The 57,671-nt window shown below is 52.8% G+C and carries 46 protein-coding genes, 1 tRNA gene and 1 pseudogene; 14 read left to right on the top strand and 34 right to left on the bottom strand.

What is annotated here, in order from left to right:
• The first annotated feature begins 119 nt into the window (after nt 1–119).
• Nucleotides 120–1,007 carry an EamA family transporter RarD gene (gene rarD, locus ACLD3P_RS09995; protein WP_014343890.1) on the top strand — a complete coding sequence of 296 codons (888 nt, stop codon included), beginning with the start codon at nt 120–122 and terminating at the stop codon, nt 1,005–1,007.
• A 51-nt stretch (nt 1,008–1,058) separates the two neighbouring features.
• Here rarD and tcdA read toward each other — a convergent pair whose 3' ends face one another.
• Together tcdA and mltA are read right to left on the bottom strand one after the other, a co-directional pair.
• Nucleotides 1,059–1,865: a tRNA cyclic N6-threonylcarbamoyladenosine(37) synthase TcdA gene (gene tcdA / locus ACLD3P_RS09990; protein WP_000117748.1), complete on the bottom strand. Its 807-nt coding sequence runs from the start codon at nt 1,863–1,865 to the stop codon at nt 1,059–1,061.
• A gap of 109 nt (nt 1,866–1,974) precedes the next feature.
• Complete coding sequence (gene mltA / locus ACLD3P_RS09985; RefSeq protein WP_000678626.1) at nt 1,975–3,072, bottom strand: murein transglycosylase A; 1,098 nt, start codon at nt 3,070–3,072, stop codon at nt 1,975–1,977.
• A 207-nt stretch (nt 3,073–3,279) separates the two neighbouring features.
• Between mltA and ACLD3P_RS09980 the strand changes: the two genes are divergently transcribed.
• Nucleotides 3,280–3,356, top strand: a tRNA-Met gene (locus ACLD3P_RS09980).
• A gap of 109 nt (nt 3,357–3,465) precedes the next feature.
• On the opposite strand, the gene amiC is transcribed toward ACLD3P_RS09980, so the two are convergent.
• The gene (amiC, locus tag ACLD3P_RS09975) at nt 3,466–4,719 is read right to left on the bottom strand and encodes an N-acetylmuramoyl-L-alanine amidase AmiC (protein WP_000011919.1); all 1,254 of its coding nucleotides are present in this window, start codon (nt 4,717–4,719) and stop codon (nt 3,466–3,468) included.
• 232 nt (nt 4,720–4,951) lie between these two features.
• Here amiC and argA point away from each other — a divergent pair, with 232 nt between their 5' ends.
• On the top strand, nt 4,952–6,283 hold the full coding sequence (gene argA / locus ACLD3P_RS09970) for an amino-acid N-acetyltransferase (RefSeq protein WP_000588963.1): 1,332 nt from the start codon (nt 4,952–4,954) through the stop codon (nt 6,281–6,283).
• Nucleotides 6,284–6,385: 102 nt separating this feature from the next.
• Here argA and recD read toward each other — a convergent pair whose 3' ends face one another.
• From recD to rppH, 12 genes are all read right to left on the bottom strand, one after another.
• Nucleotides 6,386–8,221 (bottom strand): exodeoxyribonuclease V subunit alpha, encoded by a 1,836-nt coding sequence (gene recD, locus ACLD3P_RS09965; RefSeq protein ID WP_000155151.1) that lies wholly within the window; start codon nt 8,219–8,221, stop codon nt 6,386–6,388.
• The gene (gene recB, locus ACLD3P_RS09960; RefSeq protein ID WP_001000547.1) at nt 8,218–11,763 is read right to left on the bottom strand and encodes an exodeoxyribonuclease V subunit beta; all 3,546 of its coding nucleotides are present in this window, start codon (nt 11,761–11,763) and stop codon (nt 8,218–8,220) included. The genes recD and recB overlap by 4 nt, the downstream gene beginning before the upstream one ends.
• The gene (ptrA, locus tag ACLD3P_RS09955; protein ID WP_001635456.1) at nt 11,756–14,644 is read right to left on the bottom strand and encodes a pitrilysin; all 2,889 of its coding nucleotides are present in this window, start codon (nt 14,642–14,644) and stop codon (nt 11,756–11,758) included. The genes recB and ptrA overlap by 8 nt, the downstream gene beginning before the upstream one ends.
• Before the next feature lie 177 nt (nt 14,645–14,821).
• Nucleotides 14,822–18,193, bottom strand: a complete 3,372-nt coding sequence (recC, locus tag ACLD3P_RS09950) for an exodeoxyribonuclease V subunit gamma (protein ID WP_131046518.1) — start codon at nt 18,191–18,193, stop codon at nt 14,822–14,824.
• A gap of 15 nt (nt 18,194–18,208) precedes the next feature.
• Entirely contained in the window at nt 18,209–18,529 is a 321-nt protein-coding gene (locus tag ACLD3P_RS09945; RefSeq protein ID WP_000019293.1) for a prepilin-type N-terminal cleavage/methylation domain-containing protein, read from the bottom strand.
• Nucleotides 18,514–18,921: a DUF2509 family protein gene (locus tag ACLD3P_RS09940; RefSeq protein WP_131046519.1), complete on the bottom strand. Its 408-nt coding sequence runs from the start codon at nt 18,919–18,921 to the stop codon at nt 18,514–18,516. The genes ACLD3P_RS09945 and ACLD3P_RS09940 overlap by 16 nt, the downstream gene beginning before the upstream one ends.
• A complete protein-coding gene (locus ACLD3P_RS09935; RefSeq protein ID WP_000029153.1) occupies nt 18,918–19,481 on the bottom strand; it encodes a prepilin peptidase-dependent protein in 564 nt (187 codons plus the stop codon). The genes ACLD3P_RS09940 and ACLD3P_RS09935 overlap by 4 nt, the downstream gene beginning before the upstream one ends.
• Nucleotides 19,472–19,942, bottom strand: coding sequence for a prepilin peptidase-dependent protein (locus ACLD3P_RS09930; RefSeq protein WP_000744668.1), 471 nt, complete (start codon nt 19,940–19,942; stop codon nt 19,472–19,474). The genes ACLD3P_RS09935 and ACLD3P_RS09930 overlap by 10 nt, the downstream gene beginning before the upstream one ends.
• 184 nt (nt 19,943–20,126) lie before the next feature.
• Complete coding sequence (thyA, locus tag ACLD3P_RS09925) at nt 20,127–20,921, bottom strand: thymidylate synthase (protein ID WP_000816247.1); 795 nt, start codon at nt 20,919–20,921, stop codon at nt 20,127–20,129.
• A gap of 6 nt (nt 20,922–20,927) precedes the next feature.
• Nucleotides 20,928–21,803: a prolipoprotein diacylglyceryl transferase gene (lgt, locus tag ACLD3P_RS09920; RefSeq protein ID WP_000204647.1), complete on the bottom strand. Its 876-nt coding sequence runs from the start codon at nt 21,801–21,803 to the stop codon at nt 20,928–20,930.
• Nucleotides 21,804–22,018: 215 nt separating this feature from the next.
• Nucleotides 22,019–24,265 carry a phosphoenolpyruvate--protein phosphotransferase gene (gene ptsP / locus ACLD3P_RS09915; protein WP_000957888.1) on the bottom strand — a complete coding sequence of 749 codons (2,247 nt, stop codon included), beginning with the start codon at nt 24,263–24,265 and terminating at the stop codon, nt 22,019–22,021.
• A gap of 12 nt (nt 24,266–24,277) precedes the next feature.
• Nucleotides 24,278–24,808, bottom strand: coding sequence for an RNA pyrophosphohydrolase (gene rppH, locus ACLD3P_RS09910; RefSeq protein WP_000564481.1), 531 nt, complete (start codon nt 24,806–24,808; stop codon nt 24,278–24,280).
• 682 nt (nt 24,809–25,490) lie between these two features.
• Here rppH and mutH point away from each other — a divergent pair.
• From mutH to ACLD3P_RS09890, 4 genes are all read left to right on the top strand, one after another.
• Nucleotides 25,491–26,186, top strand: a complete 696-nt coding sequence (gene mutH / locus ACLD3P_RS09905; RefSeq protein WP_001274930.1) for a DNA mismatch repair endonuclease MutH — start codon at nt 25,491–25,493, stop codon at nt 26,184–26,186.
• 181 nt (nt 26,187–26,367) lie between these two features.
• Nucleotides 26,368–27,081 (top strand): TerC family protein, encoded by a 714-nt coding sequence (locus ACLD3P_RS09900; RefSeq protein WP_000895635.1) that lies wholly within the window; start codon nt 26,368–26,370, stop codon nt 27,079–27,081.
• A gap of 169 nt (nt 27,082–27,250) precedes the next feature.
• Nucleotides 27,251–27,469, top strand: a complete 219-nt coding sequence (locus ACLD3P_RS09895; RefSeq protein WP_000758662.1) for a YgdI/YgdR family lipoprotein — start codon at nt 27,251–27,253, stop codon at nt 27,467–27,469.
• Between the two features lie 190 nt (nt 27,470–27,659).
• Entirely contained in the window at nt 27,660–28,700 is a 1,041-nt protein-coding gene (locus tag ACLD3P_RS09890; RefSeq protein ID WP_001527995.1) for an NADP(H)-dependent aldo-keto reductase, read from the top strand.
• A gap of 86 nt (nt 28,701–28,786) precedes the next feature.
• Here ACLD3P_RS09890 and lplT read toward each other — a convergent pair whose 3' ends face one another.
• Together lplT and aas are read right to left on the bottom strand one after the other, a co-directional pair.
• On the bottom strand, nt 28,787–29,989 hold the full coding sequence (lplT, locus tag ACLD3P_RS09885; RefSeq protein ID WP_001635461.1) for a lysophospholipid transporter LplT: 1,203 nt from the start codon (nt 29,987–29,989) through the stop codon (nt 28,787–28,789).
• The gene (gene aas, locus ACLD3P_RS09880; RefSeq protein ID WP_079821874.1) at nt 29,982–32,141 is read right to left on the bottom strand and encodes a bifunctional acyl-ACP--phospholipid O-acyltransferase/long-chain-fatty-acid--ACP ligase; all 2,160 of its coding nucleotides are present in this window, start codon (nt 32,139–32,141) and stop codon (nt 29,982–29,984) included. The genes lplT and aas overlap by 8 nt, the downstream gene beginning before the upstream one ends.
• Nucleotides 32,142–32,733: 592 nt before the next feature.
• On the opposite strand from aas, the gene galR reads away from it, so the two are divergent.
• Both galR and ACLD3P_RS09870 read left to right on the top strand, forming a co-directional pair.
• A complete protein-coding gene (gene galR, locus ACLD3P_RS09875; RefSeq protein WP_000201030.1) occupies nt 32,734–33,762 on the top strand; it encodes an HTH-type transcriptional regulator GalR in 1,029 nt (342 codons plus the stop codon).
• A gap of 10 nt (nt 33,763–33,772) precedes the next feature.
• Nucleotides 33,773–34,795 (top strand): LacI family DNA-binding transcriptional regulator, encoded by a 1,023-nt coding sequence (locus ACLD3P_RS09870; protein ID WP_131046583.1) that lies wholly within the window; start codon nt 33,773–33,775, stop codon nt 34,793–34,795.
• A gap of 9 nt (nt 34,796–34,804) precedes the next feature.
• Here the strand turns inward: ACLD3P_RS09870 and lysA are convergent, their stop codons facing one another.
• Nucleotides 34,805–36,067, bottom strand: a complete 1,263-nt coding sequence (gene lysA / locus ACLD3P_RS09865; protein WP_131046520.1) for a diaminopimelate decarboxylase — start codon at nt 36,065–36,067, stop codon at nt 34,805–34,807.
• Between the two features lie 117 nt (nt 36,068–36,184).
• Between lysA and ACLD3P_RS09860 the strand changes: the two genes are divergently transcribed.
• Nucleotides 36,185–37,120 carry a LysR family transcriptional regulator gene (locus ACLD3P_RS09860; protein WP_094888439.1) on the top strand — a complete coding sequence of 312 codons (936 nt, stop codon included), beginning with the start codon at nt 36,185–36,187 and terminating at the stop codon, nt 37,118–37,120.
• Here ACLD3P_RS09860 and ACLD3P_RS09855 read toward each other — a convergent pair.
• The 6 genes from ACLD3P_RS09855 to ACLD3P_RS09830 all read right to left on the bottom strand — a co-directional run bounded on the left by ACLD3P_RS09855 (nt 37,092) and on the right by ACLD3P_RS09830 (nt 43,931).
• Nucleotides 37,092–37,799 carry an aspartate/glutamate racemase gene (locus ACLD3P_RS09855; RefSeq protein WP_000848633.1) on the bottom strand — a complete coding sequence of 236 codons (708 nt, stop codon included), beginning with the start codon at nt 37,797–37,799 and terminating at the stop codon, nt 37,092–37,094. The genes ACLD3P_RS09860 and ACLD3P_RS09855 overlap by 29 nt on opposite strands.
• Before the next feature lie 112 nt (nt 37,800–37,911).
• On the bottom strand, nt 37,912–39,330 hold the full coding sequence (gene araE, locus ACLD3P_RS09850) for an arabinose-proton symporter AraE (protein ID WP_000253650.1): 1,419 nt from the start codon (nt 39,328–39,330) through the stop codon (nt 37,912–37,914).
• A 353-nt stretch (nt 39,331–39,683) separates the two neighbouring features.
• Entirely contained in the window at nt 39,684–40,445 is a 762-nt protein-coding gene (gene kduD / locus ACLD3P_RS09845; protein WP_000602478.1) for a 2-dehydro-3-deoxy-D-gluconate 5-dehydrogenase KduD, read from the bottom strand.
• A gap of 56 nt (nt 40,446–40,501) precedes the next feature.
• Nucleotides 40,502–41,338, bottom strand: a complete 837-nt coding sequence (gene kduI / locus ACLD3P_RS09840; RefSeq protein ID WP_000383270.1) for a 5-dehydro-4-deoxy-D-glucuronate isomerase — start codon at nt 41,336–41,338, stop codon at nt 40,502–40,504.
• Between the two features lie 428 nt (nt 41,339–41,766).
• Nucleotides 41,767–42,945 carry an acetyl-CoA C-acetyltransferase gene (locus ACLD3P_RS09835; RefSeq protein ID WP_131046521.1) on the bottom strand — a complete coding sequence of 393 codons (1,179 nt, stop codon included), beginning with the start codon at nt 42,943–42,945 and terminating at the stop codon, nt 41,767–41,769.
• Between the two features lie 122 nt (nt 42,946–43,067).
• Complete coding sequence (locus ACLD3P_RS09830; RefSeq protein ID WP_001270769.1) at nt 43,068–43,931, bottom strand: LysR family transcriptional regulator; 864 nt, start codon at nt 43,929–43,931, stop codon at nt 43,068–43,070.
• Nucleotides 43,932–44,034: 103 nt separating this feature from the next.
• Between ACLD3P_RS09830 and ACLD3P_RS09825 the strand changes: the two genes are divergently transcribed.
• Both ACLD3P_RS09825 and ACLD3P_RS09820 read left to right on the top strand, forming a co-directional pair.
• The gene (locus ACLD3P_RS09825; RefSeq protein ID WP_001519547.1) at nt 44,035–44,490 is read left to right on the top strand and encodes a multidrug/biocide efflux PACE transporter; all 456 of its coding nucleotides are present in this window, start codon (nt 44,035–44,037) and stop codon (nt 44,488–44,490) included.
• Nucleotides 44,491–44,631: 141 nt separating this feature from the next.
• The gene (locus tag ACLD3P_RS09820; RefSeq protein ID WP_000036837.1) at nt 44,632–45,861 is read left to right on the top strand and encodes an amino acid permease; all 1,230 of its coding nucleotides are present in this window, start codon (nt 44,632–44,634) and stop codon (nt 45,859–45,861) included.
• 30 nt (nt 45,862–45,891) lie between these two features.
• Here ACLD3P_RS09820 and rcnR read toward each other — a convergent pair whose 3' ends face one another.
• Nucleotides 45,892–46,164, bottom strand: coding sequence for a Ni(II)/Co(II)-binding transcriptional repressor RcnR (gene rcnR, locus ACLD3P_RS09815; RefSeq protein WP_000019953.1), 273 nt, complete (start codon nt 46,162–46,164; stop codon nt 45,892–45,894).
• A 122-nt stretch (nt 46,165–46,286) separates the two neighbouring features.
• Here rcnR and ACLD3P_RS09810 point away from each other — a divergent pair, with 122 nt between their 5' ends.
• A complete protein-coding gene (locus tag ACLD3P_RS09810; protein WP_000503695.1) occupies nt 46,287–47,111 on the top strand; it encodes a nickel/cobalt efflux protein RcnA in 825 nt (274 codons plus the stop codon).
• A 212-nt stretch (nt 47,112–47,323) separates the two neighbouring features.
• Here ACLD3P_RS09810 and ACLD3P_RS09805 read toward each other — a convergent pair whose 3' ends face one another.
• From ACLD3P_RS09805 to vapC, 9 genes and pseudogenes are all read right to left on the bottom strand, one after another.
• A complete protein-coding gene (locus tag ACLD3P_RS09805) occupies nt 47,324–48,079 on the bottom strand; it encodes a transcriptional regulator (protein WP_080095305.1) in 756 nt (251 codons plus the stop codon).
• The gene (locus ACLD3P_RS09800; RefSeq protein WP_131046522.1) at nt 48,066–48,572 is read right to left on the bottom strand and encodes a CaiF/GrlA family transcriptional regulator; all 507 of its coding nucleotides are present in this window, start codon (nt 48,570–48,572) and stop codon (nt 48,066–48,068) included. Before ACLD3P_RS09800 ends, ACLD3P_RS09805 begins: the two co-directional genes overlap by 14 nt.
• A 108-nt stretch (nt 48,573–48,680) precedes the next feature.
• Entirely contained in the window at nt 48,681–49,748 is a 1,068-nt protein-coding gene (locus ACLD3P_RS09795) for a fimbrial protein (RefSeq protein WP_131046523.1), read from the bottom strand.
• Entirely contained in the window at nt 49,745–50,488 is a 744-nt protein-coding gene (stdC, locus tag ACLD3P_RS09790; protein WP_000798496.1) for a fimbrial biogenesis chaperone StdC, read from the bottom strand. The genes ACLD3P_RS09795 and stdC overlap by 4 nt, the downstream gene beginning before the upstream one ends.
• Nucleotides 50,489–50,528: 40 nt before the next feature.
• Complete coding sequence (stdB, locus tag ACLD3P_RS09785) at nt 50,529–53,018, bottom strand: fimbrial outer membrane usher protein StdB (protein WP_131046524.1); 2,490 nt, start codon at nt 53,016–53,018, stop codon at nt 50,529–50,531.
• A 119-nt stretch (nt 53,019–53,137) separates the two neighbouring features.
• Complete coding sequence (locus ACLD3P_RS09780; protein WP_017441094.1) at nt 53,138–53,722, bottom strand: fimbrial protein; 585 nt, start codon at nt 53,720–53,722, stop codon at nt 53,138–53,140.
• Between the two features lie 718 nt (nt 53,723–54,440).
• Nucleotides 54,441–55,073, bottom strand: a complete 633-nt coding sequence (locus tag ACLD3P_RS09775) for a YfdX family protein (protein ID WP_023202174.1) — start codon at nt 55,071–55,073, stop codon at nt 54,441–54,443.
• A gap of 46 nt (nt 55,074–55,119) precedes the next feature.
• A complete protein-coding gene (locus ACLD3P_RS09770) occupies nt 55,120–55,656 on the bottom strand; it encodes an STM3031 family outer membrane protein (RefSeq protein WP_001038499.1) in 537 nt (178 codons plus the stop codon).
• Between the two features lie 804 nt (nt 55,657–56,460).
• Nucleotides 56,461–56,631 (bottom strand): annotated as a pseudogene (gene vapC / locus ACLD3P_RS09765) (tRNA(fMet)-specific endonuclease VapC); the annotation flags it as partial.
• Between the two features lie 190 nt (nt 56,632–56,821).
• Here vapC and ACLD3P_RS09760 point away from each other — a divergent pair.
• Nucleotides 56,822–57,628, top strand: a complete 807-nt coding sequence (locus ACLD3P_RS09760) for a DUF1460 domain-containing protein (protein WP_131046526.1) — start codon at nt 56,822–56,824, stop codon at nt 57,626–57,628.
• Nucleotides 57,629–57,671: the final 43 nt, after the last annotated feature.

The following is a 57,671-nucleotide window of genomic DNA, read 5'->3' as shown; positions in this document are numbered from 1 at the left end:
ATTTTAGAGTAAATAAAGCCACTCGATGTAGCGTAGCAGGAGAACTGGAAAATTCATACGCATCGGGTGAAGTTATAACAGGATATGGATAAGTGGAAAAATATCTGCGTAACGGTACCATGTTTGTGGTGCTGGCATTTATATTATGGGGGTTAACACCTTTATATTATCAATATTTATCAGGGGGGAACCTCGCACAAATATTGATATACCGGGTGTTCTGGTCAATCCCATTATTACTGGCAGTAAGGTTGTTATTTCGGCAGCGAACGCGATTTCATGATGCCTGGAAAGATAAAAAATCTTTTTTCTTCTGCATGATCGCCGGACTTTTGATGATTGTCTCATGGTCATCTTTTATTTATGCGCTAACCCATCATCTGGTACTTGATGCCAGCCTCGGCTATTTTATCAACCCGCTATTTGTTATTGCACTGGGATGCATTTTTCTTAAAGAAAAACTGTCGTTGTTTCAGGCCATCGCCGTTTTTTCCGGTGTCTGTGGCCTGACTTTTCAAATTATCATGCTTCGGCATTTCCCGGCGCTGGCGCTAACCATGGGATTATCATTTGCGCTATATGGCCTGGCGCGAAAGTTTATACATTATGATGTGATGACATCGATAACGATTGAAACATTATGGGCATTGCCTGTCTCACTATTAATTTTTCTCTTTAGCGACACTGGACCAATTATATCCGCTAATACTCCTTTCTTTTTGTATGTTATGACGGCGCCAGTGACAATCATTCCACTGGTATTATTTGCCATCGCGTTAAATCACACCTCGTTGATTGTCACCGGACTGGCGCAATATATAGAGCCGTCTTTACAGTTCTTACTTGCCATTATGATATTTGGCGAGCACATTAATTACGCGGAACTGCTCTGCTTTTGTGCAGTATGGTTCGGGTTGTTTCTATGCATATCTGAAAATTTATATTCCCATTATCTCCGCGCCCGTCTGAAACCGGTGTTCGGCAGGGTACAGCGCTTCTTTCGCTAACAAAGGGCGCAGGGCCGGATACGCGTCTGCGTGACACTCCGCCCCGTCCTTTTATTCTTGTCGCGCCGCTTTAGCCATGATCTTCTTCAGCGCATGGGAAACGGCGACAAAACCGAACGTTGCCGTCACCATCGTCGCCGCGCCGAAGCCAGAGGCGCAATCCATCCGTTTTGGCCCTTCTGCGGTAGCTTTCATCGCGCATACGGAACCGTCCGCCTGTGGGTAAACCAGCGCTTCGGTGGAAAAAACGCAGTCCACGCCCAGCTTACCTTTACTGTTCTTCACTACGCCAAAATTATGTTTCAATCTCTCACGCAGTTTTGCCGCCAGCGGATCCTGGATGGTTTTCGCCAAATCAGCGACCTGGATTTGCGTCGGATCGATCTGCCCGCCCGCGCCGCCAGTGGTCACTAAAGGAACCTTATATCGGCGACAGTACGCAATCAGCGCGGCTTTTGGACGAACGCTGTCAATGGCGTCAATAACATAGGTAAAACCCGCGTTCATATAACCCGCCACATTATCCGGCGTGATGAAATCATCGATAACCGTTACCCGGCACTCCGGGTTAATTTGCCGAATCCGTTCGGCCATCACTTCCGCTTTCGCCAACCCAACGTTATCACGCAACGCATGGATCTGGCGGTTCGTATTGGTCACGCAGACATCGTCCATATCAATCAGCGTAATCGCGCCGATGCCCGTACGCGCCAGCGCCTCTGCCGCCCATGATCCCACCCCGCCGATTCCCACGACGCAGATATGCGCCTCAGCAAACCGCTGCAGCGCTTTTTCACCGTACAGACGCGCGGTGCCGCCAAAGCGTTGGCGCCAGGCATCACTTATCACCACTGACATATGACCTCAGAATAAAAAAAGGTGAGGTTATTCCTCACCCCTGCTCACTATTTTCAGGCCCGATAGCGATCGCGTTATCGGGCAATCCGGTTGTCGCAGAATACCACAATCAGCCGCTAAACACGTTACCGGCGCCCGGCGCGCTTTTTAACACCCAGACGCGACCATAGTGATTATACCATCCGGCACGATGCCCGGCATCCGGGCCAATCCCCTGGTAAATATCAAAGTGCTGGCCTTTAATCGCTCCGCCGACATCCAGTGCGACCATCAAACGTAGCTCATACTGACCGCTAAATTTACCGTTGTTATCCAGCAACGGTACTTCCGCCAACAAGGTCGTGCCAGGCGGAATGATGCTGCGGTCGGAGGCGACGGATGCTCGCCCAATCAGCGGTACAGCGCTGGCACCTTTGACCGGCGCAAAAGATTGCGGCTTAAAGAAGACGAACGACGGGTTCTGCTCCAGTAATTCACGCACTTCCGCTTCGCTGTGCTTCTCTCCCCATTCGCGTATAGCCTGCATCGACATATCTTCTTTTTTCACTTCACCGCGATCGATAAGTACTTTACCAATACTGCGATAAGGCCAGCCGTTTTTACCAGCATAACTAAAGAAGTTCAGCGGACTACCATCACCGAAATCAATATAACCGCTGCCCTGGACATCCATAATAAAGTTATCCATCAGCGAATTACTCCAGGCCAGGATGTACTTATCGCTCAGCGCGCCTGCGTAGATCTGAGCGCGGGACGGTAAGCGTCCGCGCTTTGGCGGCATACTATAGATAGGATACTGGAACGCGCCCTGGCGCGTATGGCGAGCCTGAACGACGGGCGTATAGTAGCCCGTGAACTGGACGTTACCGTAGTTGTCGGTGCCTTCCATCTGCCAGGCATCAATACCAAACTGGCGCATAGTGCGCGTATCGCCTCCGGAACGTAACCAGTTCTGGACAGCGTTATAGACGTTGCTTTGATTGGTGTATAAACGCGGCGACGCGGAACGGATCTGGTTGACCTGCTCGGCAAAGTCACCAGCATTAATCGGCGCGCCCACCGCGTCCGGCTGGTTTACCAGGGAAAAGGGCTGGGTAAATTTCCCGTCCTTATATTGCTGACCGCGATCGGTCGGTTTTGATGAACAGGCAGCCAGCATTGCCAGCATTACGCCTGTCGCCACATATTTTGCCCAACGTCCTTTCATGGTGTCTCGTCTTCTGCGTAATCGAAAGTGCCCGGTGAAGATAACAAACCGTCCGGAGTAATGAAATGCGATCGCGATCTCATTATGTAAATTCGTTTAAAAATCGCGCTATCTGCGGTGTATTTGCGCAATTCATGAGAAATTAGCGATTTATATGAAAAAAGGGTTGCAACAAAAGCTCAGCGGAGTATAGTGCGCATCCACGGACGCGGGGTGGAGCAGCCTGGTAGCTCGTCGGGCTCATAACCCGAAGGTCGTCGGTTCAAATCCGGCCCCCGCAACCAACTTAATGAACACCCTTACGGGTGTTTTTTTGTATCTGTCGTCTGGTCCGCAACGACAGTGCGGGCAGCATCCTACTTACCCGCGCAATAAACTCGCCGTCATCTCAGGTTAACTTCTTCTCGCCAGCGTCGCCCCATCAGCAAAATACGCTTTAATGCCTGCCAGAATCGACTCTGCGACCTGTTGCTGGAACGTCGCGGTCTTGAGCTTGCGTTCTTCTTCAATGTTACTGATAAACGCCGTCTCGACCAGAATAGACGGAATATCGGGCGCCTTTAACACCGCAAACCCCGCCTGCTCGACCTTGTTTTTATGCAGGTCATTAATTTTACCAAGCTGCTTCAACACCGCTTTACCGAATTTCAAACTATCGGCAATGGTCAGCGATTGCACCATATCGAACATCGTATGGTCGACATAACGGTCACCGCTTTTGCTCACGCCGCCAATTAAGTCCGAGGCGTTCTGCGTTTGCGCCAGATATTTCGCCGCGGTACTGGTGGCGCCTTTGGTCGATAGCGCGAATACGGATGAACCGCTAGGCTGCCGGCTGGTGAAGGCATCCGCATGAATAGAGACAAACAGGTCGGCGCGCTGTTTCTGCGCTTTCGCCACCCGGACTTTTAACGGAATGAAGATGTCTTCATTGCGCGTCATATAGACCTTCATGTTGCCTTCTTTTTCGATTAACGCGCGCAGGCGGCGGGCTATCTGGAGCACCACGTCTTTTTCACGCGTTTTGTATTTGCCTATCGCGCCGGGGTCTTCGCCGCCGTGTCCCGGATCAAGCATAATAACAATGGGGCGGTCGCGCCCCGCTTTACCGGGCTGCGGCCCGCTTTGCGAAGGCGGCACCTGTTTATCCAGATCGCCTTTATTGTAGTCTTCCAGCAGCGCCAGCAGCGGATCCTGCATATCCTGCGCATTGGCAGGATAAAGATCCATCACCAGACGTTCTTTAAAGCCTGCCACAGGCGCCAGCGCAAATAGCTGCGGCTTCACGTTTTGTTTTAGCTCAAAGACCATACGCACAGTCTTAGGATCAAACTGCCCTACCCTTGCGGATTTGATATACGGATCGTCGCTGCGAATCTGCGCGCCAATGCCTTTAAGCACCGAGTTCAGATTCACATCCTCAATATCTACCACCACGCGGTCCGGGTTACTTAAGGCAAATTGTTTATATTTCAGCAGACGATTCGACTCTACCGTGACGCGGGTATAGCTGGACGCAGGCCAGATACGCACCGCAACGACCTGGCTTACGGCAGCCAGCCCGACCTGGCTCACGCTTAATAGCCACATGGCGCCCGCGCCTTGTAGTAAACGGCGACGGCTGATTGCTGAATTGGCTCCCGACATGCTTCTCCCGAGCAAAAACTAAATAGAGATCATACAAAGTTCATCCAAATTGACCGGAAACTTTAGCGAATGACGCATAATCTGTCATCTATAAAAGGGTAAACATTCTTTTTATATTCACGGCATTACTAAGAAAAGCGATCGGACCGCATAAAATTTACGCTTGCACAGAGGGCAAAAACAGAATAAAAATACACTAATTTCGAATAATAATTCACTAGTGGGGCGCGCAATGATAAAGGAACGTAAAACCGAACTGGTAGAAGGGTTTCGCCATTCAGTTCCCTATATCAACACCCATCGCGGAAAAACCTTTGTCATTATGCTCGGCGGCGAAGCCATTGAGCATGACAATTTTTCCAGCATCGTTAGCGATATCGGGCTACTGCATAGCCTCGGTATTCGCCTTGTCGTGGTGTATGGCGCGCGACCACAAATCGACGCCAATCTGGCCGCGCATCATCATGAACCGATTTACCACAAAAACACGCGGGTGACGGACGCCAAAGCACTGGAGCTGGTGAAACAGGCCGCCGGTTTACTCCAGCTTGATATTACCGCCCGTCTGTCGATGAGTCTGAACAATACGCCGTTGCAGGGCGCGCACATTAATGTCGTCAGCGGCAATTTCACCATTGCGCAGCCGCTGGGCGTTGATGATGGCGTGGACTACTGTCATAGCGGCCGTATCCGGCGCATTGATGAAGATGCGATCAACCGCCAGTTGGATAACGGCGCGATCGTTCTGATGGGGCCGGTCGCCGTCTCAGTGACCGGCGAAAGTTTTAATCTGACCTCAGAAGAGATTGCCACTCAACTCGCCGTTAAATTGAAAGCGGAAAAAATGATCGGTTTCTGTTCTTCTCAGGGCGTTACCAATAGCGAGGGCGGCATCATTTCTGAACTCTTCCCGAATGAAGCGCAGGCGCGGGTGGAAGAGTTGGAAGCGCTGGGCGATTACAACTCCGGAACCGTACGTTTTTTGCGCGGCGCGGTAAAAGCCTGTCGTAGCGGCGTTCGTCGTTGCCATCTGATCAGCTATCAGGAAGATGGCTCGCTATTACAGGAATTGTTCTCGCGTGATGGTATCGGTACGCAGATCGTCATGGAGAGCGCCGAGCAGATCCGCCGCGCCACCATCAACGATATTGGCGGTATTCTGGAGCTTATCCGCCCACTGGAACAGCAGGGCATTCTGGTACGCCGTTCCCGTGAACAACTGGAGATGGAGATCGATAAATTTACCATTATTCAGCGCGATAATATGACTATCGCCTGCGCGGCGCTGTATCCTTTTGTGGAAGAGAAAATAGGCGAAATGGCCTGCGTTGCGGTGCATCCGGATTATCGCAGCTCATCGCGTGGAGAAGTGCTTCTGGAGCGGGTTGCCGCCCAAGCGCGGCAAATGGGGCTGAGTAAATTGTTTGTGCTGACGACGCGCAGTATTCACTGGTTCCAGGAGCGCGGTTTCACGCCTGTCGATATTGAGTTACTGCCTGAGAGCAAGAAAAAAATGTATAACTATCAGCGACGTTCAAAGGTGCTGATGGCGGATTTAGGATAACAAGAGGGGCCTGATGGCGCTGCGCTTATCAGGCCTACGCTCGAAAGCATCATTTGGAGGCCGGATAAGACGCTACGCGTCACCATCCGGCGAGAACTCGTCTTATCCGGTACGACTGACTTCATCAAATAAGGTGGCTAATCCGCTGCGCCGCTCCGTACGTGTCACAATCGCGCTTGCCAGGATCCGTTCATCGGCATACAGAGATAACCGCCGCCGCGCCCGCGTAACAGCGGTATACACCAGCTCCCGCGTCACGACCGGCGAACGCTGGCTGGGTAAAATCAGCGCGGCGTGATCAAATTCAGACCCCTGAGATTTATGTACCGTCATCGCCCAGGTTGTATCATGTTCCGGCAGACGGCTGGGCTGAACGGACTTGATCGTGCCGTCCGGCATCACAAACCAGACGCGTAACCCCTGCCCGCGATCGAGCGCAATACCAATATCGCCGTTAAATAGCCCCAACGCGCTGTCGTTGCGCGCAATCATTACCGGACGCCCTTCATACCAGCGAGAATGCGGATGCCGCTGAATTTTTCGTTGCTGCACCATCGCCTGCTCAATGCGGTCATTCAGTCCCCTCACGCCAAATGGGCCTTCGCGCAGCGCACAAAGCAGTTGATACTCATTGAAAGCCTGAAGGATTGCCTCCGGCGCCGCTTTTTCATGCAGCAACCGCAGGTAGCGCCCATAGCCCGCCAGCGCTTCATCCAGCATCCCGGCATAATCGTCGCTGCTTTGCAATGTACGCTTCTCTATATCGCTAAACCCCTGCTGAAAAACAGCCTGGATTGCCGACCTGTCGCCGCAGTTAATCGCCGCCGCCAGCTTGCCGATGCCAGAATCGCTGCCGAAACGGTAGCTCTTTTGCAATAAACAGAGGCTATCGCGTAAAGACGCGGCTTGCGTTCCGGCCCCCGCCGGAATGGCGCTCCCTGTTAGTCGACTTAGCTGTCGGGCGCGTTCCGCCGTAAACCCTGCGTTGACATAGGCGCAAATATCGCCCAACACAGCGCCCGCCTCAACGGATGCCAACTGATCGCGATCGCCAAGAAAAATGACCCGCCCGTGCGGCGGCAGAGCGTCAATCAAACGTGACATCATCGGCAAATCAATCATTGATGCTTCATCGACCACCAGCACGTCCAGATGCAGCGGATTGCCCGCATGATGGCGTAATCGCTGGCTGCCGGGCTGTGCGCCCAGCAGTCGGTGCAGCGTACTGGCGTCCTCCGGTATACGCTTTTTCTGCGCATCGGTAAGAGGAAGCTGACGCAACGCCGCGCCGAGCGACTCCGTCAGGCGTGCGGCCGCTTTCCCGGTCGGCGCCGCCAGCCGGATACGGCAACGTTCGCCATCCGCCATTTGAATTAATGCCGCCAGCAGCTTCGCGACGGTGGTGGTTTTACCGGTGCCGGGACCGCCTGAAATCACGGAGATACGGCGAGTTAGCGCTACAGCGGCGGCCACCTTTTGCCAGTTCACCTCGTCTGTCGGAGGGAATAGCGCGTCCAGAATACGGGATAACTGATCTTCATCTACGGCGATGGCCTGGTTAACCTCGTTAAAAAAGCGCGCAACCGTACGCTCGTTGCACCACATGCGATTCAGGTAGAGACGATCGCCGCACAGAATTAACGGCGCGGGGCTATCGCCGCAGCTAACCGCCGCAGACGCCAATAACCGCTTTTTCCAGTCGATTGGCGTAGCCGTTTCGCTTATCCAGGCGACCAGTAAGGGATGCGCCTCCTCCGTTAACGTTAAACGCGACAACGGCAGACACACGTGACCTTCACCTGCGTCATGACTAAGCAGCGCTGCCGACAGCGTCACGGCGGGATCGTCGTTACCGGCGACGGTTAAAGCAAACTGGGCATCAATGGGCCGTAAGAGTTTTTGTTCAACGGCCTCCAGCAACCGCTCCTGGATTGTCATTGCGCCTCCTCACTCATTTCACCTGCAAACATATCATCCAGTTGGTTAATTAACGCCGCCGCAGGGCGAGTGGTAAAAATACCCTGCTGCGGACGTTCGCTATCCACCCCGCGTAAAAAGAGATAGATGACGCCGCCGAAATGGCGTTCATAGTCGTAATTCGCCATTCGATGACGAAGGTAACGGTGCAATGCCAGCGTATAAAGCTGGTACTGCAAATCATAGCGATGCGCCTGCATCGCCGCAGCCATCGCCGTCTGGGTATAAGCGGTGCTATCCTCGCCCAGCCAGTTAGATTTATAGTCGAGCAGGTAATAGCGCCCCTCATAACGGAACACCAGGTCGATAAAGCCCTTTAACATGCCGCGAACCTGCATGAAATCCAGAGCAGGGCAACCTGCTGAAAGCGGGTCGTATCGACGAATCAACGCATCCAGCTCTCCGGCGGTAAGCGGCTGGGCAATCGGCAGATAAAACTCCATTTCGACCTGTTTTTCACGCTCGGTCAGCACGCTCAGACTAACGCCCGTCTCGTTAAGGGGAACGTGTAACACGTTGTCCAGCCAGCGGGTAAGTACGGGCTCCCATCGCGTTTCAAAACCACTCAGCTCCAGTTTTTCCTGTACCCATTGGGGGTCTATCGGTTGAGTAAAATCAAGCTCTTCAAACAGGCTGTGCAAAAATGTTCCCGGCGATGCCCCGCGAGGAAAGTGATGCGGCGTCATTGCCGGCGCTTCCGCCGCTTCGCCAACGCCTGCGGCGTCAATGTCGAGACGAGGAATAAGATCTTGCGCCACGCTATGTCCCCGCTGCTGCAAACCGGAATAACTGGTAACGCGCCAGCTATCATAAAGCAGACGTTGCAGCGTTCTGGCGCTGAGTTCCGCGTGCGATGCAGCGGCAATTTGCCAGCGGTCGTTATCCGTACTGCCTGGCGTTCGACACACGATATCCTCGTCGCATAGCGCCTCAATACAGGCGCGAAGGCCTGCGGCATCCATCGGTTCGCCTTTTTGCAGGAGTCGCCCAAGCGCGCTTTGGTGCACATCCGTCTCGCCTTTCTTATCGCTGCGACGCCGCACCAACGGCGCGACGCCGAGGCTGCAATGCCACACTGCACGGGTCAGCGCGACATAAAGTAGGCGCAGATCTTCCGCCAGGCGTTCGGCTTCCGCCAGTGCTATGCTCTCTTCGGCGTGACTAAGGTCCAGCACCGCCTCGTAGGAGTGCCTGTCGTGATAAAAAGCCTGGTCCTGCACGCGGAAATGGGTGATAAAAGGTAACCAGACCAGCGGGTATTCCAGACCTTTCGATTTATGAATGGTGACGATTTGCACCAGATGCTTATCGCTTTCCAGACGTAGTTGCTGGCTGGAAGCATTGCTATCGGGTTCAAGGATATGTTGCGCCAGCCAACGCACCAGCGCATGTTCGCTTTCCAGCTGCGAACCGGCTTCCTGTAACAGTTCGCTAATATGCAGAATATCCGTCAGCCGACGTTCGCCTCCCGCTGTCGCCAACAGGTTTTCAGCAATATTGCGCGCCGACATTAGCGCGCGCAGCATAGGCATCACGCCGCGTTTATGCCAAATCTGCCGGTAGCCATCAAACTCTTCGACAACCGCATCCCACGCATTTTCATCATTGTTAAGCGTTTCGATATCCAGCGCGGTAAGGCCCATCATTGATGTCGCCAGAGCGCTACGTAGCGTATTCTCACGTTCGGGCGCCATCACCGCCTGCAACACCCACAGCATTTCCTGCGCTTCGAGCGTTTCGAATACGCTGTCGCGGTTAGAAAGATAGACGGAGGGGATCGCCAGTAAGGTCAGCGCATCCCGTATCAGCGCGGCCTCACGCCTGCTGCGCACCAGCACGCTGATATCCGAGGCGCGAACGGGCCGCGACGAATCGCCATTCGTCAGCAGCGCGTCGCCCGTTTGTCCGGCGCGCAGCCAGTCGCGAATTTGCGTGGCGCACACCTGCGCCATATAACTTTGATAATCGCCCGAACCGCAGCTTTCCCCCTCCATTAGCCACAGGGTCATCGCCGGTTGAGGCGCGTCATTCACTTTAAATTGCAGCGACTGGTTTCTGGGCGCAAACTTTACCGGACTGAAGGGAATATCGCGGAACATAAAGGCGTCGTTCATCTGACTGAACAGCTTGTTAACGCTATTCACCATCCCCGGCGCGGAGCGCCAGTTAGTGTCAAGCGTATAGTGCGCGCTCACTTCGCTGCGAGCCTTCATGTAGGTAAAGATATCCGCGCCACGAAACGCATAAATCGCCTGTTTAGGATCGCCAATCAGCAATAGCGCCGTATCGGGTTGATGTCGCCAGATACGGCGAAAAATACGGTACTGTTGTGGGTCGGTATCCTGAAATTCATCGATCATCGCCACCGGAAAACGGGTACGAATCGCCGTAGCCAGCGCCTCGCCGCTTTCACTACGCAGCGCGGTATCTAAACGGCTGAGCATATCGTCAAACCCCAGCTCGCCGCGCCGTCGTTTTTCCTGAGCCACCGTTTCACGGATCTCTGAGAGCGCTCGGGTAAGAACCAGATCTTTAATCGATAGCGGTTCGCCCAACAGGTTATCAATGGCGACAAACAATGGGTGCTGGGGCGTCACGCCGCCAGCTTTGGTGCGCTCAGCTAAAAAACGCTGTGAAAATTTTCCCAACGCCTCGGGTAATTGATAATTTTTGGTCTCTTCTTGCGCCCACGCGGTGATCTTTTCGATCCATTTCGCCTGATTGCCGCGGTTGAATTTTCTGCGATCGATGCCGGATGATTCGATTAGCGCGTCCAGCTCGCTAACCGCCTCACACCACTGCTGCTTCACCTGGTTGATGCGCGCCAGGATCTGTTCATGACGCGATGCCAGCGTCTCCTCCTGCGATGGCGGCGCTTTAATGACCGGCGCTTCGCCCTGCAGATAACGATCGATATCCTTTAAGAGCGCCTTCGGCCCCTTCCATACGTCAAACACCACCTGCGCGATGTCGCGCGGCAGCGGATAGCAATGACGCCGCCAGAAATCGGCGCAGGCCTGATAACGCAACAAAGATTCGTCTTCAATAAGCTGTTGCTCAAACAACATACCGGATTCGAAAGCGTTCAGGCTGAGCATACGCTGGCAAAAACCGTGGATGGTAAAAACCGCGGCCTCATCCATTTGTCGTTCCGCCAGTAATAACCACTGCGCGGCCTGCTTTTTGTCGCTAATTTCTTCCAGCAAGCGGGCATACAGCGGATTATCCGTGCTTTCCCGCAGACAGGCGATGCGCAACTCATGGATATTACTGCGAATTCGCCCACGCAGCTCTTCAGTGGCGGCCTCCGTAAAGGTTACCACCAGCAGTTCTTCAACGGTCAACGGACGGGGAAATGCGGCACTGCCGCCCAGACCGAGCAATAACCGCAGATACAGCGCCGCGATAGTAAACGTTTTGCCTGTGCCCGCTGATGCTTCAATCAGACGCTCGCCTGTCAGGGGCAAGCGCAGAGGATCAAGAGTCTCGGCGACATCATTCATTCTTTTCGCTCATTAGAGGTAACGTTTGCTGCAATGCGCTGACGTTATCCCACACTTTCCAGCCTGTCGGATGCACGTATTCTGCTTTTCCATTCTGGCTACCGGCAATCTGTGACAATATTGCCATACCTTGTGGTTCCACCACCGCCTGGTGGAAGAAGTCGGCAAGCTTTTGTGGCGTCAGCAATTTTATCTGAGCGATGATTTTATCACGCGAGTCAAAGCGCATATTACCCCGATCGAAATCCTTGCTTAAACGGGATGCTTCTTCGCCCAACGTTTGCGGCGCCTGGCGCATTTGCGTAATGATCGCCTGCTGAATTTGGGCGAACTCTTCCGGCTTCATCGCCCTCAGCTTCGCCTCGGCGTCAGGGAAAAATGCCTGATAGCGTTGCCACAGGTAAGAGGGCTGTTTATCGTTGCTCTGTAGCAGGAATCCCATTCCCCACTGACGGCCAACGCTCATCGGAAAGGCGAAAACGGCGTATCCCAGTTGCTCTTCGGTTCGTAGCTGATTGTAAAACCACGGTTGAACAATCTGACCTAACATCGCGCTGTAGGCGGCGCTGACGTACTCGTCGTAGCCGACCGGGACAAAGACCGCGGCTAACGCGGAGTCGGTGCTACTGCCCGCTTTTTCAAATATTACGGACTGCTTTTTCTCAACCACCACGTCTTTGTTGCGACACCACGCCGATCCGTTCGCCGCGAGCTGTTTTTGAACATCTTGCGCCAGAGAGGTCGCCTGGGCTTCGCTCATATTCCCTATAACCAGAAATTCCGGACGAGCGCCCGTTTTTAACGCATTACGATAGGCCATTACCTCTTTCAACGTAATGGACGGCAGCAAAGCGCGACGTTCATCACGGGAAAAATAAGGCACCTGCGAAATCATCTGCACCGGCATAATCGCCTGCTCGTAGGCTTTTCCCTTCTCCGCAGAATCCATCATCTGCGTATACCAGGATTTCGCCTGCGCCAGCTGTTCTTCCGTGGCGTCGTAGCTAAAATATCCTTCCAGCAACGCCAGGAAAAGCTGCGGCAAACGCTGGGTATAACCGTTCGCAGTGACCATCAGACCATTGTTGGCGTTAGTAGAAAAGCTAATGCCGCCCACTGCCGCCTGGTTGCTGAGCTGATCGAGCGCCATTCCCGCCAGATAATCATTAAGGGCGAACAGTACCTGATTGCGGGCGCTGTCCATCGCCTGCGGGTTACGCAATACCACGCTCACGTCAGCTTTTGGCTCGCTGGCGAAATAACGACTCGGCGCATAAACCACGCGCAAATCCGCTTTATCGACAATCAGTTCTGGCCGCACGTAGTTTTTGTCATTCTTCACAAGCGTGAAATCATCAGGAATATAGGGGTTTAACTCCGGCAGCGACAACGCAATGCCCTGTGCTTTTTGCTGCCAGTTTTTAAACGTCTGTTCGCTAATCTTATCGACCTGATAAGGCGCATCCACAAAATACGCAATCTTATTATGGGGTTCCTGGGGACTGATGTACCAGATGCGCGCATTCTGCGGCGTCATCATCGCCAGGCGATTTTTGATAGCGGCAGGATCGTAACGATCGGCGATATTCGCCGCATCCAGCGTATGCGCTACCGGGACGCGGATCATAGTGTCCGCCAGCCATTCGACATAGTCCATATCGCGGGTAATCGACGGATAGCGGAAGTCGAGATCCAGCACATGCGCCAGCTCGTCAAAGTAACGTTTATCTATCCCTTTTTCACGTAACGTATTGAGATAGCTAAAGATAGCTGCGACGACTTCATCACGATTGGCCAAACCTTTATCAGTCAGCGTTGCCGAAATGGCAAATACGCCGCTGTTACCATTAACAATCGGATCGGAATCCGCGCTAATACCTTCGACCAGTCCTTGTTTTTGCAGCCAGTCAGAGAGCGTCCCCGGGCTACGATTGCCAATCAGATAAGAGACCAGTTCATCGGTCTTGCTGCGGAACTGCGCGCTATTGTTATCAATACGAAACTCCACGCGCAACACTTTACGCGGTAGCGCCGGCACGTAATGAATAATGATGCCCTTCTGCGCCTCGGTGATGACAGGTACGTTAATTTCCGGTTTTTTAATCTGTTTATTCGGCACGCGACCATAGGTTGCGGCGGCAATACGCGCCAGTTCCGGCAAGGGTTTATTACTGTAAATCACCGCCTTCATCAGATTAGATGAATAGTATTTTTCATGAAAAGCGATCAGCGCCTGTTGCACCGGATTGCCCGGCTTATCGCTTAGCGTTTCCAGATTGCCGCCTGAAAAGTGCGAGCCTGGATGCGCCGGGTTAATGGTTTCGGCGCTTACCTGCGCCATACGCATACCGTCGCGGGTGCGCGCCATCGTCAGCTCGGCATTCACCGCGTTTCGTTCGCGTTCGGCATACTTTTTATCGAGCAATGGCGCGGCAATGGCGTCGGCCAGGCGATCTACGGCGCCTGGAAGCGCGTCGTTTTCAACCTCCAGGTAGAAGGCTGTTCGATAAGGCGCGGTGCTGGCGTTGTGGCTACCGCCATGTCTTTTAAGGTATTCGGCAAGGCTATCCGCCTGCGGATATTTTTTTGACCCCATCAGGCACATATGCTCAAGATAATGAGCAAGCCCCTGATGAGCCTCAGGATCTTCAAGCGATCCAACGGGCACCACTAACGCTGAAAGAGACTTTACAGCCTGCGGATCGGATACCAGCAACACCACCATGTCATTATCAAGACGTATCGCCTGATACTGCCGGGTATCTTTATCGCTTTTACGGATAGTTTCTTGCAGCGGTTGCCAACCGATATCCGCCTGAACTGCAGGCCCCCAGAGGGCGACCAATAACAATAACGCTTTGAACCAGGTGCTGCGGGGCATTCACGGACCTCATCATTAACTTTCATTCCCACTCATCTGTATGGTCACGTAAACCATCGACCTGAGCAGAACGGGATATTATTGTGCTGAACCAGGCAGCATCTTTTTATCAGTAATCAGTCCGTGACGAAGAGCGCATCATAGTCGAAGCCTTTTAATGGCGCGATTTTCATACAATCAACGAGACTGATTAAAACGAAACAGCGGTAACAGGTAATGCCGGGACTGCGCAATGATAGCCTGCAACGTTTCAGATTCCAGCTGACGCCAAAGACGTTGATACCAGATATCTTCGCCTTCGCCGCTCACCATCATGTTGCCTTCATAAGCCTGTAAAAACTTTGTCCTGGCCTTCTGTAAGGTATCATCGTCGTCTAACATGACATCATTTTCAGCGTCATAACAGGCTTTTATCCATGCGCCGCCGCTTTCCGGCAGTACCAATAGCGGAGAAGACATGCCTTCCCGGTAGCCTTCAATCAGTTGCGCCAGGTAAGCCATTGCCTGCGCTTTATCAAGAGGCTGAAATCGCCATTCTCCCTCTTTGCGCAAAAACAGACGACTTTCGCCACTCCCGCCGCTGGCACAATAGACAAGGTGTTCCAGCCAAAGTTGCACACCTTGCGCAACGCTGATTAAAGCGGGACGCCAGCGCAATAATCCATCCTCCTGTACCTGCGGTAGCCAGCCGGTTAGCTGAACGCCATTGCAAAGCAGATCCACTTCCAGGCTTTGGCTCGGCTTACGGCAGGCGATGACCCGGCTTGCCAGTTGTTGCATCTCCTGACATTGCGCATCCCAGAATATTTCGCCAAACGCGCCGTAAGGCAGCTCTCCCGCAGCCCGGAAACGGCGAAACAAGCGTTCGGCGTCGTCCTCTTCAACCAGCGTATTGAGCAACTGTTGGTTAAGTTGATATCGCGTCAATCCCTCTAATTCAAACGGTTCCGCATCAGGAATCTCACTCTCTTCCGAGCGGAAATTAACCTGAAGCCGCATCTGAAAAAATGCGCGTACCGGATGGGCCCAAAAACGCTGCAGACTTTCCAGAGTCAATGTTTCCGGCATCGTAAAAGGAAGCGGCTGCACAAAGTCAGAATGCGCTTTTCCCGACTGACTCGCCGCAGGCAACCACTCTCTGGCATAGCTTTGCTGTTCGCCGGGTTGGTAATTTTGCGCATCAAAAGGCATACGGGTATGCAGACGCGTAATATGCGCTTTGACTCGTGCTTCGCTCTCATCACAGGTCAGCGTTTCGTCGCCCGGCAAATAGTGGCTTTGTCCGATGTAATCCACCAATTCTTGCACCAGTACAGAGGGAAAGCGTTCGCTATTATCCTGGATGGAGCGACCGATGTAGCTGATATACAGCGTCTGCTGCGCCGAGATTAACGCTTCCAGAAACAGGTATCGGTCATCGTCGCGACGGCTACGATCCCCGCGCATGGGTTTTTGGCTCATCAGGTCAAAGCCCAACGGCGCAAGCTGGCGCGGGTATACGCCGTCGTTCATTCCCAGCAGGCAAACGACTCTGAACGGAATGGAACGCATCGGCATCAGCGTACAAATATTGATGGGGCCCGCCAGGAAGCGCTGGCTAATACGTTCCTGATCCAGACGCTGCGCCAGTTCATCCCGCAGTAGCGAAATCGGTACCGCGTCGCCATATTCCGCCGCGACGCCTTCGGCGATAATGGCCTGCCACTGCTGTTCAATCAATGTCATTGCCGCTTCCGTGTCCGCATCGGGCAGGAAGAAATCATTGAGCATGTCGCGACAAACGGGCAACCACTCTTCCAGCGGTCGCTCCTGCGCCAGACCGCGCCGCCAGATATTAAGCTGCATCAGCAGCGAAGCCAGATGCCCGACCAGCTCAGCAATCAGACCGCTGGATTCGTCATAAGGCAGAACCGACTGCCACTCGCCCTGGGCGCTTTCCATGGCATACCCCAGCAGCATACGCGTCAGGCCAAATTGCCACGTATGCTGCCCCGTGGCAGGAAGTTCCAGCTCGCGTACGTTGTCATCGTCAATTCCCCAGCGAATGCCTGACTCATTGACCCACAAGCGCAAATAACGCAGCCCTTCTTCGTTGATCGTAAATCGGGCAGCCAATACCGGTACGTCTAACAACGCCAGAACATCCTCGGAGACGAAGCGGCTGTCCGGTAACGAAAGTAGGCTGATAAATGCCTGTAACACCGGATGTGACTGACGCGCCCGCCGATCGGAAATGGCATAAGGCAGATAGCGCTCCGTTGGCGCGCTACCAAATACCGCCTGGATAAACGGGCTATAGCTGTCAATATCAGCCACCATAACGATAATGTCGCGCGGCGTTAGTGTCGGATCGGCTTCCAGCATCGCCAGCAGGCGATCGTGCAGTATTTCCACCTCGCGCTGCGGGCTGTGACAAACGTGAAAAGAGAGGCTGTTATCCTCGGGATCGAGCAGACGCTTATTGTCGCTGCGCGAATACTCCTCAAGGTTTACGCCCGCCACCGCATGGCTTTCCAGTTCAAGAATATCCGCCTGAATCCGATGCAAAAGATTATCTGGCGTAATATCAACAAACGCATCCAGCTCCTGGCTGTTTTCCAGTTCAGATAGCAGGTAGATATAATCCCGCCCCAGTTTTCCCCATGAGGCCAGTAGCGGATTACCGATATCCTGTTCACCGTCGCTGTTAAATAAGGCTTCCGGATTCTGGTTTTCACGGAACAACGGTAAATGACGGTCTTCAAAACTGTGACGACGCTGGCGGGCCATGAGTTTTGCCAGCCAGGCTGGGTCTTTAATGTCCCCCCAGTAATACCGACACGGATTAGTAAAAAGGAGATGGATTTCAATATGTTTGCCCAGCGCCTGCAACGCTCTGAGATACACTGGCGGTAACGCGGAAATGCCGCAAATAAAAACGCGGGACGGCAACCCTAGCGGGCAGGCGGTCGCGCTTTCCAGCGTTTGAATAAAGCGTTGGTAGAGATTGGCGCGATGCCAGCGTGGCTGCCCCAGCGCGGCGGTATATTCCACCAATGCTTTCCACAGCGGCGCCTGCCAGTTTTGCGCCTCCCCCAGACCTTCCACGGTTTTTCCTGCTTCCCACTGCGTAAGCCAGTCAGGCCGATAAACCAGATACTGATCGAACAGGTCGGCAGCGCGCGCGGAAAGCTGAAAGAGTTTGCGTTTATCGGTGTCGTCGGTCAGATAATGGCGCAGCAGTACAAACTCATCCTTATCCAGCAACTGTGGCAGCAAGGTCATCAGTTTCCAGCTCATGCTTTGTTTGCTGAAAGCGCTTTCTTTGGGGATATCCGGCAACACGCGGACAAACATCTCCCAGATAAAACTCGCCGGTAACGGAAAAGCGATATTCGCCGCAATACCAAACTTTTGTGAAAGGGTCATCTGCAGCCACTGCGCCATACCCGTGCTTTGTACCAGAATCATTTCTGGTTCAAAGGGATCATCCAGCTGCTCGCGTTCGACGATGAACTCCATCAACGCTTCCAGCACATCCAGACGATTGGAGTGGTAGACCCTTAACATAATTACTCCTGACGATTAACGATTTGGACAATGCAAGCGCGTCATCTGCCCCTGCCTGCCAGAGGGTGAAACCATCGTGACGCTGATGCTGACACATCCCGATTGCATTGTCTGCATCCGGTTGGCCTTCCACCCTTCAGCAGGCGAAAATGGATACAGCGCCGTTTGCTGCCACGCCTGCCGCCAGATCTGGAGATACTGGTGTCGTAATGCAAAACTGTGCATTAATACCCGCTGATAGCCTGACAGCGCGGTGACGATCATTACCATTAGAACCATCGCCACTAAAACTTCCGGGAGGCTAAACCCGCGTTGTAAATTCAGGGGATGCGACATAACGCCACCTCTTTTAACGGACAAAAATCACTCCAGCCGTGGGGAGAAAAGACAATACTTCCCTGAATGACGTTGCCCAAACGCCATAACGTCATGCCGTCATCTTGCGCCGCCATCACCACCTCATCCCCCGATAATCTCCGCAAACAGACTCTTGCTCCTGAAGAGGAATAGCGCCGACATTCCATTTCGGTTACGCCTGACCATAGCTGCCCCCGCCCCCATTCCAGCGCCGACTGTACGAGCGCCTGGCGTGGTATCGCCATGCTCTGCGTCGTCACGCGGGCGGCATAGCTGGCCTGCTGCTGATTTACGCCTTGCAGTAGCAGACTACCCAGAATCAGTATTAAAAGCGCCAGTATTATCGAAGAAGCGCCACGTTCCCGATTCACAGATTAAATCCCGTTACGCTGTATTGCGCGTCAATAACCGTCTGAGGCTCGGCTTTGCTGGCGCCGCGCAGATGCAGCATGAGCACTGGCGAGAATCCCGTTATATCCCGGCGCTCAACGGTAAACGCCGTGATGAGTACCGTATTGGGATCGGTCATTTTTTCCCATCCCTTACCCTGGCAAGATGTTGCTCCGCGTAATGTCTCCAGAACGTTATCCTTCACACGAAACCCGGTCTGGTCGGCCTCTTTCGCCGGTATGGTATCCCAGACACCGTTATTATTCCCGTCCCACTGAACGATGACACATTGCCCCTGTTCGGCAAGATGTAACCCTTCGCCAATACAGTGGCCATGGCAGTAACCCGCACGTTGAAGATGCTTCGCTACGGTATAGGTTCGCTGCCAGATTTCATCTTCCAGCGATAACTGTCGCGTGTTGTGCCAGATCTCACGCTGTAGCGCCGGTAAAAATCGTGCGGACCCAAGCAGTAAAATGGAACCTATCGCCATCGCCAGCACGACCTCCAGTAGCGAGAACCCCCGCGTGGTTATTGACACGTGGCGGCCTCGTTACGCTCGCATAGCCTGATTCGCCCCCAGGAGGAGACGACCAGACGCCACTCTCCGGCAGCGTTTTTCAGTACGATGTGCCCTGCCCATGCCGTATTGCGCAGGCCAAAGAAGGCTAACGACGGCGTGATATCGGCAAGGACGACATCACGCCAGTCGGGCGTAAACACAAAGGGGGAAGATGGCGTACACGATGTTTGCGTAGCAACAGAGCTGACAAAGCACCATGAACCGCCTTCGCTGACCACGCGAAGAATGTGATCGCGGTTATGCCAGTGAGCGTCCTCACGAAGTTGCAGCAGGTAATCCCGCACCTGACATGCGGTTTGCCACAGGCGCTGTTGCTGCTGCCAGCGTTGCCAGCCATAAAGTCCTGTGGCGCTGAGAATGATAATGAGCGACATCGCGACCACCGTTTCAATGAGCGTATAGCCCTGTTGTTTTTTCATGTCGGCAGTATGGCGGGCGGGGAAAAAATAACGAGCGCCAAATACAGATTGTTCGGCGCGTTACGGAAAAAAGTTCATGTCTTGCAGCGCGTTGCAAAATTTCAGGAATCCGCGCCGAAGATTGAGACTAAGGGTAAAAAAAACCGACGCGCGATGACGTCGGTTATGGCAGGATCGTCAACGCTTAGATAGCGACCGGCGCTTTAATACCGGGGTGCGGATCATAGCCTTCAATTTCGAAATCATCGAACCGGTAGTCAAAAAGCGAATCGGGTTTACGCTTAATGACCAACTTCGGCAGCGCGCGCGGTTCACGGCTTAATTGCAGGTGCGTCTGCTCCATATGGTTGCTGTACAGGTGCGTGTCGCCGCCGGTCCAGACAAAATCGCCGACGTCCAGGTCGCACTGTTGCGCCATCATATGCACCAGTAACGCGTAGCTGGCAATGTTGAACGGCAGACCGAGGAACACATCGCAGGAGCGCTGATAAAGCTGACAGGAGAGTTTTCCATCTGCGACATAAAACTGGAAAAAGGCGTGACACGGCGCCAGCGCCATCTTATCCAGCTCGCCGACGTTCCACGCAGAAACGATAATACGACGAGAGTCCGGGTCGTTTTTAAGCTGGCTTAAAACCGTGGCGATCTGATCGATATGGCGGCCATCCGGTGTTGGCCATGCACGCCACTGCTTACCATAAACCGGGCCTAAATCGCCGTTCTCATCGGCCCATTCGTCCCAGATGGTGACATTATTTTCGTGCAGGTAAGCGATGTTGGTATCGCCCTGCAAAAACCATAGCAGTTCGTGAATAATTGAACGTAAATGGCAGCGTTTTGTCGTCACCAGCGGAAAGCCTTCCTGCAGGTTAAAACGCATCTGATGGCCAAAAATGGAAAGCGTGCCGGTGCCGGTACGGTCGTTTTTCTGTGTGCCTTCATCCAGCACTTTTTGCATCAGTTCTAAATACTGTTTCATGGTTCCTCAGGAAACGTGTTGCTGCGGGCGGCGGCGATATGCCCAAACCATCATGATCGCGCCAGCGATAATCATCGGGATAGAGAGAATCTGCCCCATGCTGATGTACTGTACCCACGCGCCGGTAAATTGCGCGTCCGGCTGGCGGAAGAATTCAACAATGATACGAAACGCGCCGTAGCCAATCAGGAATAATCCGGAGACTGCGCCCATCGGACGCGGTTTGCGAATAAAGAGATTAAGGATGATAAACAGCACCACGCCTTCTAATGCCAGTTCATACAACTGGGAAGGGTGGCGCGGCAATACGCCGTAGGTATCAAAAATAGGCTGCCATTGCGGATGTGACGGCAGCAGCGCAATATCTTCCGCGCGTGAGCCAGGAAAGAGCATGGCAAACCGGAAGTTAGGATCGACGCGCCCCCACAATTCACCGTTGATAAAGTTGCCCAGACGCCCGGCGCCCAGGCCGAACGGAATTAACGGCGCAATAAAATCAGACACCTGAAAGAACGAGCGCTTCGTGCGCCTGGCGAAAATAATCATCACCAGTATCACGCCGATAAGCCCGCCGTGGAAGGACATGCCGCCGTCCCAGACGCGGAATAAATAGAGCGGGTTATCCAGAAACAGAGGGAAGTTATAAAACAGGACATAGCCAATACGCCCCCCCAGGAAGACCCCCAGGAAACCTGCATAGAGTAAATTTTCAACTTCGTTTTTGGTCCAACCGCTTCCCGGACGGTTAGCGCGACGCACCGCCAACCACATCGCGAAAACGAATCCCACCAGATACATCAAGCCATACCAGTGAAGCGCGACGGGCCCAATTGAGAAAATGACCGGATCAAAGTCCGGAAAATGCAGATAGCTACTGGTCATCTGTCACCACAATTTCTTGTTATTTCGCTGAAGAGATAGCGATTGATAAGCGCGCCTGCGCGTTGCAGACGCTCCAAAGGTGCGAATAATAGCACAAGGGTTAAAAGCGAGATGCCGATTACCGTTAAAAGATATGTATACGCATTGTCTTTCATCTTGCAGGCGTGTTGTCTGCGCCGTGAATCCACAATCACTCTCTTTTCCCGCTCCAGTCGTTACAACCCTCCGCGAATCAATCCCCCCATCCCACGGCGCTCCATAAACGCCGCCACCTGATGACGCACCTCGGTCGCCATCTGCGCCTCAAGGCTGCGTCTGGCAAGGGTTTGCGCGTCTTCAAAATCGATATGCCGCAGCAGATATTTCACACGCGCTACCGAACGGCCATTCATCGAAAGATGGCGATATCCCAGACCGATAAGAATCGCCACGCACATCGGATCGCCCGCCATCTCGCCGCACAAGCGAAGATCGAGGCCATTTTTTTCGGCTTCCTGCGCGATCATGGACAGTGCGCGCAGCATAGCCGGATGCAGACTGTCGTAAATACTGGCCACGCGGGTATTGTTGCGATCTACCGCCAGGATATATTGCGTTAAATCGTTGGTGCCGACCGAGATAAAGTCGATCCGGTTAGCCAGATGCGGCAGCATAAATACCATTGATGGTACTTCCAGCATAATGCCGATACGCGGTTTCGGGATCGCATAGCCGATCATCTCCTCGACCTCGCGCCCGGCGCGTTCGATCAGACGCCGCGCTTCATCGACTTCATCAATACTGGTGACCATCGGCAACAAAATGCTGAGGTTGCCAGTCGCCGCATTGGCGCGCAGCATCGCGCGGACCTGGATCAAAAAGATCTCCGGCTGATCCAGCGTAATGCGGATCCCGCGCCAGCCCAGGCACGGGTTCTCCTCGCTGATCGGCATATAGGGCAGTTGCTTATCCGCTCCCACATCCAGGGTCCGCAGCGTCACCGGTTTATCGTTAAACATTTGCAGCATCCCTTGATACTGCGCCACCTGCTCTTCTTCCGAGGGAAACCCGCTTTGCAGCATAAAGGGAATTTCAGTACGGTACAGGCCGATACCGTCGATCCGACTGCCTAACTTTTCCTCATGCTCGGGACTGAGCCCGGCATTCAGCATCACTTTGACTCGCTCGCCGCTTTTCAGTTGGGCGGGAAGATTGACGTCGTCCTCCGCCAGACGACTGAGTTCTATCTCTTCACTAATGAGCCGCTGATATTCCTGAATAAGCACGGGTTCAGGATCGACCAGTAATTCACCGCGATAGCCATCCACCACCAACGTACGGCGATGTAGCACCGAAGGCTGGATATCCGCGCCCATGACGGTCGGGATACCGAGCGCGCGCACCATAATCGCCGCATGCGAGTTTGCCGCGCCGTCGCGCACTACAACGCCCGCCAGCCTGTCCTGCGGCAGCTCCGCCAGGGTGGTCGCCGACAGCTCATCCGCGACCAGAATAAAACGTTCCGGCCAGGCGTTTGGCCCCTGAACTGAATCATCAAGGTGGAATAACAGCCGCTGCCCCAGCGTGCGTAAGTCTCCCGCACGTTCTTTGAGGTAGTTATCGGTTAGCGCCGCAAATTGCTCGGCAAATTTTTCGATGATTTTTTTAACGGCCCACTCCGCAACAGCGCCTTTGTCGACCTCGGCGAAGAGTTCGCGACGCAGTCTGGCATCTGAAAGCAGGTGTGAGTACAGATCGAAAATGGCCGCCGTCTCTTTTTGCGCGCCGGCGGCAAAGCGTTTGCTGTATCGTCGGAATTCGTTCGCCGCCTCTTCCAGCGCGCCGGTCAGTCGTTCGCGTTCAAGAGAGGTATCCAGCGTAGACGCTTCGTAAACCTGTTCCATCAGCGGCATGGTCGCGTCTTGCCAGCCCGTTGCGATAGCCACGCCCGGCGCCGCAGGAAGCGCGCGGATTCGCGTCTGCCGGTATTGCCCGAACAGCGCTGTGACCTGCGACTGTGACAGGATAGCCGCCATCTGCGTAGCGAGCGTGACGAGGAAAGACTCTTCGCTTTCATCGTACTGGCGCAATTCGCGCTGCTGTACGACCAGCACGCCGAGAAGTTGGCGACGCTGAATGATCGGCACGCCGAGAAACGCGCGAAAACGCTCCTCTTTTACCGAAGGAATGTATTTAAAGCTGGGATGTTTTTGCGCATCGGCAAGGTTAATGGGCTCCGCCAGTCTGCCCACCAGACCGACGATCCCCTCATCAAACGCAAGCGCAACGGTTCGACCACGCGGTTTTTTCAACCCCCGCGTCGCCATCAGGTAATAACAGCGTCGGTCATGATCGGCCAGGTAAACCGAGCAAACCTCTGTATCCATCGCAAGACAGATATCCGTGACCAGAATATTCAGCGCCTCGTTCAGACGCGGCGCACTGGCCACTTTTTCGACTATTTCGCGCAGGCGAGTGAGCATAATTTGCGTGGCTTAACCTCTTTTACGTCGATAAGCAGGCGCGCTTTGTAGCTTAGGGGGATTATCCTGAAGCGCCATGACAACACTTGCAAACTCTTTCATTACCCTGCGGTAGACATCGCGTTTAAATGACACCACTTGTCGAACCGGATACCAGTAACTTACCCAGCGCCAGCCGTCAAACTCCGGCGTACTGCTGGTTTGCATATTGATTTCGGCGTCGGCGCTCATTAACTGCAAAAGAAACCACTTTTGTTTCTGGCCGATACATACCGGCTTTGTGTCCCAACGCACCAAACGTTTTGGTAACTTGTAACGCAACCAGTTGCGAGTAGAAGCAAGGATCCGCACATCTTTACGGCTTAACCCAACTTCTTCAAACAGTTCCCGGTACATCGCCTGTTCTGCCGACTCCCCTGGATTTATCCCGCCCTGCGGGAACTGCCAGGAGTGCTGACCAAATCGCCGGGCCCACATCACCTGCCCCTGACGATTACAAATTACGATACCTACATTTGGGCGGTAGCCATCGTCATCAATCACCGGACTACCTCAACATAAACCTTATATATGAACGATTGTTTCATACTCCAGTGAGGCGGTAAACCACTCTGTAATAGTGACACAGCCTAATAACAATTGAATAACTCACAGTAAATAGCCGAGTTATAAACAGATGATGACGCCCTTGCGCCATTTTATTCACCTTTTCTGTGGATATAGTTGTGAAGAAGTATGGAATTACCACGGGAAAACCCAGAACAGTCTGAATTCCTCATACTGGAGGCAGTAAAAATAGTTCATTATATTCATTGTGTTATAGACAAATCTTACATGCCACCTTCATAAAGCGTGACCAGCATCACATCTAAGATCCTTATGCTGATGAAAGATCAACCAGCGTCGGTTTTATCCACAGATTGTGCCAATAACTTACGCACTATTTGTCTGAATTTTCGATTTTCGTCGCACGTCAAGGCTGTAAATGGAAACAGTAGTGGTGGTTTTACACAGTTATCCCAACTTTCTGTGGATAACATAGTGTAAGATCCTGTTTATTGTCAGTGACCAGAATTGGAAAACCCGCTTCAGCGTTGCGCAACACGAAGAAACAACACAAAAAAGGCAATAAAAATCAGTCTATTGAATATAAGACACAGAAAAAGATAAACTCTGCCCATACGGTATAAAATCACTGCTCACTTTTTGACCTAAGGTAATTGTCATGTCCGCTCTTTGTCCGCTACTGACTCCGCCTGCTTCGGAAGCATTGCTGTTAGCCCAGGCGCGGCAGCTTTCCGGCTATACGTTAGGCGAGCTGGCGGCGATGGCCGGCATTACCACGCCTAAAGATTTGAAGCGAGACAAAGGCTGGATCGGCGTCTTGCTGGAGATCTGGCTCGGCGCCAGCGCCGGGAGCAAGCCGGAGCAGGATTTCGCCGCGTTAGGCGTAGAACTGAAAACCATCCCGGTGGATAGTCTGGGTCGTCCTCTGGAAACAACCTTTGTTTGCGTGGCGCCGTTAACCGGTAACAGCGGCGTGACCTGGGAGACAAGTCACGTACGGCATAAATTGAAGCGCGTGCTATGGGTACCGGTCGAAGGCGATCGCAGCATACCGTTAGCCGAACGCCGCGTAGGTTCGCCGCTACTCTGGAGTCCGAGTGAAGAAGAGGACAGGCAGCTACGCCTCGACTGGGAAGAGCTGATGGACATGATAGTGCTGGGCCAGGTGGAACGCATTACCGCCCGCCATGGCGAAGTCTTGCAACTGCGACCCAAAGCCGCCAATGCCAGGGCGCTCACCGAGGCTATCGGCGCGCGCGGGGAACCTATTTTGACGCTACCGCGTGGATTTTATCTGAAAAAAAATTTTACGCAGGCGCTGCTGGCTCGCCATTTTTTATTGCAGAATCCGTAACGTCCATTACACGCAAATGCGCCTCCGCTATGGCTACGCATCGGGCCGATGCCGGATAAACGTAAGCGTATTGTCGCCGCTATTTTACACCGTTCCTGGTTGCGCAAATTCAGCCTGGGCTTTCGCCCGTCACTCGACGGGCCTATAATTACCGCTTCTTTTTTTGGCAGGACTTTGTTCGATGTTATTTGCATGGATAACCGATCCTAATGCCTGGCTGGCGCTCGGTACGCTGACGCTGCTGGAGATTGTACTTGGGATCGACAACATTATTTTTCTTTCTCTGGTGGTAGCAAAACTTCCTACGGCGCAACGAAACCACGCACGGCGGCTTGGGTTGGCGGCGGCGATGGTTATGCGCCTGGCGCTGCTGGCGTCAATCGCCTGGGTCACTCGGCTGACTAATCCGCTGTTTGAGCTTTTCGGCGAAGCGATTTCCGCCCGCGATCTCATTCTGTTACTGGGCGGGTTATTTTTAATCTGGAAAGCCAGCAAGGAGATCCATGAGTCCATCGAAGGCGAAGAAGAAGGGTTAAAAACCCGGGTTTCTTCTTTCCTGGGCGCAATAGTGCAGATTATGCTGCTGGATATTATTTTCAGCCTTGATTCAGTTATCACAGCGGTTGGCCTCTCCGATCATCTGTTTATTATGATGGCGGCAGTCGTTATTGCCGTGGGCGTCATGATGTTTGCGGCACGGCCCATCGGCGAGTTTGTCGATCGCCATCCTTCGGTAAAAATGCTGGCGCTCTCCTTTCTGATCTTGGTTGGCTTTACCCTGATTCTGGAAAGTTTCGACGTTCACGTTCCGAAAGGGTATATCTATTTCGCCATGTTCTTCTCTATCGCAGTAGAGAGCCTGAACCTGTTGCGTAATAAAAAGAATCCGCTGTAATCCTGTCTCGCTCCCCCGCCGGGGAGCGAATACTCACTTTATTTCCTTTCTTCTCACAGATTAAGATTTTGCTGCTTCCGACATGCAGAGCTGCGCGTTATTACTAGACTATTATCAGACATATGATTAACAGACTATTATCAGATGCAGGCTACGTGAGGACAAACGGATGAAAAAGTGGGCAGTTGTAATTTCCGCAGTAGGGTTGGCTTTTGCGGTATCCGGATGCAGCAGCGATTATGTAATGGCGACGAAAGATGGTCGTATGATCCTGACCGATGGAAAACCACAAGTTGACGATGATACCGGTCTGGTCAGCTATACCGATGCACAGGGAAACGAGATGCAAATCAACCGTGACGAAGTGTCTCAAATCATCGAACGTTAAGCGGTGGCCTGTGATCGAGGTCAGCGTTCTGCAAGCCTTCAGGCTGCGTCCCGTAACGGTGCGTGGCGACCACGCCCGGTAACAATTACGCCGCGCAGCCTGCAATTTTACTTTCCCTTTTGCCTTCCCTCTGCCATTTTTATTGTCCTTTGTCGGGAATTTCTGACTTCATAATAAAAAGGAAACGGCTATGCACTATCACCGTATACCCCACAGCTCGCTCGAAGTAAGTACGCTAGGGCTGGGCACAATGACATTTGGTGAACAAAACAGCGAAGCCGACGCTCACGCACAGCTCGACTATGCCATCGCAAATGGCATTAACCTTATCGACGCCGCCGAGATGTATCCGGTACCGCCGCGCCCGGAAACACAAGGGCTGACGGAGTCCTATATCGGTAACTGGCTCGCCAAACGCGGCAACCGTGAAAAACTGATCATCGCCAGCAAAGTTAGCGGACCGGCACGTAATAATGATCAAGGCATCCGGCCTCATCAGGCGCTGGATCGTAAAAATATTCGCGAAGCGCTACACGGCAGCTTGACCCGATTGCAGACCGACTATCTGGATTTGTATCAGGTGCACTGGCCGCAGCGCCCCACTAACAGCTTCGGTAAACTCGGCTATAACTGGACAGACTCCACGCCAGTAGTAAGTCTACTAGAGACGTTAGACGCGCTAAGTGAGTTTCAGCGAGCGGGTAAGATTCGTTATATTGGCGTTTCAAATGAGACAGCGTTTGGCGTTATGCGCTATCTGCATCTGGCGGAAAAACATGACCTGCCGCGTATTGTCACGATCCAGAACCCCTATAGCCTGTTAAACCGCAGTTACGAGGTCGGACTGGCGGAAGTCAGCCAGTATGAAGGTGTTGAATTGCTCGCCTATTCCTGTCTGGCGTTTGGCACATTAACCGGTAAATACCTGAACGGGGCCAAACCCGCAGGCGCGCGGAATACCTTGTTCAGCCGCTTCACACGTTACAGCGGCGAACAGGCGCAAAAAGCCGTTGCCGCCTACGTCGATATCGCGAAGCGTCACAATCTTGATCCGGCGCAGATGGCGCTGGCCTTTGTTCGCCGCCAGCCGTTTGTCGCCAGTACGTTACTGGGCGCAACCACGATGGCGCAGCTCAAGACGAATGTGGAAAGTCTGCATCTGACGTTAAGCGAAGAGGTTCTGGCGGAGATTGAGGCGGCGCATCAGGTTTATACCTACCCGGCGCCGTGACGGTCAGTGCCCGGTGGCGCTACGCTTCCGGGCTTACAGAGACAATGTAAGCCGGGTAACGCGCACTCGCCGCCCGGCATATTCACTCAGTATGATGCCTGCCGGCGCTGCCAGATCCACAGCGCCGCGATCGCCAGCGCGAACAGCACGCCAAAGCCGATACCTATCGCCACTGCCGGAACGCCAACCAGCACCGCCAGCGAGTACAGTCCCAGCATTAATAGCATGGCGCTATTCTCGCCCAGATTTTGTACGGCAATGGCATTCCCGGCGCCAACGCTCTTCTTACCGCGCTCCTGGAGCAAGGCGTTGAGCGGCACCACAAAAAAGCCGCCCAGCATACCTATCAACAGCAACAAGGCATAAGCAGGCAGCAATGCGTGCTGTAATGAGAAGATCGCAACCACAACGCCAATCAAAATCCCGGCGGGCATACAGCGCGATACGGTCTCCAGCGTCACCAGTTTTGCCGCCGCGCCCGCGCCGACCACAATGCCTACCGCCACCATGGCGTTCAGGTAAGTCGGCGTGGCGTTATCCGTAATCCCCAGCGCCACCGGCACCCACAGCACCAGCAGAAAACGCAGCGTCACGCCTGCGCCCCAGAATAGCCCGGTCCCCACCAGCGAAAAACGCGTTTCACCGTTACGCCAAAGGACAACGCAAGCGCAGAAGAAGCTACGCGTCATCGCCGACAACCGCCAGGATTGTCCTGGACGCGCCGCCACAAGCTTCGGGATAAACAGGTTCGCCGCCACTGCGCCAGCGTAGGCCAACGCGCAGGCAACCAGCGCGGCGATGACATGCCAGTCGGCCAATACGCCGCCCGCGACGGAACCGAGCAAAATCGCCGCAATCGTAGAGGCTTCCATCAGGCCATTGGCTTTCACCAGCTTATCGCCCGTCGTCAGTTCGCCCAGAATACCGTATTTCGCCGGAGAATAAGCCGCCGCGCCAATCCCGACCAACGTATAACCGACAAAAGGATTTATGCCGAGGCAGATACCTGCCGCTCCCGCCAGTTTAAGACCATTGGCGACCATCATCACCCGGCCTTTGGCAAAGCTGTCCGCTATCTGGCCGACAAACGGCGCAAAAAGAATGTAAGCGCCCACAAACACCATTTGCAGAACAGGCTGGCTCCAGTCCGGATAAAACTGGGCTTTCAGCAGCGCCAGCGTCGCAAACAGCAGCGCATTATCGCCAAAAGCCGAGAGAAACTGCGCGACAATAACCGACAGCATCCCTTTCGACCAGATGGAGGTGTTAGTACGTACTGACTCACTCATGATGTTGTTCCGGCGCATCCACCCAACTTTTCAGCGTCACAAAATCGGGTTTCCCGCTGCCAAGCAAGGGAAGCTGTTTCAGATAACGGATATCACGCGGGACGGCAAGTTCCGGAATACCGTGTTCACGGGCATAGTGCTGTAACTTTTCTCGGGTGAGTTCGCTGTCAGTCGTAAACAGTACCAGCGCTTCACCTTTGCTGGCATCGCTTTTAATGGCGGTAGCGTGCATTTTGTCCGCCGAAACGCCAAGCGCCAGTTGCTCGACCATCTCCAGCGAGACCATTTCGCCAGCAATTTTCGCAAAGCGTTTCGCGCGCCCCTGAATCTGCACAAAACCATTTTCATCGAAGCGTACAATATCGCCCGTGTCGTACCAGCCGCGCTCGGTTTCGCCTCTGGCGTTTTCCGCCGACGGCACCTCCAGCACGCCCGGTTTTTCCACGCGCAGATAGCCATTCATGATATTCGGCCCTTTCAGCTGTAGCCGACCGCCGTTTTCAATACCGGGTACCGCCAGCAGACGCGCGTCCATGCCAGGCAGAATGCGGCCAACAGTGCCAGGCTTAGCCGCCATCGGCACGTTAATCGAGACTACTGGCGCGCATTCCGTTACCCCGTAGCCCTCAAGAATGCGCAGACCGAATTTATCCTGCCACAGTTGTTTGGTGCTCTCCTGAAGTTTTTCCGCACCGGCCACCACATAGCGCAGGCGATAAAAATCATACGGATTGGCAAAGCGCGCATAGTTGCCGAGGAAGGTTGACGTACCAAACAGCACGGTACAGTTACGGTCATAGACCAGTTCCGGCACAATGCGATAGTGCAGCGGACTTGGATAAAGAAACACTTCCGCGCCGGTCAACAACGGCGTAAACAGGCCCACCGTCAAACCGAACGAGTGAAAGAGCGGCAGCGCCGACATAAAACGGTCATTGGCGGTGAAATCCGCAATCGTTTTTATCTGCTCGACGTTCGCCAGAATGCTTTTATGGCTGTGCACCACCCCTTTCGGGTGCCCTTCCGAGCCAGAGGTAAAAAGAATAATCGCCGCGTCTTCCGGCTGCTGTTTTACCTGCGCCAGTCGCGGCGCCAGGAGGTGGGCAAAAATCCACAGCTTGTCGGAGGGCGTGACGTCCGCTTTTAAATCTTCCAGGTAAACCCAGCGAACCTGCGTTAGCTGTTCCGGCAGGTGCCATAATTTACCTTTATCGAGGAACTGGCGGGAGGTAAAAATCGTTTTAATTTCCGCCGCGGTAATCGCGCTGGTCAGCCCTTTTACCCCCGCCGTGTAGTTCATCATGGCCGGAATGCGGCGACGAGAAACCGCGCCGAAAATCACCGCCGCGCTGATGGCGGCATTCGGCAGCATTAAACCGATTTTCTCGCCCTCAACGCTGTACTTTTCCAGAATCCGGCCAACAAAAAGCGTCTTGGTCAGTAACTTACGATACGTATCCGGCGTAAAGTTAATGTCCTCAATACAGTTTTTACCTGCGCCGTAACGATATTGCGCCGCCAGCAACGATTCGTATAACGTCTCGCGCGGGCGCACCGCCATACGCGCTTCCATCATGATCTGATGCAGCATCTCACCCGCTATCTTACGCCTGTCGCGCGCGCGCGGCGCTTCCGGCATCGGTATTTGCGTCGGCGGTAAAATATGAAGCTGAATGCGGGGGAATAAGCGCCGTTTAACCAGACCTTTAAGGCGACTGAAAGGCGTAAGCTCCGCGCCGTCAATACGGAGCGGAATGACGGTTGCGCCCGATTTTGCCGCCACAAAGCCTGCGCCGTCATAAATTTTCATCAGCGAGCCGGTCACGGAAATCCGCCCTTCCGGGAAAATCACCACTGGACGCCCCTGCTCCACCAGGCGCACCAGGTGTTTAATGGACATGGGTTTAGTGGGATCGAGCGGCACAAAATCGATCAGCGGCGTTAACCAGCGCATATACCATTGCTGGCTGATGGAGGTATATACCGCAAAGACAGGCCGTACCGGCAAAAACAGCGCCAGTAGCATACCATCGATAAATGAAACGTGATTGGGGGTAATTAAGACCCGGTTCCCCTGTAGCGCCCGGACATCGCCAGTGACGCGCACACGATAAAGCACGCGAAACAGGTTACGGAAAAATCCAAACAGCATTTCAACTCCCTTTGGCCGACAATTCGCTAAAACATGAATTGTGGCAGATTACACGAGTTGCGTAACAGGAGCGATAGCAAAATAGGTTCGAAAAAAAACCTGCGCATCCGCGCAGGTTGGTGCAAGAGACAGGTACGAAGAGCGTACCGAATAATCTCACCAATCAATACCTCTGGGATCTTGATTGTGGGCTTCGCGCGTCTGCATCGCCAGTCCGAAAACGCAAAGGAATAAACGGAAATGCAACGAGTTGTGTAAATTATCCGTTACTGTTACAGGTTCAGGCGAAACAAAAAAAAACCTGCGCATCTCTACGCAGGTTGGTGTAATTCGTGTGATCAACAATGACGTTGATTCCACCTATCAATACCTCTGGGATCACCACTCTATCAACCTGACTCGCTGGCCTGCCAGCAGACAATCGCAACAGCGCTTCGCAAACTGTAACGAAAGATTTGTATTGTCACTTTACAGACGCATTTCTCCCGTGCAGGTCACATTTGCCCGACACGGCGGGGCAAGAGGCTTGAACAGACGTTCATTTTCCGTAAAACTGGCGTAATGTAAGCGTTTACCCACTATAGGTATTATCATGGCGACCATAAAAGATGTAGCCCGACTGGCCGGTGTTTCAGTCGCCACCGTTTCTCGCGTTATTAACGATTCGCCAAAAGCCAGCGAAGCGTCCCGGCTGGCGGTGACCAGCGCAATGGAGTCCCTGAGCTATCACCCTAACGCCAACGCGCGCGCGCTGGCACAGCAGGCAACGGAAACCCTCGGTCTGGTGGTCGGCGACGTTTCCGATCCTTTTTTCGGCGCGATGGTGAAAGCCGTTGAACAGGTGGCGTATCACACCGGAAATTTTTTACTGATTGGCAACGGGTATCATAACGAACAAAAAGAGCGTCAGGCTATTGAACAGTTGATTCGTCATCGTTGCGCAGCGTTAGTGGTACACGCCAAAATGATTCCGGATGCGGACCTGGCCTCATTAATGAAGCAAATCCCCGGCATGGTGCTGATTAACCGCATTTTACCGGGGTTAGAACACCGCTGTGTCGCGCTGGATGACCGTTACGGGGCATGGCTGGCGACCCGGCATCTGATCCAGCAAGGTCATACGCGTATTGGGTATATCTGTTCCAATCACACTATATCTGATGCCGAAGATCGCCTGAGGGGCTATTACGATGCGCTGGCGGAAAGCCATATCCCGGCTAACGATCGGCTGGTGACGTTCGGCGAACCGGATGAAAGCGGCGGCGAGCAGGCGATGACTGAGTTATTAGGTCGCGGCAGAAATTTTACCGCAGTGGCCTGCTATAACGACTCGATGGCGGCCGGCGCGATGGGAGTATTAAATGATAATGGCGTGGGGGTGCCGGGCGAAGTATCGCTCATCGGTTTTGATGATGTACTGGTCTCACGCTATGTGCGTCCCCGACTGACCACCATTCGGTATCCGATCGTCACCATGGCGACACAGGCGGCGGAGCTGGCGTTAGCGCTGGCAGGGAAATGCCCTACGCCAGAAGTAACTCATGTATTTAGTCCGACACTGGTACGCCGACATTCGGTGTCCACGCCGACGGATACCGGACACCTGTCGACAACCGATTAATCAGGGTAGCATGATGGCGACAATGCTGGATGTTTCCCGCCATGCGGGCGTATCAAAGGCCACCGTCTCACGGGTGCTGAATGGGACGGGGCAGGTAAAAGAAAGTACGCGCCAGAAAGTGTTTACGGCGATGCAGGTTCTGGACTATCGCCCCAACCTGCTGGCACGCTCGCTGGCGAATCGCACCAGCAACAGCATCGGTCTGGTCGTCTCTACGTTTGACGGCTTCTATTTCGGCAGTTTGTTGCGCCGGGCGTCGCGCCAGGCGGAGTTGCATAACAAGCAGTTGATCGTCACCGATGGTCACGATACGCCGGAACGAGAGCAGAAAGCCGTACAAATGTTGGCCGACAGACAGTGCGACGCTATTATTCTTTACACTCGCTATATGGATGAGCCGGCGATTTTGTCGTTGATTGACGCCACGGAAATGCCGCTGGTGATTATTAATCGCAACGTCACTCAGGCCCGCGATCGCGCTATTTTCTTCGAGCAGGAGACGGCGGCATTCCAGGCGGTGGAATACCTGATTACGCAGGGCCATCGCGATATCGCCTGTATTACGCTGCCTGTTCATACTCCCACCGGCACATCACGCGTAGCGGGTTATCGCAAGGCGCTGGAAAAGTATGGTATTCCCTGGCAACCGGCAAAAGTGAAATACGGCGATTACACGCTGACGCGCGGCTATGACGCCTGCCGGGAATTACTGGAGGAAGGCGTCACGTTTAGCGCGCTATTCGCCTGTAATGATGACACGGCGCTGGGCGCGGCAAAAGCGATGCGCCAGGCCGGATTACGCATCCCGCAGGATGTGTCGCTGTTTGGTTTTGACGATGCGCCGGGCGCAACCTGGCTTGAACCGGGGCTTTCAACAGTCTATTTACCCATCGAGGATATGATAGCCACCGCAATCGATCAGGCCGTTCGTCTGGCGAACAGCGAGCCGGTCGCCCCGATCCCGCCCTTTATCGGCACGCTGATTCTGCGCGAGTCCGTCGCCGCGGGCCCGTTTTTTCAACGTCCGGCCTAATGATGCGCTTCAGAGCATCTCCAGCGCTAACAGCTCCTCAATGGTCTGACGACGGCGGATCAGCCACGCCTGTCCATTGTCAAACAGTACTTCCGGCAGGAGCGGGCGGCTGTTGTAATTCGATGACATAGACGCGCCGTACGCGCCGGTATCGTGCAATACGAGGTAATCGCCGGGGATGACCGCAGGTAAGGCGCGTGTTTCAACCATTCCCCCTTCCTGCTGCGTAAAAACATCGCCTGATTCGCATAGCGGCCCGGCGACCACCGTCTCGACCCACGGGCCATTTTCAAGCGCGCGACCATCCGCCGCCAGCGCCGAAATACGGTGATAGCTACCGTACATCGCCGGGCGCATCAGATCGTTAAAACCCGCATCTACCAGCACGAAATGGCGGCTTCCCATCTGTTTTACGCTACGTACCTGCGTTACCAGCACGCCCGATTGCGCCACCAGAAAACGTCCGGGTTCGATCTCAAGTTTGACCGCATGTCCCAGATGGCGGGCGATTTGCTCGCGCGCCGCGTTCCACAGACCATAGTAATGGCGCGTATCAACGGGCTCTTCTCCCTCACGATAAGGTATCGAGAGTCCGCCGCCTGCCGAAATCGCCTCCACATCCTGACCACATTCCAGCACCTGGCGTACCATCGCGCCGCAAACCTGCTCCAGATGGCCATAATCGACGCCGGAACCAATGTGCATATGGATACCGACAAGTTTCAGTCGGTATTTCTGCATTACCGCCAGCGCCGCCGGAAGATCGCTATGCCAGATGCCGTGTTTGCTGTTTTCGCCCCCGGTGTTGGTTTTCTGGCTGTGGCCGTGACCAAAGCCAGGATTCACGCGCAACCAGACGCGATGCCCAGGCGAAACCTGACCAAGCTGCGTCAGCATATCTACCGAGCCGGCATTGACCGGAATATGCAGTTCGCTGACGCGCGCCAGCGTGGCGGCGTCAATCACATCGGCGGTAAAAACGATATCATCAGGGCACGTTTGCGGATCGTAGCCCGCCGCCAGCGCACGTTCGATCTCCCCCAATGAAACAGAATCCACCTTTACGCCCTGCGCGCGCATTAAGCGCAGGATATGAATGTTCGAACAGGCTTTTTGCGCAAAACGCACGACGTCAAACTGCTGCAGGGCGGCTATCTGACGGCGAATAATGTGCGCGTCATAGACCCAGACCGGACAGCCGAATTCAGCAGGCAATCTGAGCAAATTTTCAGCGTTAAGGTCAGTTTCAGCGTGATAATGCGGCAATGACATAACAAACTCCGGAACAGGCTTTTTAACGATTACGCCATACCTTAGAAAGAATAAAAAATATCGTTTTATTGTCAGTCTATGCAAAAATGATATGGGATAAATGATTCAGGGAAACGTATGGCTGCCGTAAATTTACGTCACATTGAAATTTTTCACGCCGTAATGACCGCCGGAAATCTCACCGAAGCGGCGCGGCTGCTGCATACCTCGCAGCCTACCGTCAGTCGCGAGCTGGCGCGTTTTGAGAAAGTGCTGGGATTAACGCTGTTTGAGCGCACACGCGGGCGCTTACATCCGACGGTGCAAGGGCTACGCCTGTTCGAAGAGGTACAACGCTCCTGGTATGGGTTGGATCGCATCGTCAGCGCGGCGGAAAGTCTGCGCGAGTTCCGTCAGGGCGAACTCTCTATCGCCTGCCTGCCGGTCTTTTCACAATCCTTTTTGCCGCCGCTACTACCGCCTTTTCTGGCGCGTTATCCGGATGTCAGCCTGAATATTGTGCCGCAGGAGTCGCCGTTACTGGAAGAGTGGCTCTCCGCCCAGCGCCACGACTTAGGGCTGACGGAGACGCTTCATGCCCCGGCAGGAACAACCCGTACCGAGTTACTAACGCTAAATGAAGTGTGCGTACTGCCCTGCGACCATCCGCTTGCCGCCAAAACGGTACTGACGCCAGACGATTTTCAGGGGGAAAACTTTATCAGCCTCTCCCGCCTGGACAGCTATCGACAGTTGTTGGATACGTTATTTGCCGAACATCAGGTGAAGCGCAGAATGGTGGTGGAAACGCATAGCGCGGCCTCCGTCTGCGCGATGGTGCGCGCCGGGGCGGGCGTTTCGATCGTTAACCCGCTGACCGCGCTGGACTATGCCGCCAGCGGCGTCACCGTTCGCCGCTTCAGCATTGACGTGCCCTTTACCGTCAGCCTGATTCGCCCGCTACACCGCCCCGCCTCCGCGCTGGTTGACGCCTTCAGTCAGCATTTACAAACGCATCTTTCGCGCCTGGTCGAACCGCTGGAGGTTATTCTGGGGCCGATGACGAAAGCATAAAGCTCACGGCATCTGCGGCATGAATTGCCGTGGTATCGAAAACCGGTAGCGCGCTTTGCGTCTGGGGAACAAGCAAACCTATTTCAGTGCAGCCAAAAATAACGCCCTGCGCGCCTTGCGCAGCCAGTTGTTCGATAACCTGTAAATAATAGTGGCGCGACGCGTCAGTGAATGTCCCCTGACAGAGCTCGTCAAAAATGACCTGATTGATACGCGCCCGATCGTCCGCCTCCGGCACGATGGTCTCAATCGCAAATTGCTGTTCCAGCCGCCCGCGATAAAAATCCTGCTCCATCGTATAGCGGGTCCCTAATAGCGCCACGCGATGCAACCCCTGACGGGCGATGGCTCGCCCGGTAGCATCCGCAATGTGTAGGAAAGGCAGAGAACAACGAGATTCAATAACGTGCGCGATTTTATGCATGGTGTTGGTACACAGCACAATGCCTTCTGCGCCCGCCTGCTGTAACCCCTGGGCGGCCTGCGCCAGGATATCGCCCGCTTTATCCCACTCGCCGCGGCGTTGACATACTTCAATATCGTGGAAATCTACGCTATGCAGCAGTAAGCTCGCCGAGTGCAGGCCTCCCAACTGCTGTTTAATGCCTTCATTGATTAAACGGTAATAAGGGATAGTCGATTCCCAGCTCATCCCCCCCAACAGCCCGATCGTTTTCACTGCGCTCTCCTTTTTTTAAAGCATTATGGCAGTGAAGCAAACTTACACATCCGTTTCCAGTCTATTTTTCATCATGCCGGATAACAGGCGTCATCCGGCATGGGAGGGGTGATTACACGCCAATATTTCTTAGCTTCTCGCCCGCCATCAGCTTGCGTTCGATGTGCTCCAGGGTGACATTTTTGGTTTCCGGAATCAGCCAGAAAGTGATGCCGATAAAAGCGATATTCAGCGCGGTGTAAAGCCAGAATGTACCTGCCGCGCCAATGCTGTCCAACAGTGTCAGGAATGTCGCGCCGATGATCATGTTCGATACCCAGTTTGTCGTGGTTGAACAGGTAATGCCAAAATCACGGCATTTCAGCGGCTGGATTTCCGAACACAGTATCCACACCACCGGAGCGGCGCTCATCGCGTAACCGGCGATACACATCATCGTCATCCCAACGGAAAGCCAGGAGAGGCCGCTTGATGCCGTACCGTTATCAAACTGCATCAGGCAGTAGCCCAACACCAATGTCCCTAACGCCATTACGCTGAAACCGATTTTTAACGCCGGTTTACGCCCGGCCTTATCGACCGTAAAGACGGCGATAAACGTCGCGAACATAAAGGTCAGCCCGACCACCAGCGTGGCGATCATTTGCTGTTCCGTGGTGGTAAAGCCGGCCATTTTAAAAATGCGCGGCGCATAGTACATAATGATGTTCATGCCGGTGAACTGCTGCATTGCCTGTAGCAGCATACCGAGGAACACGGCGCGGCGAACATTGCGGTTAGCTTTAAATAATGCCCACCCGCCCTGCTTGAGTTTGAGGCTTTCCCGAATCTCATTCAGTTCATCACGGGCTTTTTCCGAGGTATCGCGCAGCATACGCAGCACCTCTTCCGCTTCAATATGGCGACCTTTTTGCGCCAGCCAGCGCGGACTATTCGGCAGGAATACCACCAGAATAATGAGCAACACCGCAGGCAGCGCCAGCACGCCCAACATCGCGCGCCAGTTGCCGCTGTAGCTGAATGCCGTATCGGATAAAAAAGCCAGCACAATGCCTAACGTCACCATCAGTTGATACATACTGATCATTTTGCCGCGAACATTTTCACTTGCCATTTCAGAGAGATAAAGCGGCGCGGTATAGGACGCAATCCCTACTGCTACGCCCAGTATCACGCGGGCGCCAATCAATACCTCCACGCTGGAAGCAAACGCCGACCCCAGCGAGCCGAGTACAAACAAAATCGCGCCAGCCATCAGGCTATACTTACGCCCCAGCCGGAATGAAAGCCAGCCGTTAAATAATGCGCCAATTGCCGCGCCAAGCATCATACTGCTGACGACCCATTCCTGCAGCCGGCTGGTCAGTACGAAATGGTCGGTAATAAAAGGCAGCGCCCCGGCGATAACGCCGATATCCAGACCAAATAACAGTCCCGCTACCGCTGCAGAAACCGAAACAAACATATTCATACGTCGTGTGTCGCGAAGCGAACGCGGCGTTAAAGCAGAGTCATGATTAATAGAGACCATATTTTCCTGCCACAACAGAGTAAGACATAGCCTGAAAGTACGGGATACTCTTCCTCAAGTGTCAGGCTGGAAACGGCATAAATATGGATTAAATGGCTACGCTATAGCGATATGTGATGGATATTACACTTTTTAAATTTAACGCCGTTGCCGGGTATTTTTTTAAACCACCAATATTTCAATGAATTAAAGCATTGATCATAGCTATTATTTAACAATATATGGATTAAGTTAAACCCACAATATGGACTATGCTAATGAGATCATAAAAAAACCCTGTACGAGGACAGGGCTTTATCAGTTTTTTCGGCCAAAGAGTCGACTTTCCCAGAAACGCATTTGTCAGTAGCGGATTAACGCGCCAGCCAACCGCCATCTACCGCTATGGTATAGCCGTTAATATAATCAGCGGCGCTGGATGCCAGGAAGACTACCGGCCCCATTAAATCGCCCGGTAGCCCCCAACGTCCAGCCGGAATACGGTCGAGAATTTCGGCGCTACGTTGTGCATCAGCGCGCAATTGCTGGGTATTATTCGTGGACATATAGCCCGGTGCGATGGCGTTCACATTGATATTGTGTTTCGCCCACTCGTTCGCCATCAGACGCGTTATTCCCATTACGCCGCTTTTCGACGCGGTATAAGACGGAACGCGAATGCCGCCCTGGAAGGAGAGCATAGACGCGATATTAATAATTTTGCCGCCGTTGCCCTGGGCAATAAAATATTTTGCCGCCGCCTGAGACATAAAGAACACGCTCTTGATGTTCAGGTTCATGACGTCATCCCAGTCTTTTTCCGTGAAATCAATCGCATCTTCACGACGGATCAAACCCGCGTTATTCACCAGAATATCAATATGACCGTATTCCGCCACCGCCCGTTCCAGTAATGCCGGAATACCATCGATTTGACGCAGATCGGCTGTCAGGCTTAAAAAACGACGTCCCAGAGCGGTGACGCGCGCAATAGTGTCCGTCGGTTCAACAATGTTAATACCGACAATGTCACAGCCCGCTTCCGCCAGCCCTAACGCCATCCCCTGCCCCAATCCGGTATCGCACCCCGTCACAACCGCGACTTTACCTTCAAGAGAAAATGCATTCAAAATCATTGTTAATCCTTATTTTTGTCATGCCTGTCACGCACAGGCGTTATCACCGGTCGCGACTAGCGCAGATCTTGTACCGCAACGTGATCCATGTCATCGAAGACCTGATTTTCTCCCACCATGCCCCAAATAAACGTATAGGCTTTGGTGCCAACGCCGGAATGTATTGACCAGCTTGGGGAAATAACCGCCTGTTCATTACGCATCACAATATGACGGGTTTCCTGAGGCTGCCCCATCATATGGAAAACGCAACTGTCCTCTTCCATATTGAAATAGAGGTACACTTCCATACGGCGCTCATGGGTATGGCATGGCATGGTGTTCCATAGATTGCCGGGCGCCAGTTCGGTGAGTCCCATACTGAGCTGACAGGTTTCCAGTACATCCGGTACGAAGTATTTATTGATGGTGCGACGGTTACTGGTGAGGTTATCGCCTAAGGTGACGGGCGCAACGTCGGCAGGCGACACTTTTTTCGTCGGATAAGCGGTATGCGCTGGCGCGCAGTTGTAATAAAACTTCGCCGGTCTGCTCGCCTCATTGCTGACGAAGACCAGCTCTTTCGCCCCTTTACCAATATACAGAGCATCACGATGACCAATGTCATGGCGCTGCCCGTCAACGATAATGGCGCCCGCGCCGCCAATATTAATGACGCCCAGCTCGCGGCGGTCCAGTAACCGGGAAACGCCAAGCTGTTTACCCACCTCTCCGCCGATTTCAACGGGATGGCTGACGGGCATAATGCCGCCGACAATAATACGGTCGATATGGCTGTAGACCATCGTATATTCATCAGCGACAAAAATATTTTCTATTAAAAACTCGCGTCGCAGCGCCTGGGTGTCCAGCGTTTTAGCGTGCTCGCTATGGATGCTTTGCCTTACGTCCACTTTTCCCTCCAATGATAAATCCCTCGCAATGGCATAAAATCAAAACACTGTTTTGATTTATTTAACGGCATCATAGTCACCTGGATGAAGGTTTTCAACAATAAATAAAACAACGTTTCATTTATATGGTTGGTTATTTTTAAAACTGCTGTAGCGATCACGATCGGCGCTAAAACTTACGCACATGTCTGATTTTCAGAAATGTGCGCCAGATGCTGTATGCGGTTATTCAGATAAAAATTGAAGCTTGTTTTGGAACGGGGTCTGCTGTGCGAATTGAATTAAAAGCGGTATGCGTCTGCAATGCCCGACGCGGCAAGACATTCTGCGCTATAACGAAAAGGGGTTTCTGTCACTGGCTTTGCCCTCGTGATAGAGGGCTTTTTATGACGGAATACTGAAGCAGGAAAAGGGTGGCTGGCGTAGGATCAATCGCGTTCAATGGTTAAAGCAACACCCTGGCCGCCACCGATACACAGCGTCGCCAGGCCTTTACGCGCGTCGCGTTTAACCATTTCGTGCACCAGTGAAACCAGAATTCGACAGCCGGAAGCGCCAATAGGATGCCCCAGCGCAATCGCGCCGCCATTAACGTTTACCCGTCGCTCATCCCATTCCAGCATTTTTCCTACCGACAACGCCTGGGCGGCAAACGCTTCGTTGGCTTCGATAAGGTCGACCTCCGCCAGTTGCCAACCGGCACGCTCCAGACAGCGCCGGGTAGCATATACCGGCGCAATCCCCATTAGCGCAGGATCGACGCCGACGCTGGCAAACGCGCGGATGCGCGCCAGCACCGGCAGCCCCAGCGCCTGGGCTTTCGTCTCGCTCATCATCATCACCGCGGCGGCGCCATCGTTGATTGAGGAGGCATTACCCGCCGTCACCGAACCTAAACTATCAAACGCCGGATGCAGCAGGGCTAACCCCTCCGCACTGGTGTCGGCCCGCGGTTGTTCATCCGTATCGACAATTGCGGTCTGCCCATTACGTTGCGTGACGATGGGGACAATCTCATCTTTAAAACGTCCGGTATCAATCGCGGCCCTGGCTTTTTGCTGCGAACTGAGCGCATAAGCATCCTGTAACTCGCGGCTGATGCCATATTCCCGCGCCAGGTTTTCTGCCGTCACGCCAATGTGATAATCGTTGAAGGCATCCCATAAGCCATCATGTACCAGACTATCCACCAGATTGTCGGCATCAGGCAACGCGCCGGTACGGCTGTCATTGAGGACATGCGGCGCACGGCTCATATTCTCCTGCCCGCCCGCAATAACAATGTCCGCTTCGCCGCACTGAATAGCCTGCGTCGCCAGGTGCAACGCTTTTAAACCGGAACCACAAACGTCATTAATGGTAATAGCGGAAACGGTAGTCGGCAGCCCTCCTTTGATGGCTGACTGGCGCGCCGGATTCTGCCCGGCGCCAGCCGTCAGCACCTGACCGAGGATGACCTCATCGATAGCGTTAGCGTCCACGCCGGTGCGCTCAATTAACGCTTTTACGACCATGCTCCCCAGCTCGACGGCGGAATGACGGGCCAGCGTTCCCTGAAAACAGCCGATGGGTGTCCGTAAAGCCCCCACTATCACAACCTCTTTCATTACCACCTCAGCGCAAAATGACACCGCCATAGTAGAGCATTGTTAAAATTAGTTATCTTGATTGTTTAAAAAAAGTGAGTTTTATCACAAAGGAAATGACGCTGATTTGACGGTGACGCAGCTTATTTCTGCTGCAAATGGTAGCGAAGCCAGTTCCCCGCCGTTCCGGGCGGCGTTTTCTTGTTCCACAGCAAATCAATAGCAATCGCCCTCGGCCAGCCAGGAACATCCAGCTGCGCCAGCGGTTTTTCCGCCGCAAACTCTTCCACCAGCGCGCAGGGCAATACGCACCAGCCAAATCCCTGAACCGCCATGCTCAACAGCAATAAATAGTTTGGCGCTGACCAAGCCGGGCCGCGCGTAATGTTGGCGTTAGAGTCAAGGTAGGTATTCAGACGCAGCTCGCGCCAGGTATGCAGTTGCTCCCATTGCAGGTTCGTCTGCGACGCCAACGGATGCGTGGTCGCCACATAAACCCCCATCCAGCTTTGAACAGGCAGACGCGTCGCGCCAATGTCTGTGGGATAGTCATCACGCGCTTCAATCAGGCCTATCTGGGCGCGCCCTTTTTGCAGCAGGTCGATGACATCATCATTTTCTCCGATCAAGCATTCAAACTCGGTATGCGGAAATTGACGATCAAACTGCGCCATTAACTCTTCCAGACTGTCAGGGTGCAGGGTATCAGAGAGGACGAACGTGAGTCTTGCCTCCGTCTCGCCGGATAACGTCAGCGCCACCTCATCCAGACGATCGCTCGCCGATAAAATAGCCTGAACATAGCTAAGCACCCGTTTTCCTTCTTCGGTCAGAACGGGCTGGCGCGATGATCGATCAAATAATGAAAATCCCAGATCCGCCTCCAGATGCGCAATGGCGGTACTAATGGTGGACTGGCTTTTACGCAGGCGGCGCGCCGCCGCAGAAAACGAACCGCAAGAGACGGTCTCAACAAATGCCATTAACGCTTCAGGTGAGTAACGCATAACCTATCTACTTTATCGATGGATATTATCTTTTAGGTATCACATTAAACGATAAAATAGCGGAAATTTCTTTAGTTTGATTAAGAGTAAGGTTTTTTCGTTTATGCAACATGACGCCATACAACGTCGCTCGCTGCCGGAGCGTATTTTCCATGCTGTCTGTTTTGAAGGTATTGCGACTGCGATACTGGCGCCAACGACCGCCTGGCTAATGCAGCGCTCGGTGCTGGAGATGGGCGGCCTGACGATATTGCTGGCAACGACGGCCATGATCTGGAATATCATTTATAACGCTCTGTTTGATCGACTGTGGCCTGCGCATCAGGTGAGACGAACCGCCAAAGTGCGCGCACTCCATGCGTTAGGATTTGAAAGTGGGTTTATTGTCATTGGCGTGAGTATTGTCGCCTGGGTACTGAATGTCAGCCTGCTACAAGCATTCACCCTGGAAATTGGTTTCTTCCTGTTCTTTTTGCCGTACACGATGCTGTACAACTGGGCATACGATGTTTTACGCCAGCGAATAGTGACCCGCCGCCAACAGCGCGTTAGTGCATGATATTGCTCTTTTTTGCCGGGATCGCAACGCTCCCGGCCCTCCGCCTCCACGACATCCATCTGCTTAAAACGCCCCCAACTGACGCTATTTATGGTAAATTGCGCTTCTTTTTGTGTGTTTTATAGTTGATAAATTCAAATAATGTCTAAAATTTGGTCAAAAGATGAGACTCTCTGGAGTTTTGCATTATACGGAACGGCTGTAGGCGCAGGCACTCTTTTCCTTCCCATCCAGTTGGGATCGGCAGGCGCAATCGTGCTATTTATTACCGCGCTGGTCGCCTGGCCTCTAACATACTGGCCGCATAAGGCGCTGTGTCAGTTTATTCTTTCCTCAAAGACTTCTGCCGGTGAGGGAATTACTGGCGCCGTTACTCATTATTACGGCAAGAAAATCGGCAGTATTATTACCACGCTTTATTTCATTGCGTTTTTTGTCGTGGTATTAATTTATGCTGTGGCGATTACCAATTCCCTGACAGAGCAATTAGCGAAGCATATTCAGATAGATATTCGCATCCGGATGGCAGTTAGCTTCGGCGTAGTACTTATCCTGAATATGATTTTCTTAATGGGAAGACATGCCACTCTTCGCGTAATGGGCTTTTTAGTCTTTCCACTTATCGCTTACTTCTTGTTCCTTTCGCTCTACTTAACCGGAAGCTGGCAACCTTCGTTACTGACCGGGCAGATGTCTTTGGATAGTCACACGTTGCACCAGGTATGGATTTCTATTCCGGTGATGGTTTTTGCTTTTAGCCATACGCCCATTATTTCGACGTTTGCCATCGACAGACGGGAAAATTTTGGCGATCAGGCCATGGATAAATGCAAAAAGATCATGAAGGTCGCCTATCTGATTATCTGCCTGAGCGTGCTGTTCTTTGTCTTTAGCTGCCTGCTCTCCATTCCGCCGTCATACATTGAAGACGCGCGCAACGAAGGCGTTACCATCCTTTCCGCGCTCTCGATGATGCCCAATGCGCCGGCCTGGCTCTCTATTTCCGGTATTATCGTTGCCGTCGTGGCCATGTCGAAATCTTTCCTCGGCACCTATTTCGGCGTCATCGAGGGCGCAACCGAAATGGTAAGAACCACCCTACAGCAGGTTGGCGTGAAAAAAAGCCGGGCGTTCAATCGCGCGCTGTCTATCATGCTGGTTTCCGGGATTACGTTTATTATTTGCTGTATTAACCCGAATGCCATCTCTATGATTTATGCCATTAGCGGCCCGCTCATTGCGATGATTCTGTTTATTATGCCCACGTTGTCAACGTACCTGATACCGGCATTGAAACCCTACCGTTCAGTAGGCAATTTCATTACGTTGGTCGTCGGTTTACTTTGCGTATCGGTGATGTTTTTCGGCTAAAGTAAAAGATAGCCGGGATATAGCTCCCGGCTATTTAATATAAGAATCCAGCACCTTTAATATTACGTCCAGATCTTCTTCACGTCTGGCTTCATCACTCTGATGAACGATATGCTCGGTCAGATGCCCTTTAATCACCTCACGCATTAAGCCATTTACCGCGCCGCGAATCGCCGCGATCTGTTGTAACACGGCCGCGCATTCATGCGGTTCATCCAGCATTTTTTTTAGCGCTATCACCTGTCCCTGAATCTTGCTGGTTCTGGCTTTAAGCTTTTGTTTGTCCCGGATGGTATGTGACATTGCAACACCTCACTAACATTAACGAATACAAATTATAGCATTACGATGCTACTGGGGGGTAGTATTACATACTGGGGGGGAGTAGAATGACGCCCCACATAAAACAACTAAGAATTATTCTCATGGGTGAATTTTCGACACTTCTTCAGCAAGGAAACGGCTGGTTCTTCATTCCCAGCGCCATTTTATTAGGTATTTTGCACGGGCTTGAACCAGGGCACTCCAAAACCATGATGGCGGCTTTTATTATTGCCATTAAAGGTACGGTTAAACAGGCCGTCATGCTCGGTCTGGCAGCAACGCTTTCTCATACCGCGATCGTCTGGTTAATCGCGCTGGGTGGGATGTATCTTAGCCGGGCATTCACCGCACAATCAGTGGAGCCATGGCTGCAGTTAATTTCTGCGATTATTATTCTGAGCACCGCGTGCTGGATGTTCTGGCGGACATGGCGAGGCGAGCAGCAGTGGCTGGCGGGAAACCACCATCACGACCACGACCACGACCACGACCACGACCACGACCATCATGGTCACATACATCCGGAAGGCGCAACGTCAAAAGCGTATCAGGATGCCCATGAACGCGCCCATGCTGCCGATATCCAACGCCGTTTTGATGGTCAAACAGTGACTAATGGACAGATCCTGCTGTTCGGACTGACCGGAGGGCTTATCCCCTGTCCGGCTGCGATCACCGTTTTACTGATTTGTATCCAGCTTAAAGCGTTTACGCTGGGCGCCACGATGGTGCTGAGCTTTAGTCTTGGCCTGGCATTAACGCTGGTGACGGTAGGCGTTGGCGCGGCGATAAGCGTTCAACAGGCAGCAAAGCGCTGGAGTGGTTTTTCGACGCTTGCCCGGCGGGCGCCCTATTTTTCGAGCATTCTGATTGGTCTGGTCGGCGTGTATATGGGAATTCATGGCTATACCGGGATCATGCAGTAAATATGTAACGCTTCTGCTCAGGCCGTATCATTCACTTCGGGTTTCATTCCAGAAGCGTTTTTACTTATCAAACGGTATGAAAGGCCATACATTCAGCGTCCCGCCTGAATTCTGTATTTTACTCCACTACACCACAGGCAAAACATACCCCACCGCCACCGGGTTTAGCCGGAGTGTCAGTGTTTCTGGATAGGATCGCCGGAGGCGGGTTACTACGGAGCGATAAACGGAGTTCGCTGCAATGATTTACAAAACCGGGTACCAAACAGCAGTTCCCGTAATCGGTTCCGCATTCCCAGCTTCACCAGTAACCGGTATTTGTCCTGCCAGATTTGCTTCTCCTGCGTATTCAGCCTTCCACACAACGCTGACAACCTTCCCCGTCCACGGTAAACTTCCTGAAGCAAGCGTAACTGGGCCAGGCTCACTCCGCATGCCAGTATCTCCCGGTGCATCAACTGGTCCATATAGTTCATCAACCGCTTCGGATTGTTAAATATCGGTGGCACTTCCAGAAAGCCCGTCACCGGAGCCGGAGATAACAAAAAGGCGTCCAGCCCTCCTGTCCTGCGCAGGCGTGCGCCCCCGGCCCACTGTTCATCCCGCCGCCACCGAATAAGTATCTCCGCCAATTCCTGCTCCAGCAGCGCCGGGATGCCGCCGTATACCTTCAGTACCACCCGGTCGCTGAAAAACAGCTCATCGCTGATAATCATAACCGGGTAGTCCGGCAGTATCTGTCTCAGGGAATAGAACAAAAAGAGATGTTCACGGGGACGCAGACACAGTATCAGTATGGCCTCCGGTTTCCGACGTAATTGCTGCAACAGAACAGGCAGCCTGTATGCGGTTTCACAGTTGCAGCCCGGCAGAAATCTTCGGACCAGGTGTGCCACGGCGATCGTCACCGGCCAGCAGTCACCGTAAACGATAATCTGCCGGGCCGGCATCCGGTTATGTTCCGTCATCCTCATCCTCCTTCTTTTTCAGGATCTTCCCCGCATTTCTGTTACTGCACAGCCGGTTCCACAGTTCATTTGCCATCGACCTGTCACCATTACCGACCCGGCGTTTTGATACCGGCGGCGGTCCGGCTTTTTCACGGCGCGTGGACGGGGTGGGACTGTCAAGAACCCGGATAACATAAATCTCATAGCGTCGTGCTTTATTGGGCAGGGTCTGGTGACGGCAGATGCTGACCACCAGCGATGTTTTGCTTCGCAGATAGGCAATCAGGTAGCTGGCCCGTCTGGCCGTGATGTGAAACGCCTCTGCTATCTGGTTACGCTGAACCCAGTTCTGCTGCAACAGGCACCAGTGTGCCACGATGATATACAGGGGCTCGCCGGCATACTGGCGGACACTTACCGGAATAAAACAGGCATCATGGTTGGTCTGTCCGGGATAATGAATATCGTTACCTGAAAAAACTATCTTCTTTTTTGATTTATCATAAGACATGCAGACTCTCCGTTTTTTTAGTGAAAAAGACCGAGAAGAAAAAAATAATCATAAAGATAAATTTATATCTATTTTTAATTAACTATCAGGAAATGGTATTTAATCCTGCTAATTGTAAGTAACAATAACTGTCATTGCGGCTGAAAAAGCACCTGTTTTAATTACCGCACCGGGTATAGCTTCGACCTTTGCTTTATACTGTTTTATAATTCTGCCACCGGCACCGTTATCAAGATGGATAGGTCCCATATCTGCTTTCACATTAAATTTAACTGGTGTGTTATTATCCACATCCATTACCGACAGTCTGAAACCATTGTTTTCTTGTTTATTATTCTTAAGAATCACGGTGCTGTCAGCATCTGCCAGTGTCAGACCGTTGGTCCTGAACTCTATAGCCAGTGGGGCGACGAACGGGATCTGCGTTCCGACATTCTGTTGTGCTGTAACGGTGAAAGGTACTTCCCTGGGCACCAGGGTTTCCTTATATTCCGTATAAAAACGCCCCATATTGATAGTATTAGAAGGAGAGATAATAACCGTGCCTGAGTTGTCAGGAATAAACCTGAGATTAAACGCAGAAACAGTTAAAGGTCTGAATGAAACAGATGGGGGGCTTACACCATTTGGGTCATAGGGTAATATGTTAATCGTGCTTGATGGTATAGTTATGTTCAAAAAGTTATTCTTAAACGCCTGATACACAAATATACGAAACGTCAGCGTTCCGCTCCGGTTATATGTTTTCTCCGGGTCCATATATTGCCCGAATACTTTTGAGCTGCTCCAGCCAGAAAATCCTGCCTGTATCTCTTTCCATGTAAATGTTACGGAAGCCGACGTCCCTTCCTGAACAGTGATATCCATGCCGAGACCGCTTTTTCTTAGTGCAGTTACTACCTCCCCCATATTGTAAAGATTAAGAGTTGTGTAGTAAGAGGGTCCGTAACTTTTCCATTTTGTATAACAGGTATAACTAATGGGAACGGTAACGCTCTGCAGCTCCTGACCAGTGAAGAATGTTCCACCCTTCAGATTAATATTCTGAATGCCGACATGTCCATTCGCGTCACAATATGACCATTCGATATTTGCCCTCGCAGAATCACAGACAGCAAAGAAAAGAAACACACCTGACAGTATCAGTGATTTCATATTGAATAATCGTCCTGTCATGATGTTGCCCCTGCGTCCTTAAACGCGCAGTTCAGGGCATCGCAGGCGTAGCGGTTCATCTGCAGTCCACCATAATCATCAATATACCCCACCCACAGCGTCCGGGTTTCTGCTGGCAGAACAGCCTTTAAAGGCAGGCTCCCCAGGGGCGGCACCATCACGCCCTCGCGGAAACCGCTGAGCCTGTGGCTACGGTCTGCTCCCAGCCACGCCACAGTGATGTAGTACGGCGTCGGGTTTCTGAGGGTCAGATGTCCCGCATTTCGCTCAGCAGTCAGCTTTCTTTCCGGCTGGTCACTGCTGCTTCTGATAATGGCTTTCGGACGGTAAAACAGTTTCAGCTGGCTCTGCATGGCCAGCTGCAGGACGTTGTCGTCTTCCGGCTTCGGGGGAACGCCCCGCACGTTAAACCAGAACAGTGTTTCTCTGTCCTGAGGGAGCTTATCTGTCAGCCCACGAACCTGGGTAATGCGGACCTGGGATTTCTGTCCGGCATCAATACGCTGCAGCGGCGGCAGCGCCATCAGCGCATCGGTTCTCACCCCGTCAGCGTCCGTCACCCAGGACTGCGCCAGAAACGGCGTGGTTTTGTCATCGTTATTCAGCGTGATGGCCACCGTTTTCTGCGATGCATCCATGATAATACGGGTCCGGTCGACATTGACGGCCGCCGGACTGCACTGGCTCCATGCTGCCGCCAGTGCGAGTAAAATCACACGGCTTCTTCTGCTGTTTTTCACCTGTTTTCTCCGTTAGTCCTGCTCTGTGACAGGGATATTTTTATCTGCAGGGCAGTAACAGCGGCCCCCGGCTGAGTGTCACCGTTTCCGGCAGGGTGAGTCTGCACTGCACCCGGCCATCCCAGGACACGTTCAGGGTCCGGCGGTCTTCCCCGCTGAGGCCTGTCAGGTAGGCCAGACCGTCATCTCCGACCATCCCCGCGGTTCTGCCGGTTTTCCCGGACACTACCAGAGCGCCAAACGGTGGACTGGCGCCATCAGCCAGTCGGATATGACCGAGCACCTGCGCCCCCTGGCTGGCGTCAATCTTCCGGTAGCCCACCGCGCCCTCCGTCAGCACCTGGCTGATGACGGAGCTGCTGACGTCCACGTCCTCCGGCAGGGCGGCCACATCAACCGAAATATCGCTGCGGCGATAGCTGCTGCCGGCACTCACCACGCCCACCCCGAAGCGGTTGGTCACCCCGCTGTTGCCGTTCACCGGCACACCGGCCACGTCTCCGGTATCTATCATCATGCGAGGCTCATTCCCGGCCATCGACTGGCTGAAGGCGGCGCCGTGGGCGGTGGCGGTCACCGAGCCGTACCAGCTCAGGCCCAGGCTGCGGTACTGTCCGGGCTGCAGGGTGGCGTCCGCTGCCGCCTGACCCCACGGCAGACGGCTCTGCACGCTGCCGCTAAAGCTGCTGTTACTGCCGGTGTCATAGCGGTTATGACCGGCGCTGATGTTCCATGTGGTATCCGGGTTATGGAAATCGCTGTAATTCACGGTCTGCTGCAGGCCGCCCCGGTTATCCTTCTGCACGCTGTAGCTCACCTGGCGGCTGTCGCCCCACGGGATACTGATGGTGGCGTAGACCTGGTTCTGGCTCCCCCCGCCGGTGTACTGGTTACGGGCAAACGACACCGAGGCCGAGAGCCCCTGAAGGTCGCCGAGACTGAACACTTTGTTGAAGCTGAGCATGTAGTTATTGTTGGACTGCGCATTCCAGTAATTGAGCCGGCTTACCGAGAGGGCAGCGCTCATGTTGAGTACCGGAACGGACTGGCTATAAGTCACGGTGTAGCTCTGTTTTTCATGCCATGCATCGCCGCCGTCGGTGGCCCGACGCTGCAGGTACTCCGGCATGGACAGAAAATGGCGGTCCGAGAAGCGGTATCCGACGAACGCCAGGGTACTGCCGGTTTTATCAAACGTTTTGGCATAGTTGATACGGTAGCTGTAACCAGACTGCTTCTGCCCATGCGGCAACCGCGCATCTGAGCGGGTGACGTCCGCAGACAGAGCGCCCAGCAGCCCCATATTCTGGCCGATCCCGAGCGCCGCGGACTGGTAGTCGCCGGTGGAAGCAATGAGGCCGCCATACAGCGACGTGTTGTTAAATGCTCCCCAGGTGGCCTCCCCGAGCAGAAAGTCAGGGCTGACCGTGCTGTTGTTATGCGTTCCGCCGTACAGCGGACGTCCGGCGGCCACCTTATAGCGAACCTGTCCCTGGCGTGCCATAAAGGGGACGCTGGCCGTGTTGACCTGCCAGGTCCGGACGCTGCCGTCGCTTTCCCGGACGCTGACATCCAGGTTGCCGCTGATATTCTGGCTCAGGTCGGGAAGCTCAAAAGGCCCCGGCGACACCCGGGTCTGGTACAGAATGCGGCCATTCTGGCTGACGGTAACCTGTGCATTACTGTTCGCAATGCCGCTGATTTTCGGGGCATACCCCTGAAGAGAGGGCGGCAGCATGCGCTCATCGCTGGCCAAAGTGAGCCCGGCAAAGCGGAAGGAGTCAAAAATAGCGGAGCTGAGGTACGTCTGTCCGAGCGTCAGTTTTGAGCGCAGTGCTGGCAGGGCACGGAACAGATACGTCTGCGGCAGATAAAAATCGGACTGTGATGCGCCCCGCCCACTGTCAAAACGGCTGTACTGATAATCGCTCCGCAACCGCCAGGCGCCGAGATTAAACCCGGCGGTGCCGTAGAGGCTGTAGCTGGTAGAGGTCTCCCCCTGCTGCGGCATATAGCGATTGGCCATCAGGCTGTAATCGAGCAGGCCGGCGGTGACGCCGTCGCTCCAGCGTGAAGGGGGCACCCAGTCCGGGTCCTGATAACGCATCCAGGCCTGGGGGATAATGAAGGTCAGACGCTGATTTTCAGCGCTGTACCGTACCTGACTGTCAGCGGAGCGCAGCTCAAGGCATTGCCCGTTCGGGATACCGGTAACGGGTTTCAGGCCATGAATAATCTTATCCTTAAGACCCAGCATGGCCACCATGTCTGTTGTCACACAGATGACGGCCGCGTCGCGTCCGGCCACCGGTACAACTCTGACCGGATACTGTTCCCGTACCGGCTGGTCATTGAGCCAGATATCGAGAATATAGTTACCGGGCGCCACATACCCCTCGCGGCTGAAGGCCGTGAGGTCCACGTTAGACAGGTTCCCGCTGTCCAGCAGGCTGGCATTGAACTCCGTGGCCTGCGACTTCAGGACGGAAAATGTCAGGGTAATCAGAATGGCAAGCCGGGTAATTTTCATGGCATGGCGCTTTCGTGTTGTCGTCCGTGTAACAGACAGCCCGCAGGCACAGTCAGATATAAAAGCCGTCCGATCCCCTCCGTGGACGGCTTCTCCCTGTCGTTATTTACCGCGTGAAATCACAGGTATTTCAGGGTGTAGGTGACGGATGCGTTAACATCGCCAGGAGTTGCGGCATCTGTCAGGGCTATCAGGCGGGCAAAGAAGTTGAGTTCGTTATTCCCGGCCTGCAGTTGCTGGGCGTCGCCATCCGGCATCGGGGTATTGGGTGTAATCAGTGAGGTGTTGTCACTTTTCAGAAGCTGCACGCCAACATGCTGGGCACTGCCGGTGCTGACGTAAGCTTTACCTGAGGTATCAGCTGTGCCACTGAAAGAGACGGTTACTTTAGACATTTTCCCTGCGGAGCCGGCTATTGTAGTTTCATTCGGATCGAAGGCGCAGTTCTGCAGATGAATGGTGAACGGTTTTGAGTCCGTGGTTGCATTGGCGGTATTCAGTTTACGGTAAGAAATCTGTCCAAACGGAACGGTGATCGCATCGTCGCCCGGTGCGATATCACAGGGTGAGTTGGTGATGGTACCAGTGAAAAGAATTTTACCTGAGCCGAACGGGCCTGCTGTGGGTGTAGTATCGGCGGCAAATACAGAAGCACCATACATCATACCGGCAGCCGCCATGGCAAGTATTATTTTATTACGCATAGATAATATGTCCTTTGGGTGAATGAGAATTATTTTGCAAAGGCTGAAAACAAATCTGAGGGTATTAATGAAAGCGTTCAGAAAAGATTCGTATGAATAATAAACGCCGGGTGTTAAACGAAGCACCTGAACTTTCCATCGAAAAATATTGATTTCAGCTAATGCCTAATCAGTTGTAAGAAAATTCTTATTCAAATTAAAACAATAAAAATAGATCGATACGATCGATGATTATGATCGTAATTTAAGAATAATCATCAAAGAAATACTTTTTAATGTAATTATAAGCGGATGAATACCTAACAGACAGATATTCGCAGCGGACATGAAATATTTTGTAATATGTTATCGGGAATGTATGTTTTGCTTTTCCATCACACTGGATATTTACAAAACATAATACTAATCATATATAACAATGAAATTGCTGGCAGCATAAAAAACCAGACATAACGCAAGTGAAAGGCATTTAATTTCAAAACATTAACTTAATAAATCATTATGAACCATCATAAGCGGAAGGGATAAAAAATAATAAATGAAATGATATTCTTCTGTATTTGTGATGGACATCACAATAGATATAAATGCAGGTACCCTGACATTACTGAACTTCACGGATGAATTTTAAAAACAATGCCGACAGCAAAGAGCAAACTGGTAATAGCTGTCAGACATAATACTGCCTGCTGTAATATATACAGCAGGCTGGGGGATATTAATGCGCGGCGTCGTGCTGCACGGGGGGCGTGGGTGATTCCTGGACTGACTGAGAGTCTACAACTATGCCATCCTGAGCTGATTTCAGTAACAGACCTGCCTGATAGTATTTTCCTTCGTTCATCAAGGAAAGCGCTGTGGTCACATCCTTACGGGTTTGCTGAAGAGGAATGAGTTCCTGATTTTCAATAACACTGACGCCTGCTAGTTTCAGGGCCTCTATAGTCCCTTTTTTATCTCCTTCTTTCATTTTCTGGTTTGCTTTATTAATAGCATCATTTTTCTGCCCCGCAGGGAGATAATCTTCTGCTACCGTAATCGATGAATTTATCCGAATATAGTGGTCTCCTTCAACTGGGGCTTTTTTATCTGATTTGACATACAGCTTCCAGTCAGTGCTGTCATCGTTCAGGAGTTTTTCTGCTTGCGCAGCCAGTTGTTCCGCCTTTTGGGTCCGACCATTAAACAACTCGAATCGCGACATTCCGATATCACGCATGGCCTGCCAGGCCTGTCCGGATATCTTGTCATTATTCAGAGTAACGTTATCAGTCATGTTTGTTGCGGCCATAATATTTCCTGAAAACAGGATAAACATCAGCGCAACGCCTGGCATAATATGGCTTTTCATAATCCATCATCTCCACAAAGTAACATTTTTTATCGTATTATCCTATTCAGAACCGGTAACCCACGCCAAGATTAAAACCATTGCTATTAAGGCTTCCGCTGTTATGGGTAGCATCAAAATCCGCACCCTCATAACCCAGATTTATAGCGACATTACTGACCGGGGTATAAGCCACGCCTGCAGAATAACCATATCCGACCTTACTGTCAGACTCATTTATTCCGTGATCACGCTGATGCAATAATACGGGGCCCACTTGACTATACAGACTTAACTGGTTATTTATTTTCCATGAGGGGCCTGCAAGCAGGGAGTAATAACGAGTTGTTACACGACCATTACTGCTTTCATCGGAATAGCGCTGGCTTCCATTTAGCCAGGCAAATGAGGTTGTCAGCCCCCAGTCCGGTGACATTTCATAGTTGTTTGCCAGCCGAACCCCACGCAACGTCCCGGCGTGATTAGTATGGGACTGGGCGTATCCAAGCGAAAATGTACTGGCATTATCGTCTGCCCATACCGGACTGGCTGCAGCAGACAGCAGAACAATACCGGCACTTCCGGCTAATAGCATTTTGTTCATCTTCTTCTCTCCGGTTATTTTTACCTGATGCCTTACTGGCATGTATTAAGTTAAAATCTTTCCGTGATAACAAACTATAAATAAATCTTTTAAATTATGAGCACTGTTACGCCAGCAAATATCTTTGTCTGCGGCTGTCGGGAGGCTATTCACGAAAATATATCCAGGCCAGAAACAGCATTTAATAATAAATAAACTGAAAAATAAAAACTGACAAAAATAGAAGTTCACTGATATATACCCAAAATAATTTGAGTTGCTTAAAGGCGGCAAGGGAGTGAGTCCCCAGGAGCATAGATAACTATGTGACTGGGGTGAGCGACAAATCTGCCGGGAGCAGATTTGAACGTCGCGTGCGACGGCCCGTCAGGGCGAGGCCCATGGATGGACTGAGTAATCCGTAGCCAACACATAAGCCACTTGAAGTATGAAGGGTATATAACGGGAAAGAAGGCATATCGGCCTGGTAAATCAACGTCTGTGACTTAGTTGCAGGAAACGGCTATGGTGAGGGGGGGCGGCAGTTATCGGGCAGTAACGGCATTGTTCAGTGAGTATCCAGGAAACAAAAAAAGAAGGGAGCGGTACTCCCTTCGTAAACATGTCAGAATACGACATTTTGGTACTCTTTTATTTATTATCTGGCCGTAAAAGTTATGCTGTTGGCAGATATCTCCAGTCAACATAAAAAAATACCACCAGCTAAAAATGTGATGCAAACCACCATTAAGCAGGTAACCAAATTGACTGTGCCACTAAATCCGGAAAAGAGTTTGAATCCGGGGATAACATCTGATGCAGAAATTAGCACCAGTCTTCGATTCGGATACCCGGAATGCGTTCAAATTCGCGGAGATTGTTTGTGACGACGACCAGTCCGCGGCTACCGGCATGGCCAGCAATCATCTGGTCATAAGGCCCGACAGGTGTTCCCTTGCGGGCCAGTTCGGCACGGATTTGACCGGTATGTATCGCCAGCCTGAAGGGGCATGTTGGCTTTGACGATCAGGCAAAAAACAACGGCGAATAAAGTCATATGATGATCTTCACATTTATCATCATCAGCGTTCATATTACTCAACCTGTAATCAACCTCTGGCGTTTTTCTGTATCCATCACAACCATTTCCGGTAAAGGTAAAAAAGGGATTTGAACCTTTCCGGAGATGATAATGAAGGTAAATACATGGACAATTTTGCTTATGTCGGCGCATCTGACGGCCTGTGCCGTCCCTGGCACAGAAAAATATCAGACCAGCATGGACAGCGTTACGGCAGAAAAAGTAAGCCGGATTATCCAGTCGGATGTCATTCCTTATAAAGGCGAAAACCATGGAGAAGTTATCAGCCGCGTATCGTCTGCTTTTCTCGGAACACCTTATCAGGCGGATACGCTCATCGGTGGGCCCGGCACCCCCGAAGTCCTTGTAGCGAATTTCAACGGAGTGGACTGCTTTACCCTGGCTGATTACGTTGAAGCCCTGGCCCGCAGCGATAATCAGAAATCGTTTCTGCATAATCTTGCCAGGACTCGCTACGCCGCGGGCAAAGTTGCTTATCTCAGCCGCCGGCACTTCTTCTCTGACTGGTTCGCCGCAGCACCGCGTAATGCACGGGATGTAACGCCGGATATCAGCCCTGATTATGTCGTTGTTGACAAGCAGCTTAACCATAAACCTGATGGCGGCGAGTACATTCCTGGTCTGGGCATCCATCCTCGTAAAATAAATTACATTCCCGGAAGAGCCATCAACCAGCAGGTCATGAACCACCTAAAAAACGGGGATTATATCGGTGTCTACTCCCCGCTTGACGGGCTGGACGTTTCACATGTGGGTATCGTAGTTCGCCATGATGAACAGGTGTGGTTCAGGAACGCCTCCTCATTGGCCGCAAACAGAAAAGTGGTGGACACACCGTTTATGGAATACATGCATTCCAGACCGGGCATCGTTGTGCTGCGGGCTGAATGATAAAGTCATTACCGGAGTCGCCAGCTGATAATAGCCGTCCGAC

Origin of the sequence: Salmonella sp. 741265073_HBA (assembly GCF_046569105.1) — a bacterium.
Lineage (GTDB): Bacteria > Pseudomonadota > Gammaproteobacteria > Enterobacterales > Enterobacteriaceae > Salmonella > Salmonella enterica.
The sequence above is the reverse complement of the archived record's forward strand: the minus strand, read 5'-3'. Positions and strand labels throughout refer to the sequence as shown.

Coding starts and splice junctions, on each gene's coding strand:
- ACLD3P_RS09835 (WP_131046521.1), bottom strand. CDS start 42,945: ATGAAAGAGGTTGTGATAGTGGGGGCTTTACGGACACCCATCGGCTGT.
- ACLD3P_RS09895 (WP_000758662.1), top strand. CDS start 27,251: ATGAAAAAGTGGGCAGTTGTAATTTCCGCAGTAGGGTTGGCTTTTGCG.
- rcnR (WP_000019953.1), bottom strand. CDS start 46,164: ATGTCACATACCATCCGGGACAAACAAAAGCTTAAAGCCAGAACCAGC.
- araE (WP_000253650.1), bottom strand. CDS start 39,330: ATGGTCTCTATTAATCATGACTCTGCTTTAACGCCGCGTTCGCTTCGC.
- galR (WP_000201030.1), top strand. CDS start 32,734: ATGGCGACCATAAAAGATGTAGCCCGACTGGCCGGTGTTTCAGTCGCC.
- recB (WP_001000547.1), bottom strand. CDS start 11,763: ATGAATGATGTCGCCGAGACTCTTGATCCTCTGCGCTTGCCCCTGACA.
- ACLD3P_RS09760 (WP_131046526.1), top strand. CDS start 56,822: ATGATAATGAAGGTAAATACATGGACAATTTTGCTTATGTCGGCGCAT.
- ACLD3P_RS09825 (WP_001519547.1), top strand. CDS start 44,035: ATGCAACATGACGCCATACAACGTCGCTCGCTGCCGGAGCGTATTTTC.
- ptsP (WP_000957888.1), bottom strand. CDS start 24,265: ATGCTCACTCGCCTGCGCGAAATAGTCGAAAAAGTGGCCAGTGCGCCG.
- ACLD3P_RS09795 (WP_131046523.1), bottom strand. CDS start 49,748: ATGACAGGACGATTATTCAATATGAAATCACTGATACTGTCAGGTGTG.
- ACLD3P_RS09860 (WP_094888439.1), top strand. CDS start 36,185: ATGGCTGCCGTAAATTTACGTCACATTGAAATTTTTCACGCCGTAATG.
- lysA (WP_131046520.1), bottom strand. CDS start 36,067: ATGTCATTGCCGCATTATCACGCTGAAACTGACCTTAACGCTGAAAAT.
- mltA (WP_000678626.1), bottom strand. CDS start 3,072: ATGAAAGGACGTTGGGCAAAATATGTGGCGACAGGCGTAATGCTGGCA.
- thyA (WP_000816247.1), bottom strand. CDS start 20,921: ATGAAACAGTATTTAGAACTGATGCAAAAAGTGCTGGATGAAGGCACA.
- ACLD3P_RS09830 (WP_001270769.1), bottom strand. CDS start 43,931: ATGCGTTACTCACCTGAAGCGTTAATGGCATTTGTTGAGACCGTCTCT.
- ACLD3P_RS09780 (WP_017441094.1), bottom strand. CDS start 53,722: ATGCGTAATAAAATAATACTTGCCATGGCGGCTGCCGGTATGATGTAT.
- ACLD3P_RS09820 (WP_000036837.1), top strand. CDS start 44,632: ATGTCTAAAATTTGGTCAAAAGATGAGACTCTCTGGAGTTTTGCATTA.
- argA (WP_000588963.1), top strand. CDS start 4,952: ATGATAAAGGAACGTAAAACCGAACTGGTAGAAGGGTTTCGCCATTCA.
- ACLD3P_RS09930 (WP_000744668.1), bottom strand. CDS start 19,942: ATGAAAAAACAACAGGGCTATACGCTCATTGAAACGGTGGTCGCGATG.
- ACLD3P_RS09890 (WP_001527995.1), top strand. CDS start 27,660: ATGCACTATCACCGTATACCCCACAGCTCGCTCGAAGTAAGTACGCTA.
- ACLD3P_RS09775 (WP_023202174.1), bottom strand. CDS start 55,073: ATGAAAAGCCATATTATGCCAGGCGTTGCGCTGATGTTTATCCTGTTT.
- recD (WP_000155151.1), bottom strand. CDS start 8,221: ATGACAATCCAGGAGCGGTTGCTGGAGGCCGTTGAACAAAAACTCTTA.
- mutH (WP_001274930.1), top strand. CDS start 25,491: ATGTCCGCTCTTTGTCCGCTACTGACTCCGCCTGCTTCGGAAGCATTG.
- ACLD3P_RS09805 (WP_080095305.1), bottom strand. CDS start 48,079: ATGACGGAACATAACCGGATGCCGGCCCGGCAGATTATCGTTTACGGT.
- amiC (WP_000011919.1), bottom strand. CDS start 4,719: ATGTCGGGAGCCAATTCAGCAATCAGCCGTCGCCGTTTACTACAAGGC.
- ACLD3P_RS09900 (WP_000895635.1), top strand. CDS start 26,368: ATGTTATTTGCATGGATAACCGATCCTAATGCCTGGCTGGCGCTCGGT.
- recC (WP_131046518.1), bottom strand. CDS start 18,193: ATGTTAAGGGTCTACCACTCCAATCGTCTGGATGTGCTGGAAGCGTTG.
- aas (WP_079821874.1), bottom strand. CDS start 32,141: ATGCTGTTTGGATTTTTCCGTAACCTGTTTCGCGTGCTTTATCGTGTG.
- stdB (WP_131046524.1), bottom strand. CDS start 53,018: ATGAAAATTACCCGGCTTGCCATTCTGATTACCCTGACATTTTCCGTC.
- ACLD3P_RS09800 (WP_131046522.1), bottom strand. CDS start 48,572: ATGTCTTATGATAAATCAAAAAAGAAGATAGTTTTTTCAGGTAACGAT.
- tcdA (WP_000117748.1), bottom strand. CDS start 1,865: ATGTCAGTGGTGATAAGTGATGCCTGGCGCCAACGCTTTGGCGGCACC.
- lgt (WP_000204647.1), bottom strand. CDS start 21,803: ATGACCAGTAGCTATCTGCATTTTCCGGACTTTGATCCGGTCATTTTC.
- ACLD3P_RS09810 (WP_000503695.1), top strand. CDS start 46,287: ATGGGTGAATTTTCGACACTTCTTCAGCAAGGAAACGGCTGGTTCTTC.
- kduD (WP_000602478.1), bottom strand. CDS start 40,445: ATGATTTTGAATGCATTTTCTCTTGAAGGTAAAGTCGCGGTTGTGACG.
- ACLD3P_RS09870 (WP_131046583.1), top strand. CDS start 33,773: ATGATGGCGACAATGCTGGATGTTTCCCGCCATGCGGGCGTATCAAAG.
- lplT (WP_001635461.1), bottom strand. CDS start 29,989: ATGAGTGAGTCAGTACGTACTAACACCTCCATCTGGTCGAAAGGGATG.
- ACLD3P_RS09770 (WP_001038499.1), bottom strand. CDS start 55,656: ATGAACAAAATGCTATTAGCCGGAAGTGCCGGTATTGTTCTGCTGTCT.
- ptrA (WP_001635456.1), bottom strand. CDS start 14,644: ATGCCCCGCAGCACCTGGTTCAAAGCGTTATTGTTATTGGTCGCCCTC.
- rarD (WP_014343890.1), top strand. CDS start 120: ATGTTTGTGGTGCTGGCATTTATATTATGGGGGTTAACACCTTTATAT.
- ACLD3P_RS09945 (WP_000019293.1), bottom strand. CDS start 18,529: ATGTCGCATCCCCTGAATTTACAACGCGGGTTTAGCCTCCCGGAAGTT.